Here is a 55,347-nt window from a genome sequence, read left to right as displayed (position 1 = left end):
GTGGGTGCGCCGGACGTAGTCCGCGATCTGCTCGTCGGTCTGCACGTCCTTGCCCGGGAACAGCTCCTCCCCGGCCCACTCGGGCAGCGCCGACTGCGCCACGATCTCGCGGGCCCTGCGGATCCCGGCGGTCATGATGCAGAGATCGTAGCCCTCAGGATCGGTGAAGTAGCGGGGATCGACCCTGGGCTTGTCGCGGAAGTCCCGCGAGCGCAGCCGCACCGTGCCGCGCGAGCGCGCGTGGGTCACGTGGGGCGTGCGGGCCGGGCGGGGGCGGGACGTCGTCGTGCCCCCGGGTCGGTGCGGCGGCGGAGGCCGCCGCACCGGTGGTGAGCAACATGGTGACACCGCCCTTCCGGTTGGTAAAGTCCTTGGTCATGAGCACCTCATCTCGCGACCGGATCCTGGACGGCGCTCTCGAGCTGCTCCGTGCCGGCGGCACGATCTCCCTCGAGTCCGCCGCGCGGCACGTGGGCCTGAGCAAGCCCGGGGTGATGTACCACTTCCGCTCCAAGGAGGCGCTCATGCTCGCCCTGGTGGACCGGGTGATGGACGGCTGGGAGGACCAGATGACCCACCGCCTGCCGGCCCCGGCGGAGCGGGTGCCCGCCCGGGAGCGTCTGCGCGCCTACCTCGACTGGTGCCTGTCCGGGGAGGTCGACGAGGCCGACCTCGTGATGCTCACCGACCCGCGGCTGCGCGGAACGCTCAAGGAGCGCTGGATCGCGCGGGTGACGCCGTGGGTCTCGCTGCCGGAGGACCTTCCGCCCGAGCAGCGGGGCCCGCTGCTGACGGTGCGGCTGATCGCCGACGGCGCGTGGTTCGCCGGCGCCTCGGGCATCCTCGCCCTGGACCCGGACGAGCGGGCGCGGGTCCGGGCGGTGGCCGACGCGCTGCTGGCGGGCTGAGTCGTGACCCGATGGCTGCTGCTGATCGCCGCAGTGCTCAGCGAGGTGGCGGCCACGCTGTCGCTGAAGGCGGCGCTGGACGAGCCCGCCTGGTACGTGCTCGTCGTCAGCGGCTACGGGGCCGCCTTCACGCTCCTGGCCGCCGTGCTGCGCCGCGGCACGCCCGTGGGGGTCGCCTACGGAGTGTGGGCCGCCCTGGGCGTGATGCTCACCGCCCTCGGCGCAGCCGTGGTCTTCGGCGAGCAGCTGAGCCCGGCCGTGCTGGCCGGGATCGCCCTGGTCGTGGCCGGCGTGCTCTGCGTGGAGATCGGCTCCCACCGTCCCACCCGGCCGCAGGAGGAGTCGCCATGACGGCCTGGCTCTTCCTCGCCGTCTCGATCCTCACCGAGGTCGCCGGGACCCTGTCCCTGCGGATGGCCGCCCGGGGCCGCCCCCGCTGGTACGCCGCCGTGGTCGCCGGCTACCTGGTGGCGTTCACCTGCTTGAGCCTCGCCCTGGCCGAGGGCATGGCGCTCGGGGTCGCCTACGGCATCTGGTCGGCCACCGGCGTGGCGCTGACGGCGCTGGCCGGCCGGCTGCTGTTCCGTGAGCCGTTCACCTGGGTGACGGCGGTCGGGGTGGCGCTCATCGTCGGGGGAGTGCTGCTGATCGAGCTGGGCGCCGTGCCCGCCTGAGCGGCTCCTGAGGGAGGGTCCGGTGCCGCCCGTGTGGCGTGCTGCCGGACGTCGTGTAGAGTGGTTCGCAGTTGTTGAGGTTCGTTTTTGTCTTTCAAGCAGTTCGGCCCACTCGGGTGCAGCAGTTTTTCTGAGAAGACGTTTTCCATGCATCACAACTGTCGTGTTTCTCGAACGTCGGGAAACGTTCATCTCATGAAGGATCAGGTCTCCCATGACTACCGGTATCGTCAAGTGGTTCAACGCTGACAAGGGCTTCGGCTTCATCACCCCCGAGGACGGCTCCAAGGACGTCTTCGCTCACTTCTCCGCGATCAACTCGAACGGCTTCCGCTCGCTGAACGAGAACGACCGCGTCGAGTTCGAGACCCAGGACGGCCCCAAGGGCCCCCAGGCCGCGAACATCAACGTCATCTCCTAAGGATCCCTGCGGGCCCCGGCCCGTCGATCCTCCAGAACCGTCGTCGGGCTCCGCCCGGCGGCGGTTCTGTCGTCGTACCCCCCCGGTCACGACGCACCGGGACAGGGCACCGGGCAAGAGCCGCGGGACAGCGTGCCGCGAGAAGCACCAGGAGGAAGTACCGTGATCGTTCCCGATCCGCTCCCCGCCACGGGGGAGCCGGAGGACCCCTTCGTGGTGAACCGGATCTCCGACGCCGAGCTGGACGTCTCCGTGCCCTTCGAGGTCGAGGCGTCCGAGTGGGAGTTCGACGGCTCGGCCGACGAGGCCGGCGGCTGGGGCTCCGCGGGGGACTACGGCCTCGAGTGAGCGCTCCGCGGGCCCGTCCGCGCGCCCGCACCGTCGGGTCCCCGCGCTCTCGTGCTCCTGACCTGTCGCACTCCTGCCGTGTCACGGTCCCGCACCGTTGCACGTACTCGCATCGATCCGCCACCGCGCGACGGAGGCCGCAACCCCGTGGGTTGCGGCCTCCGTCGCGTCCTGGTCCGCCGGCTACGCCGACAGCGGCAGGGACGAGGGGTGGAGCTTGAAGAACGGGTGCCGTCCGGTCGCCGCGAGGGCTCCGGGAACGAGGAGCTGGCGGTACTTGGCGCACCATTGCGCGGTTCCCTCCGTGTGCTCCGCCGCGGCGGCGAGGTCGTCGGCCTCGGGGCTCAGGTACTCCTGCACGTCCCCGTCGGTCGACGTGAGCCGGACGAGGTGCAGATCGGGGAGGGCGGTGACGGTCACGTCGATCCACTCCTCGCGCTGGTCGCTGGTGATGGTTGTTCTTTCTTCGGACATGGTCATGTTTTCTCCTGACGTTCTTGCAGGCATCCGATGCCGTAGCCCGCCGCTTCGTCATCCGATCCACCCGGGAACATCGGGTTGGCGCGCAGCGGGTCGGAGCCTCTCCGCGGACTCGTCGGGGATCGTCGATCTCCTGCCGAGCCCGAGGACGCCGCATCTCGAGAAGCAGATCCAGGCTACCCCGGGGCTCCGACACCACGACAGGCGAGTCATGGGTTGTGTCACCGAAACGTAATGCGTGGGACCAGCGCCGGCACCGTCCCGGGTGTTCGGAGCCCATTCCAGCGCATCGATGTGTCGTCGAGGTGTCGGAGCGGTGACGCCCCGGGGAAGACCGCGCACAGGAAGGCGGCACCGGTCCCGGCCGGGGTGCCGCGCGCGGCGGGGTCCTCGCCGATGTGGTCCTCGCCGATGTGGTTCAATGGGGGAAGCTTCAAGAGACCCGGTCGGCAAGCTCCGACTTGACCGGGCACCAACCCCATGTTCACGGGTGGTTCGGATGACGAAGCGGCTCGCATCGCCGCAGCAGCGGTACCCGGTGCGAGCAAGAGCGCACGAAGGATCCCGGTCATGACCGACCCCCGCCACCCTGCCGCCGCCCGAGCGGGCGCGTTCCCCGAGACCGTCCCGAGCGTCCCGGCGATCAGTGTCTCCGCCATGAGCATCGAGGACTACGCCCGTGTGGTGCAGGTCCGCACCGAGTTCGTGGACTTCCTGCTGGCTCCGGCCCGCGGGGAGCTCGCCGCCGCGGCCTGAGGCCGGTCGCCGTGGACCTCATCCTGGACCGTTCCGTGCTGCTGGGGGTGCGCACCCCGGAGCGCTGCCCCGAGCTGGCCGAGGTCCTGCGCCGGCACGGTCACCGGCGGCTGTTCCTCCCGGCCACGGTGCTCGGTGAGCTGCTCGCCGAGCGGCCCGACGAGACGCTCTGGACGGAGCAGCTCGGGCTGCGCTTCCCGGGCCGGGTGCTGGCGGTGGACGCTGCCGTGGCCCGGGCGTGGGGCGCGCTCGGGGCGGCGGGTGAGGCCGACCCGCTCGCCGGTCTCACGGCGGCCACGGCCCTGGTGCACGGGCTGACCGTGCTCACCACGGAACCCGGCCGGTACACGGGCACCGGGGCGTCCGTGCTGGACGCGTCCCCCGCCCGGCGGTAGCTCTCAGACGGCCCGGTGGTGGCGCCGGCCCCGCCCCTGCGCCGCGAGCGCCACGGCCCGCTCATAGTGCTCGAGCAGCTGTCCGACCAGCACGTCCCACGTCCGGCCCTGGACCGCCGCGTGCGCCGCGGCGCCGAACGCGGCCCGCTTGGCCTCGTCGCCCGTGAGATCCGCCACGTGCCCCCGCAGCGCTCCGAGGTCACCCGGGGGATAGAGCCAGCCGGTGCGGGACCGGTCCACGAGGTCGAGCGGCCCGCCCCGGCCGGTCGCGACCACCGGCACCCCGGAGGCCATGGCCTCCTGGATCGTCTGGCAGAACGTCTCGAACTCGCCGGGATGGACGAACACGTCGAGGGACGCCATGATGCGCGCGAGGTCTGCGCCGCTGCGGCGGCCGGTGAAGTGGGCCCGCGGGAGCCGGCGGCGCAGAGCGTCCTCCTCCGGCCCCGAGCCCACGACCACCAGGCGCGTACCCGGCAGGTCGGCGACCGCGGAGAGGTCCTCGACCTGCTTCTCCGGCGCGATCCGGCCCACGTAGCCGACGATCCGCCGGCCGCCGCCGACCTCCTCCCGCCACCGTTCGTCCCGGTGCCGCGGGGAGAAGCGGGTGGTGTCCACCCCGCGCCGCCACAGGTGCACGTCCTGGACGCCGTGCTCGGTGAGCTGCCGGACCGCCGAGGTGGACGGCGCGAGCGTGAGCGTCGCGAGGTTGTGCATGGAGCGCACGCGCCCCCACAGCAGCTGCTCGAGGAACGGGGCCCCGTACTTGGCCGCGTAGCCGGGCACGTCCGTCTGATAGACCGCCACGCAGGGCACTCCGAGCTGCTGGGCCGCCACGATCGCCCGGCGGCCCAGCACGAAGGGGGAGGCCACGTGGACCACGTCCGGCCGGAAGCGCTCCAGCTGCCGGCGCACCCGCGACACGGTCCCGCCCGCCACCCGCACGGCGGGGTAGCCGGTGAGCGGAACGGCTGGCAGCCGGTGCACCGGCACCCCGTCGAGGTCCTCGACGACCTCCTCCGCGAGGCGCCCGAGCGGCGCGGGCTCGTAGGACGGCGCCAGGACGACGACGTCGTGCCCCCCGGCGACCAGCTGCTCGACGACCCGCAGCACCGAGTGGGTGACTCCGTTCAGGTGGGGGAGGAACTGCTCGGCGACCACGGCGACTCTCATGGGCCCGAGCCTGCCCGGACCCGGCGACCGGCCGGCAAGCGGGGCGTGGCCCGCCGGTGAAGGCGCTGTGAAGCCTCTGCCGGGGCGCCGTCCCGGCGTGGGAGGATGGGCGGTGATGAACTCCCATGGCTCTTCTTCCCCCGCAGCACGCCCCGACCGCCAGGGTGTGCCGATGCCGCTGTGGCTGCAGGGCGTGCTGGAACTCGGCTCCGTGGCCGTGGTGTCCTTCCTGCTGGTCCTGCTGACCGTCCTCATGGTCTGGCTCGCCGACGGCTTCGACACCCTCGGTCTGACCGGCGGGTTCGTGCTCTCCGGTCACGTGTGGCTGCTCGCCCACCTCACCCCTCTCCAGGTGGCCCTGGACCCGGGGGCGGGGCTGCCGGCGACCACCGGGACGCTCAACCTGGTCCCGCTGGGGCTGACCCTCGTCCCGTTCGCGCTCGCCTGGCACGCCGGGAGACGGCTGGCGCGGGCGTGCTGGGAGGGCCAGTTCTGGCAGCCGTACCTCAGTGGCCTGGCCGCCTACTCCGCGTTCGGCGCCGGCGCCGCGCTGCTGTTCAGCCGTGGTGAGGTCTCGGCGAGCCCGGCCACGGCCGCCGTCTTCCCGCTCGTCCCCGTCGCCCTGGGCGGGTTCGTCGGCGCGTACCGGGCCTCGCGGTCGCTGCCGGGGCTGATCGGCGTCAACGCCGCCGCATGGGTCGAGCGCACGAGCCAGTACTCCCGCTGGGCGGGGTCCTACGTGTGGGCGGTGCTGCGGGCAGGCTTCGTCGCGGCCGTCGCCGGGGTGGGGGCCGGGGCGGCCCTGCTCGCCGCCGCCCTGTTCTGGAACTGGAACGACGTGGTGGGCGTCTACCAGCGGCTCGGCACCGGCGTGCCGGGGGACACCGCGCTGACGGGGCTCCAGCTCGGCTACCTGCCCAACCTCGCGGTCTACGCCCTGGCCTGGGCCACGGGCGCGGGCTTCGACGTCGGTGCCGGCACGCACGCCTCGCCGCTGGGCACCGACTCCGGGCCCGTGCCGCTGCTCCCGGCGCTCGCCGCGCTGCCGCCCGCCGAGCTCCCGGCGTGGGCGCTCGTGGTGGTCGTGCTGCCGGTCCTGGCCGGAGTCCTCGCCGGCTGGTGGTTCCTGCGCGAGGGGGAGAACCACCTGGACGACTGGATGGCGCTGCGGCTGCCCGCCCGCTGGATCACGTACCCGCTCTCGACGCTGCTGACCGGGCTCTTCGTGGGCGCGGTCGCGGGCGTGCTGGTCATGCTGCTGAGCTGGCTGGCGCACGGCTCGCTGGGGCTCGGCCGGCTCACGGAGGTGGGGCCGGACGGACCCGCCGTGCTGCTGCTGTTCGGCGCCGAGGTGGCTGTGGGGGCGGCGGTCGGCTGTGTGGTGGGACCGTGGCTGGAGCACGAGCCGCCGTTCGCGCCGCCCCGCGGCGCGGAGGCCGGGGAGGACGGGACGCCGGCCGACCGGCGGGCGGCGGGCCGGCGGCGCCGGGAGGAGTCCGCGGCCCGGCGTGCCATGCGCTCGGCCGGCCGGCGGAACCCGCGGGCGGCACGCGGGCACGGGCCCGGCCAGAGCGCAGCCGACCAGGACGGCCCCGACCGGAGTGCGGCGGACGATCGCCAGGACGCAGCCCCGTGGGCGGATCAGGGACGGGCCGTGGCGGGCTCCGGGTCCGGGGGTGCGTTCGACGTGGACGCGGTTGAGGCGCCCGCGGCGTCGTCCTCCGACGCCGCGGCTGCCGGGCCGCCGGAGAGATAATTCCAGATCCCGTCCTCGAGCTCCTGCTGGCACTGCGCCGCTCCGGAGAGCGTGAGGGTGCCGGCGACGCACTCCTGGTAGGCCTGGGCCACCGGCCACAGGGCCAGGCGGGCTCCGCCGGTGAGCAGGCTCAGGGCGCCCAGCACGATCGCGGCGACCGCGCTCACCACCAGGAGCCGGCGCCGTCCCGTACCGCGGGAGCGCACCAGCGCCGCGATGCCCAGCCCGATCCCGAGGGCCGCCAGCACGACCCCCGCCACGGTCGGCCACAGGGTGGAGCCGACGAGCACCAGGGCGACCGCCGCGCACACCAGTCCGCCTCCTGCCGTGCGGGTCGCGGCGGTGCGTCGTGTGTCCGCGGGGGCTGCCTCGGGGCTCGGGCGGGGAGGGGTCATGCCCTTCACTCTAGGGCACCCCGGGGGCCGGTCCCCGCCCGCCCCACTACACTCGGAGGCATGCGCATCGTGGTCATGGTCTCCGGCTCCGGCACCAATCTGCAGGCGGTCCTCGACGCCGTCCGGGCGGGCCGGATCGACGTCGAGATCGCCGCCGTGGGCGCGGACAGGCCCTGCACCGGGCTGGAGCGGGCCCGGCAGGCCGGCGTCGAGACGTTCCTCGTGCGGCCCGGCGACCACCCGGACCGGACGCGGTGGAACCGTGCCCTGCAGGAGGCGGTGGCCGCCCGGGAGCCCGACCGGATCGTCTTCGCGGGGTTCATGCGGATCGTGGACGCCGAGTTCGTCGAGGCGTTCGCTCGGCGGATCGTCAACACCCACCCCTCGCTGCTGCCGTCCTTCCCGGGGGCGCACGCGGTGCGGGACGCCCTCGCCCACGGGGTCAAGGTCACCGGCGTCACCGTCCACGAGGTCGTCGCCGACGTCGACGCCGGTCCGATCCTGGCGCAGGCGGCGGTGCCCGTGGAGGACGGGGACACCGAGGACGAGCTCCACGGGCGCATCAAGGCCGCCGAGCGAGAGCTCCTCGTGGACACCCTCGGCCTCCTCGCCCGCCCCGTCCCGGTCCGGTGAGCAGGCCGGGCGCGGGTCCGTAAAATGGTTCCCGGCGGATCCCGCCGGCAACCACGACCCCGAACGCTTGGAGAACCTGTGAGCCCCACCCAGCTTGACCGTGTGCCCATCAAGAGGGCGCTGGTGTCCGTCTACGACAAGACCGGGCTGGAGGACCTCGCCACGGGGCTGCACCGGGCCGGCGTCGCGCTCGTGTCCACCGGCTCGACCGCACGGCGCATCGCCGCCCTGGGCGTGCCGGTGACGGAGGTCTCGGACGTCACCGGGTTCCAGGAGTGCCTGGAGGGCCGGGTCAAGACCCTGCACCCGCGGGTGCACGCGGGCATCCTCGCCGACCGCCGGAAGCAGGACCACATGGACCAGCTCGCGGAGCTGGAGATCGAGCCGTTCGACCTCGTGGTCGTGAACCTCTACCCGTTCGTGGACACCGTACGCTCCGGGGCGGGCCAGGACGAGGTCGTCGAGCAGATCGACATCGGCGGCCCCTCCATGGTGCGGGCCGCCGCGAAGAACCACGCGGCCGTGTCCGTGGTCGTGGACCCGACCTCCTACGACGCGGTCGTCGAGGCGGCGGCCTCGGGCGGCTTCGACCTGCGGGCGCGCCGCCGGCTGGCCGCCGCGGCGTTCGCGCACACCGCCGCCTACGACACCGCGGTGGCGACCTGGACGGCCCAGCAGTTCGAGCAGGACGAGGACGCCAGCTTCTGGCCGCCCTACGCCGGCCTGGCCCTGCAGCGCTCCGCCGCCCTGCGCTACGGCGAGAACCCGCACCAGAAGGCGGCGCTGTACGTGGACGAGGCCGCGTCCCCGGGCATCGCCCAGGCCGACCAGCGGCACGGCAAGGAGATGTCCTACAACAACTACGTGGACGCCGACGCCGCGCTGCGCGCGGCCTACGACTTCGACGAGCCGGCCGTGGCCGTGGTCAAGCACAACAACCCGTGCGGGCTCGCCGTGGCCACCCCCGGGGCCGAGGACCCGATCGCCGACGCCCACCGCAAGGCCCACGCGTGCGACCCGCTCTCCGCCTACGGTGGGGTCATCGCCGCCAACCGGACCGTGACCCGGGCAATGGCCGAGACCGTGAAGGACATCTTCACCGAGGTCGTCGTGGCCCCCGGCTTCGAGCCCGCGGCCCTGGAGATCCTGCAGGCCAAGAAGAACGTGCGCCTGCTCGAGCTGCCCGAGGGCTTCGAGCGGGACGTCCTCGAGCACCGGCAGGTCTCCGGCGGCGCGTTGCTGCAGGTCTCGGACCGGCTCGACGCCCCGGGCGACGACCCCGCCGGCTGGACGCTGGCCGCGGGGGAGCCGGCGGACGAGAGGACGCTCGCCGACCTCGCCTTCGCGTGGAAGGCGCTGCGGGCCGTGAAGTCCAACGCGATCCTGCTCGCCGACCAGGGCGCGTCCGTGGGCATCGGGATGGGCCAGGTCAACCGGGTGGACTCCTGCAAGCTCTCGGTGGAGCGGGCCAACGCCCTGGGCGAGGACGGCGCCGCGCGCGCGCGCGGCGCCGTCGCGGCCTCGGACGCGTTCTTCCCGTTCGCGGACGGCCTCCAGGTGCTCCTCGACGCCGGCGTGCGGGCCGTGGTCCAGCCCGGCGGCTCGATCCGGGACGAGGAGGTCGTGGCGGCGGCCGAGGCCGCCGGCGTGACGATGTACGTCACCGGAGCGCGGCACTTCTTCCACTGATCCGCCCGCCTCTGCGACGCCGTGCCGCGGCGCCCGGAGGGGCGGCGCCGCACGGCCGCCCGGACACGGCAACGGCCGCACCCCCCGGAAGGGGTGCGGCCGTTGCCGTGCACGCTGCTCGCGCCGGTCCGCGCAGTGGGCTCGCGTGCTCAGCGCACGCGCTCAGCTCACGCGCTCAGCTCACGCGCTCAGCAGCGTGGAGAGCACCCGGTTGAAGGTCTCCGAGGGGCGCATCACCGAGAACGTCTTGGCGTCGTCCGGGCGGTAGTAGCCGCCGATGTCGGCGGGCCGGCCCTGCACGGAGAGCAGCTCCTCGTTGATCGCGTCCTCGTTGGCCGCCAGCTGCTCCGCCACGGAGGCGAAGGCCTGGGCCAGCGCGGTGTCCTCGTCCTGGCGCGCCAGTTCCTGGGCCCAGTACAGGGCCAGGTAGAAGTGGCTGCCGCGGTTGTCGATCTCGCCGGCCTTCCGGCTCGGGGACTTGTTCTCCTCGAGGAAGGTGCCCGTGGCCCGGTCGAGGGTCTCGCCGAGGATCCGGGCGCGGGCGTTGTCGGACGAGGTCGCGAGGTGATCGAGGCTCGCGGCCAGGGCGAGGAACTCGCCGAGGCTGTCCCAGCGCAGGTGGTTCTCCTCGACGAGCTGCTGGACGTGCTTCGGCGCGGAGCCGCCGGCGCCGGTCTCGAACAGTCCGCCGCCGTTGATGAGCGGGACCACCGAGAGCATCTTCGCGGAGGTGCCCAGCTCGAGGATCGGGAACAGGTCCGTCAGGTAGTCGCGCAGCACGTTGCCGGTGACCGAGATGGTGTCCTCGCCGCGGCGGATCCGCTGGATCGAGAACGCGGTGGCCTCCTCGGGGGACATGATCTCGATCTGCAGGCCCTCGGTGTCGTGCTCGGTCAGGTACTGCTCGACCTTGGTGATGAGGTTGGTGTCGTGGGCGCGGGTCCGGTCCAGCCAGAACACCGCCGGCGTCTCGGAGGCGCGGGCGCGGGTCACGGCGAGCTTGACCCAGTCCCGGATCGCGACGTCCTTCGTCTGGCACGCGCGCCAGATGTCGCCGGGGGAGACCTGGTGCTCGATGAGCACGGCGCCGGAGGAGTCGACGACCTGGACGGTGCCCTTCGCGGCGATCTCGAAGGTCTTGTCGTGGGAGCCGTACTCCTCCGCCTTCATCGCCATGAGGCCCACGTTCGGCACCGAGCCCATGGTGGTCGGGTCGTAGGCGCCGTTGGCACGGCAGTCGTCGATGACCACCTGGTAGACCCCGGCGTAGGAGCTGTCCGGCAGGACCGCGAGGGTGTCGGCCTCCTCGCCGTCGGGGCCCCACATGTGCCCGGAGGTGCGGATCATGGCCGGCATCGACGCGTCGACGATGACGTCGGAGGGCACGTGCAGGTTCGTGATGCCCTTGTCGGAGTTCACCATGGCGAGCTTCGGGCCCTCGGCGAGCCCCTTGTCGATCGCGGCCCGCACGTCGTCGCGCACCTCGGCCGGCAGGGGGTCGAGGCCGTTGACGATCGCGGCCAGCCCGTTGGCGGAGGAGAGGCCCGCCTTCTCCAGGTCCGCGCCGTGGGCGGCGAAGAGCTCCGGGAAGAAGGCCTCGATGACGTGGCCGAAGATGATCGGGTCGGAGACCTTCATCATGGTGGCCTTGAGGTGCACCGAGAGCAGGACGTCCTCCCGCTTGGCGCGCTCGACCTGCTCCGCCAGGAACGCGTCCAGGGCGGCGGCCCGCATCACGGTGCCGTCGACGACCTCGCCGGCCAGCACGGGGACGGACTCCTTGAGGACCGTGGTGCTGCCGTCCTCGCCGACCAGCCGGACCGTCAGGGCGTCGTCGTCCGTCATGACCACGGACTTCTCGTTGTCCCGGAAGTCGTCGGCGCCCATCGTGGCGACGTTCGTCCTCGACTCCGCCGTCCACTCGCCCATGCGGTGGGGGTTCTTGCGGACGTAGTTCTTCACGGAGGCCGGGGCGCGGCGGTCCGAGTTGCCCTCGCGCAGCACGGGGTTGACCGCGGAGCCCTTGATCTTGTCGTAGCGGGCCCGGGTCTCCTTCTCCTCCTCGGAGCGCGGCTCGTCCGGATAGTCCGGGAGGGCGACGCCCTGCTCCTGCAGCTCCTTGACCGCGGCCTTGAGCTGCGGGACGGAGGCGGAGATGTTGGGCAGCTTGATGATGTTGGCCTCGGGCGTCTTGGCCAGCTCGCCGAGCTCGGCGAGGGCGTCGTCCACCCGCTGGTCCTCGGGCAGCCGGTCGCTGAACGCGGCGATGATGCGGCCGGCCAGGGAGATGTCGCGGGTCTCCACCTCGACGCCGGCGGTCGAGGCGTAGGCCTCGATGATCGGCTTGAACGAGTAGGTGGCGAGCAGGGGAGCCTCGTCGGTGCGGGTGTAGATGATCTTGGCCATGTGCGGGTTGTCTCCCAGGATGTCGTCGGATCGGTGGTGTGGCTTCCTGGTGCCAAGATACCCGAGGCGGCGCCCCGCCCGCTGTCGGGCCGGAGGGTGCGGACGGCCCGGGCGCGGCGGCGGGTCCGTTCCCCGCGGGGAACGGGCCCGCCGCCGAGGCGTCCCGCTCCGGGCGGGGCCGGTGCCGGGGGTCCGGGCTCAGCCCTCGGTGGACTGCGTGGCCCCGGCGCCGTTGACGAGCTCGCCCTCGCCGATCACGCGGTCGCCGGACTCCTCCCGGCCCTCGCCCAGAGCCTGCTGCTCGCCCTGGCCGGAGACCACCTGGATCTTGCGCGGCTTGGCCTGCGCCGTGACGGGGATCGTCACCGTCAGCACGCCGTTGTCGTAGTTCGCGGCGATGTTCTGGATGTCGATGCCCTGGCCCAGGTTGAGCTGGCGGACGAACGAGGAGCTCTGCCGCTCCCGGGTGATCCACTGGACGTCCTGCACCTCGGGCAGCTCCCGCTCCGCCCGGATGGTCAGCAGCTGGCCGTCGACGTCGACGTCGACGCTCTCGGGGTCGATGCCGGGCAGGTCCGCCCGGAGGATGTACTGGTCGCCGTCCCGGTACAGGTCCATGGGCATCTCGCGCAGGCCCTGCCGGGCGAACAGCGAGGCGGCGAGTCGGTCGAAATCGTTGAACGGGGTGAACATCGTGGCCACGTCAATCATCTCCTCAACCATATGAGCAATGTCTTCGACATTTAGTTGAGTCGGATTAACTCAACTGTCACCCATGATAATCCTGCGTTCCATGGTCTTCAACGGGTACGGGCCCGCATCGCCCAGGGCGAACCGCCCCTCAGCGGGCGTCGTGGGGGTACCGCACGCCGATCCGCTCCCGCACCCGGTCGAAGAGCTCGACGAGCTCGAGGGAGTCGGCCCACGGCATCACGGGGGACTCGAGCAGGCCCTGCTGCACGCAGCGCGTGGCCTCGCGCATCTCGAAGACGTATCCGGCGCCCGCCACGTCCACGCGCTCCACGATGGGGGCGGTGCCGGTGCGGGCGCCCTCGGCGCTCTGCAGCACCAGGGTGGTCGGGCAGTTGATCCGTCCCTCCACGCGCAGCCAGCCGTCCGTGCCGCTGATCGTCACCTGGTGAGGGACGGTGGAGGACAGGGTGCCGCTGACGTGGGCCCGGCCGTGCCCGAAGTCCAGGGTCAGGGCGGTGTCCAGGTCCACGTCCGTGGCGCCGAGCTCGGCGCGGGCGCTCCAGCGCTCCGGCGCCCCCAGGACCGCGGACGTCCACGTCAGGGGATAGACCATCATGTCGAGCAGCACCCCGCCGCCGTCGGCCCTGCGGAACAGACGGTGGGCCGGATCCAGGGGCCGGTGCGTACCGATGGATCCGTCGACCGAGCGCACGCGGCCGAGCCTGCCCTCCCGGATCCAGCGCATCGCGGTGCGGAAGCCGGGGGTCATGCGGGTCCAGACGGCCTCCATGAGGAAGACGTCGTGCTCGCGGGCGAGGCGGAGCAGGTCCCGGACCTCCGCCGCGGTCATGGCGAGGGCCTTCTCGCACACCACGTGCTTGCCGGCCCGCAGCAGCGCCGACACGTCCCGGTGGTGGTAGCCGTGCGGGGTGGCCACGTAGACGATCTCCACGTCCGGGTCGGCCGCGAGACGGTCCAGGCCCGTGCTCGTGGCGGTGCTGCCGTAGGCCCGTTCCACCCCGTGCCGGCGGGCGAAGTCCTCGGCGCGGTCCTGGACCCGCGAGCTCACGGCCACGAGCCGGGCGTCGGGCAGCGCCGCGATGTCCGGCACCACCTTCTCCGCGACGTCGGCGGTGCTGACCACGCCCCACCCGAGCGTGCGGCCGGTGGCGGTGCCGGGGGCGTCCAGGTGGGCGGCGTCGAGGGAGGCGTCGACGAACGGGCTGAGGGTCTGGGCAGGCATGGGCGCATTCTGCCACGCCGTCCGTCGTCCGCGGTTCCGCCCGACCGCACTGATCGAACGACCGTTCGTGGCGTAGGCTGGGCGCGTGCCCCGGGTGAGCCAACAGTACAAGGACGAGCGCCGCCGCGAGATCGTGGCCGCCGCCAGCGCGTGCTTCCTCGAGCACGGCTACGAGGGGGCGTCGATGCACCGGATCATCGCCGCCACGGGGCTGTCCGCGGGAGCGCTGTACAACCACTTCCCGAGCAAGCAGGAGCTCGTGGCCGCGGCCGCCCGCGCGGCCCTGGACCGGGTGCTGGCGGCCGCGGAGAACGAGCCCGGCGCCGATCCCGCGGCGTGGGTCGTGGGACTGCTGGAGCGGCTGGCCGCGGACCCTGCCACCACCCGCCTGCTGCTCATCACCTGGGGCGGAGCGGTGAGCGACCCCGGTCTGGCCGCGCTGGCGGGCGAGCACCTGGGGCGCATGCGGGACCGGGTCGAGGAGCGCTACGGGCGGTGGGCGGTCGACGAGCTGGGGCTCGACGCCGAGGCGGCCCGCCAGTGGGCCGGGATGTTCGCCCAGGCCATCCTCTCGGTGCTGCAGGGCTGGGTGGTCCAGTCGTGCCTGCTGCCCGGCTTCGACCACGGCGCGTACCTGGACTACGCGCGCACCCTCGCGGCGCAGTGACGGCCGGGACTACGCGCGCACCCGCGCGGCGCAGTGACGGCCGCAGGAACGGGCCGCCGGGCCGGGGTCAGGCGTTGAGCAGGCGGTGCTCGGCGGAGAGCTGCACGTAGGTCCGGGCGTTGGCGCGGACCTTCTCCTGCTCCTCGTCCGTGAGCTCGCGCCGGACCTTCGCCGGCACCCCGGCCACCAGGGACCGGGGCGGCACCACCGTGCCCTCGAGGACGACGGCGCCCGCGGCCACGAGCGAGCCCGTGCCGATCACCGCGCCGTTGAGGACGGTCGCGTTCATCCCGACCAGGACCTCGTCCTCCACGCTGCACCCGTGCACCACGGCGCCGTGGCCGACGCTCACGTCCGCGCCGATCGTGCAGGGGTGGCCGGGGTCGGAGTGGACCACCACGTTGTCCTGCAGGTTGGACCGCGCGCCCAGCCGCACGGGGGAGCGGTCCCCGCGCACCGCGGCGCCGTAGAAGACCCCGGACTCCGGTCCCAGCTCGACGTCGCCCACGACCGCTGCGGTCGGGGCCACGAAGGCGGAGGAGTCGACCCGGGGCGCGTGCCCCGCGTGCGGGAGGACCAGGCCGTGCGTCGTGGAGTGTGCCATGCGCCCAGCCTAGCGACGGCCCCACGGCCCGCGGCTCAGACGCCCTGCCGCGTGACGGCCGGCCGCGGGGCGCGCTGGTGCCGGTGCTGGATGGCCACGCGGATCGTCTGGCCGCCCTTGAGCACGTACTCCGCGCCGTGCACGTGGATCGTGACGTCGTCCGCGCGGCGGGAGGCGCCCTCGAGCTCCAGGACGTGGTGGTCGATGCAGACCCGGATCACCTGCCCGCGGTACAGCACGGTGAACGTGACCGTCTCCAGCTGGGTCGGCAGGGCCGGGTCGAACTCGAGCCATCCGCCCCGCACGCGCAGCCCGGCGTAGGCGCGGGTCACGACGTCGACGGAACCGGCCATGGCGCCCAGGTGGATGCCCTCGCCCGTGGTCCCGCCCTGGGTGTCGTCGAGGTCCACGAGCAGGGAGTCCTGGAACGAGGACCACGAACGGTCCGGGTTCAGCCAGGCGAGCACCGAGGCGTTGACCACGCGGGACAGGGAGGAGCCGTGCGAGGACCGTGCGATGTAGAAGTCGACGGTGCGCTCGATGGCGGCGTGGTCCACCTCGTAGCCCATCCGGCCGAGCTCCTCGACCAGGCCGTCGGGGCCGAAGAGGTAGACCAGCATGATCGTGTCGGCCTGCTTGGCCAGCTTGTAGTTGTTGGTCATGTCGCCCTCGTTCTCCAGCAGGAGGTCGAGGCGGCCGATGTTGCGGTACTTGGTCCGGTAGTACTCCCAGTCCAGCTCGTCGAGGTCGTCGTAGCCGTGGAACTGGCTGATGGTGCCGTCCGTGTTGAACGGAACGAACATCCGCTCGGCCATCTGCTGCCAGGTCCCGACCTCCTCGGCGGAGAGGTCGAAGCGGGCGGAGAGCTCCTCGCGCTGGTGCTCCACCATGTCGTGGAAGATGTGGGCGCTGTGCCGGAACAGCCAGGCCGCGAGCACGTTCGTGTAGGCGTTGTCCTTCAGGCCGCCGCCGTGCTGGCCGCGCGGGCCGTCGTGGTACTCGTCCGGGCCCATGACGCCGGCGATGTGGTAGCGGCCGTCCGCGGGATCGTAGTCGGTGAGGGACGCGAACAGGCGGGTGATCCCGATGATCAGCTCCGAGCCCTGCCCCGCCAGCCAGTCGAGGTCACCGGTGGTCTCGTAGTAGATCCAGGCGTTGTAGGCGATCGCGAGGCCCACGTGGAACTGCCGCCACGAGTTGTCCGGCAGCCACCGGTTGGAGTGGTGGTTGAACAGCTCCGGCGGGGTCTCCTCCCGGCCGTCCGAGCCGGACTGCCAAGGGAACGCCGCGCCCTCGAGCCCGAACTCGGTGGCCCGGTGCTTCGCCATGGCCAGCCGCCGCCACCGGTAGGAGAGCAGCGCGCGCGTCACCTGCGGCTGGTGCAGGTTGACGACCGGGAGGATGTAGAGCTCGTCCCAGAAGATGTGCCCCCGGTAGCCCTCGCCGTGCAGGCCGCGGGCCGGGACGCCGGCGTCGCGCAGCGACATGTGCGGCGCCAGGGTCTGGGCCACGTGGAACAGGTGCACCCGCAGCGCCAGCTGGGTCAGGGACAGCTCCCCGGTGCGCTCCTCCGGGTTCGGGCACACGTCCACGTCGAAGCGGTCCCACAGCAGGGACCACTCGATCTCGTGCGAGGGCAGCAGGCCCCGGACGCCGCTGGGGTTGCGGTCCAGCTCCGCAAGGGCGCCCTCACGGGGCGAGCCGATCGCCGCGTCGCGGCTCGTGACCACCGCCGTGGTCGAGTCGATGATCACGGGGCGGCCGTCGGCGATGTTGACCTGGAGGCGGCGGAACTCGGTGCCGCCGGGGCGGATCTCGCGGCGCTCCCGGACGTTCTGGCCGCCCTCGATGGTGGTGCGCTGGGCCGTGGTGATCTCGATCTTGGACTGGGTGGTGCGCACGTGGGAGAGCAGGGTCTCGTGGTCGTCGGGCAGGGACGTCGACTCGAGGTCCACGAGGTGGTGGTCGTTGAGGTCCTGGTACTCCGCGACCCCGTTGTTGCGCACGCTGGGGTCGATGCCCGTGCGCAGGTGCAGCCGTCCGGAGAACCCCCGGGCCGTCACCGTGGTCTCCTGCGCCCCCAGGTGGCGGAAGCGCAGCGACACGAGCCGGCGCTGGACGATCTCCAGCCGGGCGCGGGCCCCGTCCTCGCCCCGGTCGCCGTTGAGGTCGGTGAGCGTGAGGGAGCGGATGAGCAGGCCGCGGCGCAGGTCGAGCTCGATCCGCTCGTCGGACGGGCGCAGCCCGCCCTCCGACCACCAGTCGCCACCGGAGACCCGCAGGTCCAGGTGAGTCCAGTTGGGGGCGTTGACCATGGACTCGTGCTCGACGTCGCGGCCGCTCAGGTGGCTCACCACCCGGTTGAAGATGCCGGCCAGGTAGTTGCCGGGGTAGTGCACCCCGTTGTCGGGGAACTCGCAGGCGGACCCGCGCACGCCCATGTAGCCGTTCGCGAGCGTCAGCAGGGTCTCCCGCCGGGCCTCGGTGGCCGGGTCGAAACCCTCGAAGACCAGCTTCCAGGGGTCGTCGCGGCGGGCGCCGAGGTCGAGCTCGCCGACGTCGTTGAGCACGAACGTGGCCCCCGCCCGGTACAGGTCCTTGCGCTCGCCGTGGCGGCGGATCCCCACCACCATGCCGAAGCCGCCGGCGGACGCGGCCTGCACCCCGGACACGGCGTCCTCCACCACCGCGGACCGGGCCGGCTTCACCCCGAGCATCTTCGCGCAGGTCAGGAAGGTGTCGGGCGCCGGCTTGCCGGGCAGCCCGTGCTCGGCGGCGAAGTGGCCGTCCACGATGATGTCGAAGGAGTCCTGCAGCCCGGCCGCCGCCAGCACGGGGACGCTGTTGCGGCTCGCGGTCACGAGGCCCACCGGCACCCCGGCTGCGCGCAGCCGCTCGATGAGGGCCACGGTCTTGTCGAAGACCCGCACGCCCTGGACCTGCAGGGCGTCCTGGAAGTAGGTGTTCTTCAGCACGGCCTGGCCCTGCACCGTCCACGCCCCCGGTGTCTCGTCCCCCTCCGGCAGGCGCGCGCCCCGGGCGGCGAGCAGGGAGCGGATCCCGTCCTCGCGCCGCCTCCCGTCCACGTAGTGGCGGTAGTCGGCGTCGGCGTCGAAGGGCCGCCGGTCCACCGTGGTGCCCGCCTCGGCCGGCTCCAGCCGGTCGTCGGCCAGGATCGCGTCGAAGAGGGTCTTCCAGGCCGCCGCGTGCACGGCGGCGGTGTCGGTGACCACCCCGTCCATGTCGAAGATCACGGCCTCGTGGGGGATGCGCAGCTGGTCGACCGCCTGCGGAGGTGCGTCCGCGCCCTGGATGCGGGGCAGGGACGCGGTGAACGGGGCGGTGGGCAGTGCGTTCACGAGAGTTCCTCCGGGAGGTGGGTGCGGCCTCCGCGACCCCTCGGAACCGCACGGAGAAACCCCCAAGCACGCGGCACGCGACGGACCCCGGACGCGGCGTTGCGGTTTGGCACTGGAGCGGGGACGGCCGTCCGTGCCGACGGTTCCTGACCAGCTCATTAAACGGCCCGGGGGCCGCAGGGGCAAGCCGCGTCCGCTCAGTGGTCCACCAGGGGAAGGCGGACGGCGAAGCGGGTGCAGCCCGGGACGCTGCTGACGTCGATCCGGCCGTGGTGCGCGTGCACGATGGCCTCCACGATCGAGAGCCCCAGGCCCGCGCCACGGGAGCTTCCGGCACGGGCGTGGTCCTCCCGGGCGAAGCGGGAGAAGATGTGCTCGAGGAAGTCGGCGCCGATGCCCGGGCCGTCGTCGGTCACGGCGAGCACGGTCACGCCGCCGGATTCCGGCCCGCCGCCGGCCTCCGTCCCGAGCGACGCCGTGACCGTCGTCCCGGTGGGCGTGTGCTGGTGGGCGTTGGCGAGCAGGTTGATGAGCACCTGGCGCAGCTGGGCCGGGTCGCCCCGCACGAGCACGGGCTCGTCGGGCAGCTCGAGGCGCCAGACGTGGCCGGGCGCCGCGACCCGGAGGTCGCTGACGGTCTCGACCACCAGCTCGAGCAGGTCCACGTCCTCGCTGACCACCGCGCGGCCCTCGTCCAGGCGGGCGAGCAGGAGCAGGTCCTCGACGAGCGCGGTCATCCGCGCCGCCTCGGACTCCACCCGGGACAGGGAGCTGCGGCCCTGCGTGCTCATCGGCTCCGTGAGCCGGATCAGCTCCGCGTAGCCGCGGATGCTGGCCAGGGGAGTGCGCAACTCGTGGCTGGCGTCGGCCACGAACCGGCGCACGCGCGTCTCGCTGCGCTGACGGGCGGTCAGGGCGTGCGCGACGTTGTCCAGCATCCGCCCGAAGGCGTGGCCGAGCCGGCCCACCTCCGTGTCCGGGTGCGCCGCCGGCGCCACGGCCCCCACCGGCAGGGCCACCTCCCCGTGGTCGAGGTCGAGCTCCGAGACGCGGGTCGCCACGTCGGAGAGCCGTTCCACGGGACGCAGGGTGCGCCGGACGACGACGAGCCCGACCAGCCCCGTGGCGGCGATGGCGCCGGTCGAGATCGCCGCGGTGCTCACCCCGAAGCTGCGCAGGGTGTCCTCCTTGTCCGCCAGCGGCAGACCGGTCAGCACGAGCCCCCAGTCCCACGGGTCGTCGACCACCAGCACGCGGTAGCCGCCCACGGACAGCTGCACGTCCACGGGGCCCCACTGCCGGCCGCCGACCTCGTCCGACTCCGCGCCGAGCGCCGTCACGAGCTCCTCGATCCGCTGCCGGTCCGCGTCCGTCAGCTGCTGCCGTGTCCCGTCGGGCGCGAAGAGCCCGGCGCGGACCACCTCGTCGGCGATGATCCGGGCGTTGAGGGTGCCGGCGCCCTGTGCGGGGACGTCCATCATGGCCTCGAGCTCCTCCGAGGGCCCGGCGGCGGCCCGGACCCCGTACTCGATCGTGCGGAAGGAGGCGTCCCGGACCTGACGGTCCAGCTGCTCGCCCAGGGACACGTTGAGGACCGCGACACCCAGGGCGCCCACGGCGGCGCACGCGACGGTCAGCAGCGCCAGGACCGTCAGCAGCAGTTTCGTGCGCAGCTGCAGCGCCCGGCCGGTGCCCCGCGGCCGGCGCCGCGGCCCGGTTCCCCCCGTGCTCATCGGACGCTGCTCATCGGACGGTGCTCATCGGACGCCGCTCATGGCACGACAGTTCCTCGGCGGGAGCTCACTCGGCCGGTTTGAGCACGTAGCCGGCGCCGCGCACGGTGTGGATCATGGGCGGGCGGCCGGCGTCGATCTTCTTGCGCAGGTAGGAGATGTAGAGTTCCACGACGTTGGTCTGGCCGCCGAAGTCGTAGCCCCAGACCTGCTCGAGGAGCTGCGGCTTGCTGAGCACCCGGCGCGCGTTCTCCATGAGGCAGCGCAGCAGGTCGAACTGGGTGGCCGTCAGTGCGATCTCGCCGCCGCCGCGGCGGACCTCCCGGGTGTCCGCGTTGAGCACGAGGTCGCCCACGACCAGCTCCGCCGAGTCCGGGTGGGCGATGCCCGCGCGCTGCACCAGGCGGTGCAGCCGCAGCAGCAGCTCCTCCATGTCGAACGGCTTGGTCACGTAGTCGTCCCCGCCCGCCGCGAGACCGGTGATGCGGTCCTCGGTGCTGTCCTTCGCGGTGAGGAACAGGGCCGGGACGGTGGGGGAGAAGGAGCGGACCCGCTCGAGCACCTCCACCCCCGAGCCCCCCGGGAGCATGACGTCCAGCACCAGGACGTCGGGCCGGAAGCCGCGGGCCTCGGCCACCGCGGCGTCCCCGTCGTGGGCGGAGCGCACCTGCCAGCCCAGCATCGACAGCCCCATGGAGACCATCTGGGCCAGCAGCGGCTCGTCGTCGACGACGAGGGCGCGCACCGGAGCGCCGTCGGGGTGCCGCAGGCGCGGGAGGTCCACTGCGGTGGGCCGCTGCACGGGCTCGGTCACGACTGGCTCCCTCCTGGTCCGCACCGGCGGCGCCGGCGTCCTCGGACCGTCCTCAGCGTAGCGCCCGCACCCGCCCCTGGATCGTGCACGGACCGTTTGCGGACGCACTTCACAGCCCCGGCACAGGAAGCCGATAAGGGTGCCACATCCCCGTCTGCTGGAGTGGATCCATGACCGGGCCCCTGGGCCCGGGCCGGTCGGGCAGGGGCCCGCCGGAGCGCCACGAGAGGGGAACCACCGTCATGCTGCACACCCACCACCCGCTCGGGGAGGCCCGGTCCGCGGAGGCCTCCGCCGCGCCGCGCGCCCGCCGGCGCCTGGTCGGGATCGACGCGGCCCGCGGCCTCGCCCTGCTCGGCATGGTCTCCGTGCACATCCTGCCGGCCTGGGACCCGGAGACCTTCGAGGCCACCGCCCAGTGGACGCTGTTCTCCGGACGGGCCGCCGCCCTGTTCGCCCTCCTCGCCGGCGTGGGGCTGGCCCTCGGCTCGGGCGGGACCCGCGTGCACGAGGGGCGCCGGATGACCGCCGACCGCACGGGGCTGCTCGTGCGGGCGGTGCTCATCACCGTGCTGGGGCTGCTGATCAACCAGCTCTCGCCGGGCGACCCGCCCGCCTACAACATCCTGGTCTACTACGGCGTGTTCTTCCTGCTCGCCCTGCCCTTCCTGCACCTGCCGGCGCGTGCGCTGATCGTCTGGGCCGCGGGCCTCGCCGTGCTCGGACCCGTGCTGGTGCACGTGCTCGGCCCCGTCCTGCCCGGGTTCGGCGTCTACAACCCCGGCGTCGCCGAGGTCGTCACCGACCCGGGCACCACCCTCGCCCAGCTCCTCGTGACCGGTTCGTACCCCGGGGTGACCTACCTCGTCTACCTCCTCGCGGGCCTGGCCCTGGGGCGGCTGGACCTCTCGGCCGCGCGCACGCAGGCCGGCCTGGTGATCGGCGGGGCCGCGCTCGCGGCGGCGTCCGCCGTCACCTCCTGGCTCCTGCTGCACCCCCTCGGCGGCATCGAGCGGCTGCTCGCCGCGAGCCCCTCCCTGGGCCGGGAGGACGTCCAGGACGTCCTCGTGTACGGGCCGGACCCCGTCCTGCCCTCCTCCACCTGGTGGTGGCTGGCCGTGACCGGGCCGCACACCAACACTCCGCTCGCCCTGCTGAGCGGGGTGGGCACCGGCGCCCTCGTGCTGGGCCTGTGCCTCCTCGTGGCCCGCCGGGCCGAGCCCGTGCTGCTGCCGCTGGTCGCAGCAGGCTCCATGACCCTCACCCTGTACTCGGCGCACCTGCTCGGCCTCTTCCCCGAGGTGCACTACGAGCAGCCGGTGCTGTGGTTCCTGGTGCACGTCCTGGTGGGCACCGCCTTCGCCGTCCTCTGGCACCGGGCCCGGGGCCAGGGACCCCTCGAACGGGTCGTCGGCCGGGCCGCGCACGCCGGGCGGGACCGGGTCCTGCACCATCGCCTAAACTCGTAGACGGTCCACCCAGGTCCCCGACTTCAGGAGCGGCATGTCCACGAGCACGTCCCCGTCCGTCACCAACCAGCCCCTCGCCGAGGTCGATCCGGAGATCGCGGCGGCCATCGCCGACGAGCTCGGCCGCCAGCGCGGCACCCTCGAGATGATCGCCTCGGAGAACTTCGCGCCCCGGGCGGTCCTCGAGGCGCAGGGCTCCGTGCTGACGAACAAGTACGCCGAGGGATATCCCGGGCGCCGCTACTACGGCGGCTGTGAGTTCGTCGACGTCGCCGAGAACCTCGCCCGGGACCGTGCCACGGCCCTGTTCGGCGCCGAGCACGCCAACGTCCAGCCGCACTCCGGCGCCCAGGCCAACACGGCGGTCATGCAGGCGCTCATGACCCCCGGCGACAAGCTGATGGGGCTCTCCCTGGCCCACGGCGGTCACCTCACGCACGGGATGAAGCTCAACGTCTCCGGCAAGCTCTACGAGATCGCCGCCTACGAGGTCGACCCCGACACCTACACCATCGACATGGACAAGGTGCGGGAGCAGGCTCTCGCCGAGCGACCGCAGGTCATCGTGGCCGGCTGGTCCGCGTACTCGCGGGAGCTGGACTTCGAGGCGTTCCGCTCGGTCGCCGACGAGGTCGGGGCGAAGCTGTGGGTGGACATGGCCCACTTCGCGGGCCTGGTCGCCGCCGGCCTGCACGCCAACCCCGTGCCCCACGCCCACGTGGTGACCTCCACCGTGCACAAGACGCTCGCGGGACCCCGCTCCGGGGTGATCCTGACCACGGGCGAGCTCAAGAAGAAGATCGACTCCGCCGTCTTCCCGGGCCAGCAGGGCGGACCGCTGATGCACGCCATCGCGGGCAAGGCCGTGGCCTTCAAGATCGCGGCCACCGAGGAGTTCCGCGCCCGCCAGGAGCGCACGGTCGAGGGTGCCCGCATCCTCGCCGAGCGGATCGGCGCCGCCGACGTCGCCCGGGCCGGGGTGTCCGTGCTGACCGGGGGCACCGACGTGCACCTGGTCCTGGTGGACCTGCGCGACTCCGAGCTGGACGGCAAGCAGGCCGAGGACCTCCTGCACCAGGCCGGGATCACCGTCAACCGCAACGCCGTGCCGTGGGACCCGCGGCCGCCGATGGTCACCTCCGGGCTGCGGATCGGCACCCCCGCCCTGGCCACCCGGGGCTTCGGCGCCCCCCAGTTCGAGGAGGTCGCGGAGATCATCGCCACCGCCCTCAAGCCCGGGGCGGCCATCCCCGCCCTGCGGGCCCGCGTGGACCAGCTGGCCGCGGACTTCCCGCTCTACGACGGCCTCGAGGGGTGGTGAGCATGGCCGCGCGGGTCCTCGACGGACGGGCGGCCTCCGCGACGATCAAGGCCGAGCTCGCCGAGCGCGTCGCCGTGCTGGCGGAGCGGGGGATCACTCCCGGTCTCGGCACGGTGCTGGTGGGCGGAGACCCCGCCTCGCACTCCTACGTGGGCGGCAAGCACCAGGACTGCGCCGAGGTCGGCATCTCCTCGATCCGCCGCGACCTGCCCGCGGACGTCTCCCAGGAGGAGCTCGAGCGCGTCCTCGACGAGCTCAACGCGGACCCCGCGTGCACCGGCTACATCGTCCAGCTCCCGCTGCCCGACCACATCGACACCAACGCGATCCTCGAGCGCGTCGATCCGGACAAGGACGCCGACGGGCTGCACCCGACGAACCTCGGCCGCCTGGTGCTCAACGTCTCCCAGCCCATGGCCTCCCCGCTGCCGTGCACGCCGAACGGGGTGATCGAGCTGCTGCGCCGGCACGACGTCGACCTCGCGGGCCGGCACGTGCTCGTCGTGGGCCGCGGCGTGACCGTCGGACGGCCGATCGGGCTGCTGCTGACCCGCAAGGAGATCAACGCCACGGTCACCCTCGCCCACACCGGCACGCAGAACCTCGACGACCTGCTGGCCCAGGCCGACGTCGTCGTGGCCGCCGCCGGGCGACCGCACATGATCACCGCCGACCGCCTCAAGGACGGGGTCGTGCTCCTCGACGTCGGGGTCTCCCGCGTGGAGGACCCCGGGACGGGGAAGAGGAAGCTCACCGGCGACATCGACCCGGCCGCCGCGCAGAAGGCCTCCTGGATGTCGCCGAACCCCGGCGGGGTCGGACCCATGACCCGGGCCATGCTGCTGCTCAACGTGGTGGAGACCGCCGAGCGGCACGCCGGCCTCCGCTGAGCACCGTCCACCGCGCCACGCCCCCGGGAGCCATCGCTCCCGGGGGCGTGGCCGTTCCCGGCACCCGAGCGGGAGGGCGCCCGCGCCGGTTCGTGGCCCGGGCCCGGATTTGAGACAATGGGGACCATGCGCTCCCTCGGATCCTCCACTCCGTCCACCTCGCCGGCCGCCGAGCCCGGCAGCCGGACCGCACTCTGGGGCACGGTCATCGGACTGGCCGTGCTCGTGGTCATCTTCGTGGTGGCGCTGCTGCAGGCCGCGAACGCCAACTCGTGGCTGGGCTGGGCGCTCGCCGGCATCGCCCTCGGCTGGCTGCTGCTCGCCACCTGGGTGGTGCTCATGGTCCGCAAGGCCGCCCGGTTCGGCCGCCGGCAGGTCGACGAGGCCCGGGAGCAGCTGCGCACCGGATCCGGCCGCGCCCCCGCCGCCACCCGCTCCGGCGCCGCGGACTCCATGCGGGACGAGAAGCTCTCGCACAGCTTCCAGATCGTCCTGGTGCAGTCCAAGGTGATCAAGCAGGAGCTCGCCGCGCTGCCCGTCGAGGGCCTCGAGCGCGAGGCGCTGGACCGCGCCCTCGACACCATCGACATCACGGCGGGCAACGGGATGAGCATGCTGCGCCAGGACCCCCTCAGCGGCACCGTGGTCGACTGACCCCCACCCCCCTCTCCCCGCAAGAACTGCCCCCCCGTTCGCCACCACCCGGAAGTCAGGTGCCCCCGCATGCCCCGCCCCGAGAACGTCCTGCGCGTCGCCACCGTCAACGTCAACGGCATCCGCGCCGCCTACAAGCGCGGCATGGCCGACTGGCTGACGGGCCGCGACGTCGACATCCTGTGCCTGCAGGAGGTCCGGGCCCCCGACAGGATCGTCCGGGACCTGCTCGACGAGCAGGTGTGGGACGTCCACCACGCCGAGGCGGCCGACAAGGGCCGGGCCGGCGTGGCCGTGGCCACGCGCCGCGACGTCCGGGGCGGGTCGCTGCTGCCCACGCAGCGGCGCGGCTCCATCGGCCACGAGCACTTCGAGACCTCGGGCCGGTGGGCCGAGACCGACCACGCCCTGGCCGACGGCACCACGCTGACCGTGGTCTCGGCCTACGTCCACTCCGGGGAGGTCGGCACCCCCCGCCAGGACGACAAGTACCGCTTCCTCGACGTCATGACCGAGCGGCTGCCCGAGCTCGCCCGCACCCGGGAGCACGTCCTCGTCGTCGGCGACCTCAACGTGGGGCACACCGAGCTCGACATCAAGAACTGGAAGGGCAACGTCAAGAACGCCGGCTTCCTGCCCGAGGAGCGCGCCTACTTCGACCGCTTCTTCGGCGAGCACGGCTACAAGGACGTGGCCCGGGAGCTGGCCGGACCGGTCCCGGGGCCGTACACGTGGTGGTCCTACCGAGGCAAGGCGTTCGACACCGACGCCGGGTGGCGCATCGACTACCACCTGGCCACTCCGGGGCTCGCGGCCCGGGCCGTGACCGCCGTCGTGGACCGTGCCCCCAGCTACGACACCCGCTTCTCCGACCACGCGCCCGTGGTGGTCGACTACCAGCTCTGACCCGTTCCCGCACCGCGCCCCACCCGCGCACGCCCGATCGAAGGACCCCGCACCGTGACCTCTGAGCCCGTACCGTTCGACGTCCCCACCGACCCCGGGAGGCCCCGTGTCGTCTCGGGGGTGCAGCCCTCGGCGGACTCCCTGCACCTGGGCAACTACGTGGGGGCCGTGCGCAACTGGGTCGACCTGCAGGACGACAACGAGTGCGTGTTCTTCGTCGCCGATCTGCACGCCATCACCGCCGAGCAGGACCCGGCCGCCCTGGCCCACCGGACCCGCGTCACGGCGGCCCAGTACATCGCCGCGGGCATCGACCCGGAGCGCTCCACCCTGCTGGTGCAGTCCCACGTGCCCGAGCACGCCCAGCTCGCCTGGGCGCTCAACTGCATCACGGGCTTCGGCGAGGCGTCCCGGATGACGCAGTTCAAGGACAAGTCCGCCAAGCAGGGCGCCGACAACGCCACGGTCGGCCTGTTCGCCTACCCGGTGCTCATGGCGGCGGACATCCTGATCTACCAGGCGCACCAGGTCCCCGTGGGGGAGGACCAGCGCCAGCACCTGGAGCTGACCCGCAACCTCGCCCAGCGGTTCAACGCCCGCTTCGGGGACACGTTCGTGGTGCCGGACGCGAAGATCCTCACCGAGTCCGCCAAGATCTACGACCTGCAGAACCCCACCGCCAAGATGTCCAAGTCCGCCGCGTCGGAGAACGGGCTGGTCCGGCTCCTCGACCCGGCCAAGAAGAACGCGAAGAAGATCAAGTCGGCGGTCACCGACGACGGCACCGAGATCCGCTTCGACCGCGAGGCCAAACCGGGCATCGCCAATCTCCTGACCGTGTACTCGGCGCTCACGGGCCGGTCCGTGGCCGACGTCGTGGGGGAGTACGAGGGGAAGCTCTACGGCCACCTCAAGGTGGGGCTGGCCGAGGTGGTCACCGAGACGCTGGACCCCATCCAGGCGCGCGCCCAGGAGCTGCTGGACGACCCCGCGGAACTGGACCGCCTCCTCGCCCGGGGCGCCGAGAAGGGCCGGGAGATCACCGTCCGGACCCTGGCGGGGGTCTACGACCGGATGGGCTTCCTGCCGCGCCTGGGCGGGCCGGGAGGGCTGGGCTAGGCTGGGTCCCGTCCTGTGAGGAGTTGAGTTGACCCGTACGCAGCAGTCCCCCACCATCCGCCCCGGCCAGGTGTACGCGGGCGTGGTGATCGAGTTGCCCGAGCCCGTGGGCCGGGAGCTGCAGGACTGGCGCGCGTCCTTCGGGGACCCCGCCTCCTACGCCGTGCCGGCGCACATCACGCTGATGATCGCCCCGCGGGCGGAGCCCTGGGCGGACGTCGTGCTGCGGGTGGGCTCCGTGGCCCGCGAGTGGGAGCCGTTCCGGGTGGAGATCAACGGCACCGGCACGTTCCGCCCCGTGAGCCCGGTGGTCTACCTGCGCATCCAGGAGGGCGAGGAGCAGTGCCGGGCGCTGCACGAGGCCCTGCACGAGGAGCAACTCGTCTCGGCGTCCCCCTTCGACTTCCACCCCCACGTCACCATCGCCCAGGCCGTGGAGGAGGAGGACCTCGACCGCGCCCAGGAGATGCTGCGGACCTACCGCGCCGGGTTCCTCGTGGACCGGCTCGGCCTCTACGAGCTCGACGGCCGAGGCGTCTGGCGGATCCGCGAGGAGTTCCCCTTCACGGGGCGCGACCGCGACCGGCGCTGACCCGGCCCGGCCATGAGCACCCGAGCCGGTCCCCGCACCGGTCCCGCCCCGGAGCTGCCGCCCCGCGCGGTCGACCGGCACGGCATGCGGCGCGAGGCGCTGCGCCAGCGGGCGCTGTTGCGCGAGAGGCGGGCCGGCGGGACCGGCGCGCTCGGCGTGGCCGGCTCGGCGCTCGGGGTCGCGCTCGCCGAGACGTACCGGCGGAAGCCGGTCCGGGTGGTCCTGCACTACCTCTTCCACGGCGGACCCCTCATGGCGGCGGGGCTGTCCTTCGTGCTGATCTTCGCCTCCACCGCCCTGCTGGTGACGGGCTTCTCCGTGATCGGCGTGTTCCTCGGCAACGACCCCGTCGTGCGCGACGCCGTGGTGGAGGCCGTGACCGCCCGCGTGCCGGGTCTGCTCGACACCGGCGGCGGGGGAGTGGTGCCCCTGGAGCTGCTCGAGGACACACGCCCCTTCACCCTCGCCACGGTGATCGGCGGCGCGGTGCTGTTCTTCTCCGGCTGGCGCTGGGTCTCCGGGGTGCGGCTCGCGTTCCGCCGGCTCTTCGAGGTGCCCCCGGCGAAGGGCCTGCCCATCGCGGCCGTGCCGCGCGACCTGCTGGGCCTGCTCGTGCTGGGCGTGCTGCTCGCCCTCTCGGTCGTGGCCAACGGCGCGGCCTCCGGCTTCCTCGGCTTCCTGCTGGACGCCGCCGGAGAGCTCGGCTGGGGCAGCGGCCCCGAGTGGTTGCGCACCGGGCTGACGTGGGCGCTGAGCACCCTGCTCGTCGTCGTGCTCGACGCGCTGTTCGCCCTCGAGCTCGTGCGGGGCGTGGCCGGGCTGCGCATCACCCGCCGCGCGCTGGCCGTCACGGTGCTCTCCGCGGCGACCGGCAACTTCGCGCTGCGCTACATCGGCGGCGCGGTGATCGCCGGGGCCACCACCAACCCGTACCTGCTCTCGGTGGCCCTGGTGGTCGGCGTCCTCCTGTGGTTCTACCTGTTCAACCAGATCCTGCTGTTCTCGGCGGCCATCGGGGCGATCGTGCACGCGGACCAGCGCGGCGGGCGGGTGCACCCCGACGGCGAGAGCGTGGCGATCACCGTGGTGCCCATGGCCTCCCTGGACGGGAGCCGCTGAGCTGCTGCCCCCCGGGACGACGGCGGCCCGTCCCCTGACGTGCAGGGGACGGGCCGCGACGGCCTCGGGGCACGCTCACATGGAGCGGCTCAGGATGGCGTTCTTGACCTCCGCGATGGCCTTCGTGACCTGGATGCCGCGCGGGCACGCCTCGGTGCAGTTGAAGGTCGTGCGGCACCGCCACACGCCCTCCTTGTCGTTGAGGATCTCCAGGCGCAGGTCCCCGGCGTCGTCGCGGGAGTCGAAGATGAACCGGTGCGCGTTGACGATCGCCGCGGGACCGAAGTACTGGCCGTCGGTCCAGAAGACGGGGCAGGACGACGTGCACGCGGCGCACAGGATGCACTTGGTGGTGTCGTCGAAGCGCGCCCGGTCCTCCTGGGACTGGTATCGCTCCATGGTCGGCTCGTTGCCGCCGGCCACCAGGAACGGCATGATCTCGCGGTAGGACTGGAAGAACGGCTCCATGTCCACGATGAGGTCCTTCTCGCAGGGCAGGCCCTTGATGGGCTCCACCGTCACGGGCTTGGACAGGTCGAGGTCCTTGAGCAGGACCTTGCAGGCGAGGCGGTTCTGGCCGTTGATGCGCATGGCGTCCGAGCCGCACACGCCGTGGGCGCAGGAGCGGCGGAAGACCAGCGTGCCGTCGATCTCCCACTTCACCTTGTGCAGGGCGTCCAGCACGCGGTCGGTGCCGTACATGGTGAGCTTGAACTCGTCCCAGCGGACCTCGTCGGAGACCTCCGGATTGTAGCGGCGGATCTGCAGGGTGAGGTCGAAGGTCGGGATCTCCTGGTTGCCCTGCTGCTCCTCGGGCAGCTTCACCTGTGAGGCGGGCTCCCCGCCCTCGGCGTTCTCGGCGGCAGGATCGACGGCCGGGGCCTCGGCCTCGTCGCGCTCGTCGGCCGACCCGGCGTCCGCGTCGGTCTTGTAGCCGGCGCGCTCGTCCTGGTCGTGTCCCGGGGCGTGGCCGTGCTCGGGGGCGCGGTCCTGCGGGTCGCCGTTGCGGCCGTCCTCGGGCCGGTCGGGAGTGTGTGAGGTAGACATCAGTACTTACGCTCCATGGGCTCGTAGCGGGTGAAGATGACGGGCTTCGTCTCCTGCCGGATCCCCGCGGTGGGGGAGGAGGGGTCGAGGTAGACCATCGAGTGCTTCATGAAGTTGGCGTCGTCGCGCTCCGGGAAGTCCTCCCGGAAGTGCCCGCCGCGGGACTCGGTGCGGTGCAGGGCGGCCACGGTCATGACCTTGGCGAGCTGCAGGAGGAAGCCGAGCTCCACGGCCTCGAGCAGGTCCAGGTTGAAGCGCTTGCCCTTGTCCTGGATGGAGATGTTCGCGTACCGGGCCTCGAGGGCTGCGATGTCGTCCAGTGCCGCCTGGAGGGTCTCGGCGGTGCGGAACACCTGGACGTTGAGGTCCATGGTGTCCTGCAGGTCCTTGCGGATCGCGGCGACCTTCTCGGTGCCCGTGCCGTTGCGGGCGTTGTCGAGCAGCGCCACGGTGCTGTCCAGGGCGGTGTCCGGGACGGGCACGAACTCCGCCTGCTGCGCGTACTCGGCGGCGTAGATGCCGGCGCGCTTGCCGAACACGTTGATGTCCAGCAGCGAGTTGGTGCCCAGGCGGTTGGAGCCGTGCACGGACACGCAGGCGACCTCGCCCGCGGCGTACAGGCCGGGGACCACCGTCTCGTTGTCCTGGAGCACCTCGGCCTTGATGTTGGTCGGGATGCCGCCCATCGCGTAGTGGCAGGTCGGGAACACCGGGACGGGCTCGGTGTAGGGCTCCACGCCCAGGTACGTGCGGGCGAACTCCGTGATGTCGGGCAGCTTCGCGTCGATGTGCGCCGGTTCGAGGTGGGTGAGGTCGAGCAGGACGTAGTCCTTGTTCGGCCCGGCGCCTCGGCCCTCGCGCACCTCGTTGGCCATGGAGCGGGCCACGATGTCGCGGGGGGCGAGGTCCTTGATGGTCGGGGCGTAGCGCTCCATGAACCGCTCGCCGTCGGCGTTGCGCAGGATCCCGCCCTCGCCGCGGGCCGCCTCGGAGACGAGGATGCCCAGTCCGGCCAGGCCGGTCGGGTGGAACTGGATGAACTCCATGTCCTCGAGGGGCAGGCCGTTGCGGAACGCGATCGCCATGCCGTCGCCGGTGAGCGTGTGGGCGTTGGAGGTCGTCTTGTAGACCTTGCCCGCTCCGCCGGAGGCGAAGACCACGGACTTGGCCTGGAAGACGTGCAGCTCCCCGGAGGCGAGGTCGTAGGAGACGGCGCCGGCGACGCGTCGCTGACCGTCGACCTCGGTCATGATCAGGTCCAGGACGTAGTACTCGTTGAAGAACTCCACGTTGTGCTTGATGCAGTTCTGGTACAGCGTCTGGAGGATCATGTGGCCGGTGCGGTCCGCGGCGTAGCACGCGCGGCGCACGGGGGCCTTGCCGTGGTCCCGGGTGTGGCCGCCGAAGCGGCGCTGGTCGATCTTGCCCTCGGGGGTGCGGTTGAACGGCAGGCCCATCTTCTCGAGGTCGAGCACGGCGTCGATGGCCTCCTTGGCCATCACCTCGGCGGCGTCCTGGTCGACGAGGTAGTCACCGCCCTTGATGGTGTCGAACGTGTGCCACTCCCAGTTGTCCTCCTCGACGTTGGCGAGGGCCGCGCACATGCCGCCCTGCGCCGCGCCGGTGTGGGAACGCGTGGGGTACAGCTTGGTCAGTACGGCAGTGCGGGAGCGCTGACCGGCCTCGATGGCGGCGCGCATACCGGCACCACCGGCGCCGATGATGACCACGTCGTACTTGTGAACCTGCATACCGGTTGTTCTTTCTGTTGGGAGTTCGGGAGATGTGCGGGGCCCGGTCGCCTGTGACCGGACCGCGGAGGCGGCCCGCCGCGGGGCGGGCCGCCTCCGCCGGGGCTCAGCCCGCGGTGCAGAAGCCGGCGAGCAGCGCGGGGTCCGCGCCGGCGGGGCAGGGCTCGAAGGTGAAGATGACGAGGGTACCGAGCAGGATCACGAAGGCGGACGTGGTGAAGAGGAAGACCTTGAGCCAGAACCGGGTCCGGTCCCGCTCCGCGTAGTCGTCGATGATCACGCGCAGGCCGTTGGTCCCGTGCAGCATCGCGAGCCACAGCAGGAGCATGTCGAAGACCTGCCAGAACGGGCTGGCCCACTTGCCGGCCACGAACGCGAAGTCGACCGCGTTCACGCCGCCCTCCGGGCCCACGAGGTTGACCCAGAGGTGGACGAAGACGAGCACCAGCAGGATCACGCCGGACAGGCGCATGAACAGCCACGCGAACATCTCGAAGTTGTTGCGGCGGGACGAGGAGCGGTTGTACTTGATGCCGTTGACCTCGAGGTCCTTGCTCCGGGGGACCGAGATGCTTGCCTTGAGCGGAGTGCTCATTGTGATTAACCCCCGAAGACGTGGGACAGGTGACGGATGAGGAACGGGATCATGACGGCGACCCAGAGGATCAGGACGCCCCAGAGCATCTGCTTCTGGTACTTGGTGCCGCTGGACCAGAAGTCGACCATGATGATGCGCAGGCCGTTGAACGCGTGGTAGACGATGGCCGCCACGAGGCCGGCCTCGCCGAGGCCCATGACCGGGTTCTTGTAGGTCGCCATGACCGCGTTGTAGGCCTCGGGCGAGACCCGCACGAGCGCCGTGTCCAGGACGTGGACCAGAAGAAAGAAGAAGATGGCCACGCCGGTGATGCGGTGGGCCACCCAGGACCACTGGCCATGAGCCTGGCCGCGGTACAGGGTGCCCTTGGATGTCTTCGCCACTGAAAAACCTCCCTGAGTCGCTCGCCGTCGTGCGCTCTTGAAATACCGGGAATTCGCACTGCGCACGACGTGAGCGGAGCCCTCCGGCTCTGTGTCGGATGATGCGCGAGTTCCCTCCCACGATACCAGCACGGCCGGTGTTTACTGACAGGCTGTCCCGCACCGGCGCACGCTTTCCGCCGCGGGCGGACGTCGTTTCCCGGGCGTTCCCGGACGAGGTCGTATGGTGTTGTCCGTGATCTCCCCACTCGCGCACTTTCACCCCTTCATCCCTGCCGGAGGGGTCGGCTCCCGGCTGTGGCCCCTCTCCCGGGCCGACGCCCCCAAGTTCCTGCTCGACCTGACCGGTTCCGGCTCGTCGCTGCTGCGCGCCACGTACGAACGGCTCGCGGGTCTGAGCGAGGGCCCGGTCATGGTCGTGACCGGGCGCACGCACGCCGCCGCGGTCTGCCGGCAGCTCCCGGAGCTCTCCGCCGCGGACCTGGTGCTCGAGCCGTCCCCGAAGGACTCGGCGGCGGCCATCGGCCTGGCCTGCATGCTCGTCCAGCGCCGCGACCCCGAGGCGATCGTCGGGTCCTTCGCGGCCGACCACGTGATCGAGCCCGCCGAGGCCTTCCAGGACGTCGTGCGGGAGGCCGTGGCCGCGGCGGCGTCGGGGCGGATCGTGACGATCGGCATCCCGCCGAGCTCCCCGGCCACCGGCTTCGGCTACATCCGGGCCGGCGCCCAGCTCGGGCTGGAGGACGCCCCCCACGCCCTGCAGGTCGAGGAGTTCGTCGAGAAGCCCGACGAGGACACCGCCCGCCACTACGTGGCCGGGGGCAACTACACGTGGAACGCCGGGATGTTCGTGGCCCCCGCGTCCCTGATGCTGCGCCACCTCGCCGCGAGCCAGCCGCAGCTGCACGCGGGGCTCACCGAGATCGCCGACGCCTGGGGCACCCCCGCCCAGGACGAGGTGGTGGACCGGGTCTGGCCCGGCCTGCCCAAGATCGCGATCGACTACGCCGTGGCCGAGCCCGCGGCGGCCGCCGGGGACGTGGCCATGGTCCCGGCGAGCTTCACCTGGGACGACGTCGGGGACTTCGCCGCGATCCGGCGGCTCAACCACGTCGATCCCCAGACCGACCCCGACGTCACGGTCCTCGGCGACAACAGCCGGGTGCTCTCCGACAGCTCCAGCGGCATCGTCGTCTCGGACACCGGCCGGCTGATCGCGCTGATCGGCGTCGAGGACATCGTCGTCGTCGACACCCCCGACGCGCTGCTGGTGACCACCCGGGAGCACGCCCAGCGCGTCAAGGACGCGGTGGCCTCGCTCAAGCAGAGCGGCAACACGGACGTCCTGTGAGCGTCCGGGGCCGGGCGCGCCCGGGAGTAGGCTGGACAGATGCCTGACGCGCCATCCACTGCCGCGGCCCTGGAGGCCGGCCTCCCGCCGGCCATCGGCCCCCTGCTCAAGCGCTACCTCCCCGACCTGGTCGCCTTCCGGCGGGACCTGCACCGCCACCCGGAGCTGTCCTACCAGGAGTTCCGCACCACGGACCGGATCGTGGGCGCCCTGGAGAACATGGGCCTCGCCCCGGTGCGGCTCTCGGACACCGGGTGCTACGTGGACATCGGGCACGGTCCGATCGCCGTGGGCCTGCGGGCGGACATCGACGCGCTGCCGATCCAGGAGGCCACGGGCCTGGAGTTCTCCTCCGTCAACGACGGCGTGGCGCACTCCTGCGGGCACGACATCCACGCCACGGTGATGGTGGGCGTGGCCAAGGTGCTCGCCGACCTGCACCGCACCGCCCACATCGCCGGGACCGTGCGGATCGTCTTCCAGCCGGCCGAAGAGCAGCTGCCCGGCGGCGCCCTGACCGTGCTGCGCCAGGGCGTCCTCGAGGGCGTGCCCCGGATGTTCGCCCTGCACTGCGAGCCCAAGGTCGACGTCGGCCAGGTGGGCACGCGGATCGGCGCGATCACGTCCGCCTCCGACACCGTGCGCATCGAGTTCACCGGCCGGGGCGGGCACACCTCCCGTCCGCACCTCACGCAGGACCTCGTCTACGCGATGGCGCAGATCGCCGTCAACGTCCCGGCCGTGCTCTCGCGGCGGATCGACGTCCGCTCCGGCGTGGCCGTGGTGTGGGGGCAGCTGCACGCCGGCGTGGCGCCCAACGCCATCCCCGCCACCGGGTTCATGTCCGGGACCATGCGCTGCCTCGACGCCGACGCCTGGCACCGGGCGGGCAAGCTGCTCGACGAGGTCGTGCACCAGGTGGCGGCGCCCTACGGGGTGGACGTGGCGCTGGAGCACATCCGCGGCGTCCCTCCCGTGGTCAACGGGGAGGTCGAGACCACCCTGATCGAGAACGCCGCCCGCGCCGAGCTCGGCGAGGACGCGGTGGTGCTGGTGCACCAGTCGATGGGCGGGGAGGACTTCGCGTGGTTCCTCCAGGAGGTCCCGGGAGCGATGATGCGGCTGGGCACGCGCACGCGGGGCGGGCACAGCTACGACCTGCACCAGTCGGACTACGTGGCGGACGAGGCGGCGATCGGCTGCGGCATCCAGGTCATGGGCAACACGGCCCTGCGCGCCATCCGGCTGCACTCCCGGCAGACACGGCCGGACGTCACCACGAATTAACGCCGCCCTCCGTCCCGCCACGACTACCCGTGGGTAGAGTGGCACCACGTCGCGCTCCCGCGTGACCGGGCCGACGGCCCGGCCGCGCCCGTCTCCTGGAGGAACCATGACCTTCTCGCCCCGCACGTCCCGAGGAACCCGCACGCTCTCCGCCGCCGCGCTGCTCGGCGCCTCCGCCCTCGTCCTCGCCGGCTGCGGCGCGGCCCCCGAGGAGGGCGGCGAGGCGCAGGAGCAGGCCACCGACTTCACCGGCTGCATCGTCTCCGACTCCGGTGGGTTCCAGGACCGCTCGTTCAACCAGAACTCCTACGAGGGCCTGCAGGCCGTCCAGGAGAGCATGGGCATCGAGGTCAACCAGGCGGAGTCCCAGGCCGAGACCGACTTCGAGCCCAACCTGACGTCCATGGTGCAGTCCGGGTGCGACCTGACGCTGTCCGTGGGCTTCCTCCTCGCCGACGCCACCCGGTCCGTGGCCGAGGCCAACCCCGATGCGAACTTCGCGATCGTCGACGACGCCTCGATCGAGCTCGACAACGTCAAGCCGCTCGTCTACAACACGGCCGAGGCCGCGTTCCTCGCCGGCTACGTCGCGGCGGGCAGCACCCAGAGCGGGACCGTGGCGACCTACGGCGGCATGGACATCCCGACCGTGACGGTGTTCATGGACGGCTTCGCCGACGGCATCGACCACTACAACCAGACCAAGGGCGAGGACGTCCAGCTGCTGGGCTGGGACAAGGCTTCCCAGGACGGCACCTTCGTCAACAGCTTCACGGACACCTCCGCCGCGAAGACCACCACGCAGAACTTCATCAACGAGGGCGCGGACATCATCCTGCCCGTGGCCGGGCAGGCGGCCCTCGGCACCCTCGACGCCGTGGTGGAGGCCAACGGCGGCGGCGACGACGAGGTCCGCTTCGTGTGGGTCGACGCCGACGGCTACGAGACCCTCGACCAGGGCCAGGAGTACCAGCTCACCTCCGTGCTCAAGCAGATGAGCACCTCCGTGCGGGACGTCGTCCAGGCGGCCGCCGAGGGCGAGTTCAGCAACGAGCCCTACGTCGGCACCCTCGAGAACGACGGCGTGGGCATCGCCCCGTTCCACGACCAGGAGGAGGCCGTGGGCGAGGAGCTCGCGGGTGAGGTCGCGCAGCTGCGCCAGGACATCATCGACGGCACGGTCACCGTCGAGTCCGAGAACTCGCCGCAGGCCTGACCCCGGAGACACCGACACCGCACCCGCCGCCGCCAGCGGAGGCCCCGGCCGCAGCCGGCGGTGGTGGCGTGCCCGCCCGGGGCCGGCGGACGGCCCAGGAGGAGGACCACCCCACCATGAAGCTGGAACTGCAGGCCATCACCAAGCGGTTCGGCTCCTTCGCGGCCAACGAGGACGTCGACCTCGTCGTGGAGCCCGGGCAGATCCACTGCCTCCTCGGCGAGAACGGGGCCGGCAAGTCCACCCTGATGAACGTCCTCTACGGCCTGTACCGGCCGACGGAGGGGCGCATCCTCGTGGACGGCGCCGAGGTCTCCTTCCGGGGCCCCGGGGACGCCATGGCCGCGGGGATCGGCATGGTGCACCAGCACTTCATGCTCGTGCCGGTCTTCACCGTCGCGGAGAACGTCGCCCTCGGCGCGGAGAGCACCCGCGGCGGTGTCCTCGACCTCGAGACCACCCGCCGCCGGATCCGGGAGATCTCGCAGCGCTACGGATTCCACGTGGACCCGGACGCCGTGGTCGAAGACCTGCCCGTGGGCGTCCAGCAGCGCGTCGAGATCATCAAGGCCCTGGTGCGGGAGGCGCAGGTGCTCATCCTCGACGAGCCCACCGCGGTGCTCACACCGCGGGAGACCGACGAGCTGCTCGAGATCATGCGCCAGCTGCGCGGCTCCGGGAAGTCCATCCTGTTCATCTCCCACAAGCTGCGCGAGGTCAAGGCGATCTCCGACGTCATCACGGTGATCCGCCGCGGCCGGGTGGTGGGGCAGACGTCCCCGGAGGCCTCGACCTCCGAGCTCGCGGCACTCATGGTGGGCCGGGAGGTGTCCCTGACCGTCGCCAAGGACGAGGCCGAGGCGGGGGAGCGGGCCCTGCAGGTCTCCGGGCTCACCGTGGTCTCGGACAACGGCGTGAAGCTGCTCGACGACGTCGGCTTCGACGTGGCCCGCGGGGAGATCCTCGCGGTGGCCGGTGTGCAGGGCAACGGCCAGACGGAGCTGGCCGAGGCGATCCTGGGCCTGCGGGAGCGGGCCATCGGCTCGATCCGGCTGGGCGGCACGGAGCTGCTCGGGAAGTCCGTGCGCCAGGTCCTCGAGGCCGGTGTGGGCTTCGTCCCGGAGGACCGCTCCACGGACGGGCTCGTGGGCCCGTTCACCGTCGCCGAGAACCTCGTGCTGGACCTCTACGGCGACGACCGCTTCTCCCGCGGGCCGTCCCTGCGGCTGGGCGAGGTCCAGGCCAACGCCCGCCGCGCCGTCGAGGAGTTCGACGTCCGCACCCCGTCCGTGGACGCCCCCGTGCAGACCCTCTCCGGCGGCAACCAGCAGAAGGTCGTCATCGCCCGGGAGCTCTCCCGGCCCCTCGCGCTGTTCCTCGCCTCCCAGCCCACCCGCGGCGTGGACGTCGGCTCGGTCGAGTTCATCCACGAGCAGATCGTCGCCGAGCGGGACAAGGGCGTGCCCGTCCTCATCGTCTCGACCGAGCTCGACGAGGTGTACGCGCTGGCCGACCGGATCGCCGTGTTCTTCCACGGCCGGATTATGGGGATCGTGGGCCCCGACACCCCGCGCGACGTCCTGGGGCAGATGATGGCCGGGGCCACCGCGGAGGAGCTCCGCGCGGCCGGCGTCCGGCCGGCCGGCGACCAGCGGACCGGCCCCGAGCACGCCGGCCCCGAGCACGCCGTCCCCCCGCAGTCCGACGCCCCGCAGGCCACGGCGCAGCACCCGAAGGAGCAGGCATGAGTGCCACCGGACCGGCCCCCGCGGTCGCCGACCAGCAGAAGGCGCCGCCGCCCACGGCCGTCGCGCCCGGGGCCCCCCGGCGCGACTGGACGGGCTCGGCGGTGCAGTCCGTGCTCGCGATCGTCGCCGCCCTGGTCCTGGGCGGGCTGCTCATCGCCCTGACCGACGACCGGGTGGCCGACGCCGCGAGCTACTTCCTCGCCCGCCCCGGGGACACGCTCGCGGCCATGTGGGCCGCCGCGTCCTCCGCCTACGAGGCGATGTTCTACGGCGCCGTCTACAACCCGAACGGCACCACGCTCGCGCAGCGGGTCTACCCGCTCGCGGAGACCCTGACCGTGGCCACGCCGCTGGTGCTGGCGGGTCTCGGCGTGGCGGTGGCCTTCCAGGCCGGTCTGTTCAACATCGGGGCCCAGGGGCAGCTGCTGATCGGCGCGGCGCTCGCCGCCTGGGTCGGCTTCGCCTGGCAGCTGCCGGTGGGCGTGCACCTGCTCGCCGTGGTCCTCGCCGGCGCCGCCGGCGGCGCGCTGTGGGGCGCGATCGTCGGCGTGCTCAAGGCCCGCACCGGCGCCCACGAGGTGATCCTGACGATCATGCTCAACTACATCGCGCTCAACCTCGTCGCCTGGCTGCTCACCCGCCCGGCGTTCCTGCGCCCGGGCTCCTCCAACCCCGTCAGCCCGCAGGTCGCGGAGACCGCGATGTTCCCCAAGCTGCTGGGCGAGCAGTTCCGGCTGCACTGGGGCTTCGTGCTCGCGATCCTCGCCACGGTGTTCGTCGCGTGGCTGCTCAAGCGCTCCACGATCGGCTTCGAGCTGCGGGCCGTGGGCGCCAACCCGCGCGCGGCCCGGACGGCCGGCATCTCCGTCACGCGCGGCTTCGTCGTCGTCATGGTCCTCGCGGGCGCGCTCGCGGGTCTTGCGGGCGTGGCCCAGATCTCCGGCACCGAGCGCGCGCTGACCACGGGCGTCGCCGCGTCCTTCGGCTTCGACGCGATCACGGTGGCCCTCCTCGGCCGGTCGAAGCCGTGGGGCACGTTCTTCGCGGGCCTGCTCTACGGCGGCTTCCGCGCGGGAGGCGTCACCATGCAGTCGATGACCGGCACGAACATCGACATCGTCCTGGTCGTGCAGTCCCTCATCGTCCTGTTCATCGCCCTGCCGCCGCTGGTGCGGACCGGGCAGGACCGGGTCCGCTCCCGCCGCGGCCGGGGCGCCACCACCGCCACCGAGGGAGGCCGGGCATGAGCTCGCAGCAACCGGAACCGCGTCCCGAGCAGGCGCCCTGGGCGTCCGGCGGCTCGACCGGCAGCACGGCCGCCGGCAACGCCGGCGGGACCGCCTCGGCCACCCTGCCTCCGCCGGCCGGGGCCGAGCTGTCCACGACCGCCGCCAACGAGGTCGTGGGCGTCACGAGCTGGCGCACCCCGGTGGTCCTGGCACTCCTGAGCCTCGTGGCGCTCCTGCTGTTCGGGCTGAACGCCCCGGACAACACGGTGAGCTTCCGCGTCGCGGAGGCCGGGGACCTCTTCCGCGTGCCGGACCTCGTGGTGCACGGCGTCCTGTGGGGCTGGCTCACCGTCGCCGTGCTCGCGGGGCTGACGGTCCTCGCGTTCCTGCGCGCCCGGGCCGGGGCGCACCTGCCCCGGTGGGCGGTGCTCGTGTTCGGCTTCTTCTTCGTCAGCGGATTCCTCGTGTGGGTCGTGGGCAGCGCCCGCAGCCCGGACGTGTCCCTGTCCGGGCTGCTGGCCGGGTCCGTGGCGCTGGCCATCCCGCTGATCTTCGGCTCCCTGGGCGGCCTCCTGTGCGAGCGCTCGGGCGTCATCAACATCGCGATCGAGGGCCAGCTGCTGTTCGGCGCGTTCTCCGCCGCGGTGGCCGGCTCGCTCTCCGGCAGCGCCTGGGTGGGCCTGCTCGCCGCCGTCCTGGGGGCCGGGCTCGTCTCGCTCGTCCTGGCGGTCTTCTCGATCACCTACCGGGTCAACCAGGTGATCGTGGGGGTGGTGCTCAACGTGCTCGTGTCCGGGCTGACCGGCTTCCTCTTCGCCACGGTGCTGGAGGCGAGCCCGGGCGTGTTCAACTCCCCGCCGCGGCTGCCGCGCTTCGCCGTGCCGGTGCTCTCGGAGATCCCCCTGGTCGGGCCGATCGTGTTCGACCAGTCCGTGATCGGCTACCTGATGTACGCCGCGGTGGCGCTCGTGTGGTTCGCGCTCTACCGGACCCGCTGGGGGCTGCGCACCCGGTCCGCGGGGGAGCACCCCAAGGCCGCCGACACCCTCGGCGTGAAGGTCAACGCCCTGCGCTTCCGCAACGTGCTGCTGGGCGGGATGGTCGCCGGTCTCGGCGGCGCCTTCTACACGCTGGTCTCGGTCTCCGCGTTCACCCGGGACATGACCTCCGGAGCCGGCTACATCGCGCTGGCCGCCCTGATCTTCGGCCGGTGGAACCCGATCGGGGCGCTGCTCGCGTCCCTGCTGTTCGGCTTCGCGTCCAACCTGCAGTCGATCCTGTCCTTCCTGGGCACGCCTGTGCCCAGCCAGTTCCTGGCCATGCTGCCGTACGTGGTCACGATCCTGGCAGTGGCCGGGCTCGTGGGCGTCTCCCGCGGCCCCGCGGCCATCGGCAAGCCCTACACCAAGGAGTGAGCGCCCTGTGAGCGAGACCCAGCACCCCGGCGGCGGGACGGCCGGCGACGACCGGACCCGGGTCGACTGGGACCGGCTGCGGGAGGCCGCCGTGGCCGCCCGAGAGCACGCCTACGTCCCGTACTCGCACTATCCCGTGGGTGCGGCCGCCCTCACCGAGGACGGGCGGGTGGTCTCCGGGTGCAACGTGGAGAACGCCTCCTACGGGCTGACCCTGTGCGCCGAGTGCACCCTCGTCTCCGCGCTGCACATGTGCGGCGGCGGGCGGCTCGTCGCGTTCGTGTGCGTCGACGGGCACGGCGACGTGCTCATGCCCTGCGGGCGGTGCCGGCAGCTGCTGCACGAGCACCGCGCGCCCGGCCTGCGGCTGCTCACCGTCTCCGGGGTGCGCACCATGGCCGAGGTGCTGCCCGACGCCTTCGGCCCCGAGAACCTCTAGCCCCCGAAAGGACCCCTCATGACCGAGCAGTTCGACGCCGTCGACGTCATCCGGACCAAGCGCGACGGCGGTGCGCTGTCGCCCGCGCAGATCGCATGGGTCCTCGACGCCTACACCCGCGGGGTCGTGGCCGAGGAGCAGATGAGCGCCCTGGCCATGGCGATCTTCCTTCGGGGCATGGACCGGGAGGAGATCGCGTCCTGGACGCGGTCGATGATCGCCTCGGGCGAGCGGATGGACTTCTCCGCGCTCGTGCGCACCGGGGCGCGCTCGGCCACCGCGGACAAGCACTCGACCGGCGGGGTGGGGGACAAGATCACCCTGCCGCTCGCCCCGCTCGTGGCCGTCTACGGCGTGGCCGTCCCGCAGCTGTCGGGGCGCGGCCTCGGCCACACCGGCGGCACCCTGGACAAGCTCGAGTCGATCCCGGGCTGGCGGGCCGCCCTGTCCAACGAGGAGATGCTGGCCCAGCTGCGGGACGTGGGCGCGGTGATCTGCGCGGCGGGCTCCGGGCTGGCACCGGCCGACAAGCTCCTCTACGCCCTGCGGGACGTCACCGGGACGGTCGAGTCGATCCCGCTCATCGCGTCCTCGATCATGTCCAAGAAGATCGCGGAGGGCACCCAGTCCCTCGTGCTCGACGTCAAGGTCGGCTCCGGCGCGTTCATGAAGGACCTCGCGTCCGCCCGTGAGCTGGCCCGCACCATGGTGGACCTCGGCACGGACGCCGGCGTGACGACCACCGCGCTGCTCACCGACATGTCCACGCCCCTGGGGCTGGCGGTCGGCAACGCCGTGGAGGTCCAGGAGTCCGTCGACGTGCTCGCCGGCGGCGGCCCGGCCGACGTCGTGGAGCTCACCGTCGCGCTCGCCGCGGAGATGCTCGCCGCGTCCGGGATGCCCGACGCCGACCCGGCGGAGGCGCTGGGGGACGGCCGGGCGATGGACGTCTGGCGGGCCATGATCTCCGGCCAGGGCGGCGACCCCGACGCCCCGCTGCCGAGGGCCCGGGAGTCCGAGACCGTGGTGGCCGAGGCCGACGGCGTGCTCGCCGAGCTCGACGCCTACAAGGTCGGGGTGGCCTCGTGGCGCCTCGGGGCGGGCCGCGCCCGGCGCGAGGACCCGGTCCAGGCCGGCGCCGGCGTGCTGCTCCACGCCAAGCCCGGGGACACCGTCCGGGCCGGGCAGCCCCTGTTGACCCTGCTCACGGACACCCCCGAGCGCTTCGCGCGGGCCCGGGAGGCCCTCGAGGGCGCCGCCGTGGTCGCCCCGGAGGCGCCGGCGTCCCGCCCGGACCGGGCCGTGGTCCTGGAGACCGTGCGGTGAGCGCCGGCGGCTGAGCGCCGGGCACCGGGAGCGGGTCCGGGGCCCGCCTATACTGCGGAGAGAACCAGCGCGAAACGAGAACCGAGGGCGTGCGCGCACGCTCGGAAGGGTGGGTCCAGTTGGGTCTGCGAGGCATTTTCCGGAAGAACACCGAGGACAGCACACCGCGCCGCGAGACCGGAGGGCCGGAGCAGCCGACCGGTCCGACGGCCGGCGCCGACGGGCGCGACACCGGTGCCAGGGACACGGGCGGCCGGGACTCCGGCAACCAGGACCCCCGGAACCAGGACTCCGGTGGCCAGGACTCGGGCAACCAGGACCCCCGGAACCAGGACTCGGGCAACCAGGACTCCGGTGGCCAGGAATCCGGTCCCCGGGGCCTCGACGGACGCGGGACCGACGAGCCCGGCACGGGGGATATCCGGCCGCTGCCCGACCGCGGCCCGCTGCCCTACCTCGTGGACCGGCTGACGTCCCGGGGGGCCGAGCGCGCCGTGATCACGCTCGTCCAGCGCGGCAACACCATGACCCACCAGACCCAGCAGTCCGTGGGCGACGCCGAACCGTCCGTCGAGTCCGGCACCGTGGACCAGGACTCGCCGCTCTTCGACCCGGTGGCCGACCTCTACAGCGAGGCCATGTCCTCGCCGCGCGGCGCGTGGCAGAACGCCCGCATCGAGGTGGGACCGGGGCAGGACGGGGTCCGGTCCGTGGTGACGACCTTCGGGTTCGCCGACGGCACCGAGGACGTCCGCACCTGGCGGTCCGGCCGGCCCACGCCGGGCGCCGCCCCGACCGGCGGCGGGCAGCCCTCCGCCGGTACGCAGTCCGCGCAGCCGCACTCCGCTGCTGAGGCGCAGCCCGGCGGCCCGCGCGCCACCGACGAGCGGTCCCCGGCCGGGGCCGGCGCCGCGTCCGGGCCGGCGTCGCCGGCCGCGGAGCGTCCGACCGGTGACGGCCTCGTGGCCGCTGCCGGCGGAACCGGGTCCTCCGCGGCCGGCGCCGCCGTCCCCGTCTCCGAGCCGACCGGCGACTCGACGTCCGAGCCGGCCTCCGAGCCCGTCGTGGTGCCGGCGGCCGAGCGGACCGCCGAACCGACCTCCGGAGCGGGGCCCGCCCCCGCCACGGAGGTCCCCGCGGCCGGCCGGGAGGACGACGAGCAGCGCGTTCCCCACCACGACGTCCCCGACCACGTCGACCACGAGGAGTGGCACGAGGACGTCGAACCGGCCGCGCCCACCGGGGCGGCGGCCGCGACGGCCGCCGCGGCCGCCGCCGGCACCGCCGCGGTGGACGACCACGGCTCCTCCGCCCCGGAGACCGCGGTCTCCACCGACGTCTCCCCGTCCTACCGGGCGCCGGCGGGGATCCCGGCCCGGCCTTCCCAGGACCAGCTGGCCGAGGGCAATCTCGTGCTCAAGGAGGTCGACGTCCTGCGCCGGCTCGCGGACGCGCAGCGGCGCCTCTTCGGCGAGGACGGCACGGCGATGGACGTCTCCACCGTCCTCGTGCGGGTGCGAGCCCTGGGCACCTACTACGACGCCCTCACCCACGTGCGCAAGAACGGCTTCTGGGACCAGCGCCGCACCTTCGACCTCGTCCCCGAGGAGCTGCTGCACGTGCAGGAGCTCAAGGACGAGTCCTACGTGGAGGGCAACGGCGCCCCGCTGGCCATGATGTTCCGCTTCCGCCCGGGCATCCCCCCGGAGGTGTCCTTCGACTACGCGGACGAGGAGGCCTTCGTGCGCTACGAGGACCGGCTGCCCGCGCAGAACTACCTCGAGGAGCTGCGCATGTACCCCCGCACCGGGGCGCACATCCCGCAGCACATGAACGAGGCCCTGCAGGACTGGAACTACTGAGACCGACCGAGACAGGGGCCGTCCCGACCGTGATGCTGATCTCCGCCGAACGGCACCCGGGCCGCGTGCCGGACCGGGTCCTGCGCGACCTGCCCAAGGTGTGCCTGCACGACCACCTCGACGGCGCCCTGCGCCCGGCCACGGTGGTGGAGCTGGCCGCCGCAGCCGGGCACCGGCTCCCGGCCGAGGACCCCGAGGCGCTGGGCCGGTGGGTGCGGGAGAGCGCCGACTCCGGCTCGCTGCTGCGCTACCTCGCGACCTTCGAGCACACGGTCGCGGTGATGCAGACCCCGGAGGCGCTCGTGCGCTGCGCCCGGGAGTACGTCGAGGACCTCGTAGCGGACGGGGTGGTCCACGCCGAGGTGCGCTGGGCCCCGGAGCAGCACACCGCAGGCGGCCTGTCGATGGCGGAGGCCGTCGAGGCCGTCCGGCTGGGGATCTCGGAGGGGGTGCTCGCCGCGGAGGATGCCGGCCACATCGTGTCCGTCACCCAGATCCTCTGCGCCATGCGCCACGCCGACCGCTCCCTCGAGGTCGCCCGCCTCGTGGTGGACAACCGGGACCGCGGCGTGGTGGCCTTCGACCTCGCGGGCCCCGAGGACGGCTTCCCGCCCGCCCGCCACCGGGCCGCCCTCGAGCTCCTCGCCGACGAGCTCGTTCCCGTCACCCTGCACGCGGGGGAGGCCGCGGGCATCGAATCGATCCGGGACGCGCTGGCCACGGGCCGCGCCCTGCGCCTGGGCCACGGGGTGCGCATCGCGGACGACATCGACATCGACCACTTGGAGGACGTCGCCGTCGTTGACCTCGGGCGCACGGCCGAGTGGGTCCGGGACCGGGGCATCGCGCTGGAGGTGTGCCCCACGTCCAACCTCCAGACCGGGGCCGTCGCCGCGTTCGGCGCCGGACCCGAGCGGCACCCGGTGGACATGCTCTACCGGACCGGTTTCACGGTGACCATCTCCCCGGACAACCGGCTGATGAGCGGGACCACGGTCACGGACGAGCTGTCCCTCCTCGTGACGCACTTCGGCTACGGGCTCGAGGACCTGGAGCGGCTGCAGCGCAACGCCGCGGCCGCCGCCTTCCTCCCGCTCGAGGACCGCAGCGCCCTGAACGGGATGATCACCGACGGCTTCGAGGGGATGCACGCATGAGCCAGGGGCACGGCACCGACGACGTCGCGGCGGGACTCGGCGTCCCCGAGCGGACCGGGCAGCGCTTCGCCGAGCTCGTGGCGGTCATGGACCGGCTGCGCTCGCCGGGCGGGTGCGCCTGGGACGGGCAGCAGACCCACGAGTCCCTCGTGCGCTACCTCGTCGAGGAGGCCTATGAGGTGGTCGAGGCGGTCGAGGCCGAGGGCGGTCCGGCGGCGCACGCCGGGCTGCTCGTCGAGGAGCTCGGGGACGTACTGCTGCAGGTGGTCTTCCACGCCCGGGTCGCCCAGGAGCGCCCGCGCGCCGAGGGCGGCTTCGACGTGGCGGACGTGCTCGAGGCGATCACCGCCAAGCTGGTCCGCCGCCACCCGCACGTCTTCGGCGCCGGGGCCACCGGGGACGTCGCGGGGGAGCAGACCCTCGAGCAGCTGCACTCCCGCTGGGAGGACCTCAAGCGGGCCGAGAAGCCCGAGCGGACCGGGCCCTTCGACGGCATTCCGCCGCACCTGCCGGCCCTGGCCCTCACGGAGAAGACCCTGGCGCGGGCCCGCAAGCACGACCTCGAGCCCGCGGGCCCCGCCGCGGAGGAGCAGGGCGGCCCGCGCACCGAGGTGGAGCTGGGCGAGGCGCTGTTCGCTCTCGTGCGCTCCGCCTCCGCCCGCGGACTCGACGCCGAGCGGGCCCTGCGCGGGGCCGCCCGCGCGTACGCCACAGCGCGGAACGGGGGCTGATCCCGTCCCGGGGCGCCGCCCACGGTCGGCCTCGGGCGCCGAGTCGCTAGGCTGGAACCGCCGGGGGCGCCCGGCCCCGCGGGGGCGGATCCTCGGCCGGTGTCCGGCACCGGAGCACCGACCGCCCCAGCACGCACGTTCGACCCACGTCAGCGACAAGCTCAGCACCAACGTCAGGAGCAACCCATGGCCATGATCACCGCAGTGCACGCCCGCCAGATCCTCGACTCCCGCGGCAACCCGACCGTGGAGGTCGAGGTGCTGCTGGAGGACGGCAGCTACGGCCGGGCGGCGGTGCCCTCCGGCGCCTCCACCGGCGCCTTCGAGGCCGTCGAGCGCCGCGACGGCGACAAGAAGGTGTACCTCGGCAAGGGCGTCCTCGACGCCGTGAAGGCCGTCGACGAGGAGATCGCCGAGGCCGTGATCGGCCTCGACGCGACCGACCAGCGGCTGGTCGACCGCACCATGCTCGACCTCGACGGCACGGACAACAAGGGCAGCCTCGGCGCCAACGCCATCCTGGGCGTCTCCCTCGCCGTGGCCCGCGCCGCCGCGAACGCCTCCGACCTCGAGCTCTACAAGTACCTGGGCGGCCCCAACGCCCACGTGCTCCCGGTGCCCATGATGAACATCCTCAACGGCGGCTCCCACGCCGACTCCAACGTGGACATCCAGGAGTTCATGGTCGCCCCGATCGGCGCCGCGACCTTCTCCGAGGCCCTGCGCACCGGCGTGGAGGTCTACCACTCCCTCAAGGGCGTGCTCCAGGAGCGCGGACTGGCCACCGGGCTGGGCGACGAGGGCGGCTTCGCCCCGAACCTCGAGTCCAACCGCGCCGCCCTCGACCTCATCTCCGAGGCGATCGAGAAGGCCGGGTACACCGTGGGCACCGACGTGGCGCTCGCCCTGGACGTCGCCTCCTCCGAGTTCTTCGAGAACGGCAAGTACAGCTTCGAGGGCCAGCAGCTCAGCGCCACCGAGATGACCGCCTACTACGAGGAGCTCGTGCGCGACTACCCGATCGTGTCCATCGAGGACCCGCTGGACGAGGACGACTGGGCGGGCTGGCAGGCCCTCACCGCGTCCGTGGGCACCCAGGTCCAGATCGTGGGCGACGACCTGTTCGTCACCAACCCGGAGCGGCTGGCCCGCGGCATCGACGAGGGCGCCGGCAACGCCCTGCTCGTGAAGGTGAACCAGATCGGCTCCCTCACGGAGACCTTCGACGCCATCTCGCTGGCCCAGCGGCACATGTTCCACTGCATGATCTCCCACCGCTCGGGCGAGACCGAGGACACCACGATCGCGGACATCGCGGTGGCCACCAACGCCGGGCAGATCAAGACCGGGGCGCCGGCCCGATCCGAGCGCGTGGCCAAGTACAACCAGCTGCTGCGCATCGAGGAGGAGCTCGGGGACGCCGCGCGCTACGCGGGTGCCTCCGCGTTCCCGCGCTACACCGCCAAGTGACGACCCGCGGCGGCTGACCGGCGCCGCCGGTCCGTCGTCGTCGTGCGGGGGGAGCGGCCGTTCCCGGCAACGGCCGCTCCCCCCGTGAGCGCTACACTGGTCCCCGTCCCCGCCCTTCCCCCGTGAGGTCAGCATGCCCGCTCTCCGCCCGCGCACCACCCGCCTGCTCGGCGGGCGCGACGCCGCGCAGGGCCCCCGCGGGCGCGACGGCGGAGCGGGCGGCGGATCCAGCGCCGTGACATCGCCGGTGCCCGCACGGACCTTCAGCGGACGGTTCCTGGTCCTCACGCTCGTGGCCGTGCTCATCGTGTTCCTGGCGGCGCCGACCACCAAGATCTTCCTCGAGCAGCGGGCGGAGATCGCCCAGCTCGAGCGCGCCATCGCCGACATGGAGGCCCAGCAGGCGTCCCTGGAGGACCAGGTGGACCAGTGGTCGGACGAGACCTACGTCAAGCAGCGGGCCAGGGACCGGCTCCTCTACGTGATGCCGGGAGAGCGGTCCTACCTCGTGGTGGGCGCCGAGGAGATGGACGGCGCCGTGGTGGACTCCTCGGCGGCGCAGGTCGAGGCCGAGAAGCCCGCGTGGGTGGACGCCCTCTGGCAGTCCGTCGTGGCCTCCGCCTACGAGGACGCCGGCACCGCCGGGGAGCCGGACGGCACCGAGGACACTGCCGAGGACACCACCGAGGACGCCGGCACCGCCGGGGAGCCGGACGGCACCGAGGGCCCCGCCGGCCCCGGGGCGTCCGGCACCACGGAGGAGCCCGGAGCGAGCCAGGACCCCGGCACCGCCGAGCAGACGGAACGGACAGAGCAGAGCACCCCGGCCGCCCCGGCGGACGGGACCGGCGCGCCGCAGGACGCGGCGACGGACAGCCGCGGCGGCCCCGCGGAGTGAGGAACGGCGTGAACCCCCAGCACGGACACGAGCCCGGCGACCGACCCGACCCCCGGGGACTCGGGGTGACGGCCGCGACGGTCGAGCCCACGCCCCTGGACCTCCAGGTGCTCTCCCGGCAGCTCGGGCGTCCCGTGCGCGACGTCGTCGAGATCCCGGCCCGCTGCACGTGCGGGAACCCCCTCGTGGCGGCCACCGCGCCCCGGCTGGCCAATGGCACCCCGTTCCCCACCGTGTTCTACCTGGCCCACCCCGTCGTCACCGCCGCGGTCTCCCGGCTGGAGGCGGCCGGTCTGATGTACGCGATGACGGACCGCATCGCCGAGGACGAGGCGCTGGCCGCCGCCCACCGGGCCGCGCACGAGGACTATCTCGCCGAGCGCGCCCGGATCGGCGCCCGGGCCGGCACCGGGCCCGTCCCCGAGATCGAGGGCATCTCCGCTGGCGGCATGCCGGTGCGGGTCAAGTGCCTGCACGTGCTCGCCGGCCACGCGCTCGCGACCGGGCCCGGCGTGAACCCGCTCGGCGACGAGACCCTCGACGCCATCGCCGAGTGGTGGACCCCCGACGCCTGCCACTGCGACCCCGCCTGGCGCGGGGCCTGAGACCCACCCGCCCCCGACACCCCGAGGACTTCCCATGCGCATAGGCGCCATCGACTGCGGTACGAACTCCATCCGACTGCTCATCGCCGACACCCGGGAGGAGCAGGGCCGTGCGGTGCTCGACGACGTGGTGCGCGAGATGCGCGTGGTCCGGCTCGGCCAGGGCGTGGACGCCACCGGGTGGCTCGCCGAGGCGGCGCTCGAGCGCACGTTCGCGGCCACGGACGAGTACGCCTCGTTGCTGGCGGCGCACGAGGTGGAGCAGCTGCGCTTCGTGGCCACGAGCGCCACCCGCGACGCCGGCAACCGGGACGTCTTCCTCGCGGGGATCCGCGAGCGCCTCGGCGTGACCCCAGAGGTCATCAGCGGCGACGAGGAGGCGGAGCTGTCCTTCCGCGGCGCCTCGGCCGCGGTGGGCGGCACGGATCCCGAGGACCGGGTCCTGGTGATCGACCTCGGCGGCGGCTCGACCGAGTTCGTGCTGGGCAACTCCCAGGGGGTGCGTGCCGAGCGCAGCATGGACATCGGCTGCGTCCGCCTGACCGAGCGCCACCTCGGCTCCAACCCGCCCACCGCCGCCCAGCAGGAGGCCGTGCTGCGCGACGTCGACCACGCCGTGGACGTGGTCCTGCAGACCGTGCCCCTCGCGGAGACGACCCACCTCGTGGGTGTCGCCGGCACCATCACGACCGTCACCGCGCACGCTCTCGGGCTGCCCGCCTACGACCCCGCGGCGATCGACGGGGCGGAGCTGCCCGCCGAGCGGATCGCGAGGGCGTGCCGGGAGATCACGGGCATGACCCGCGCGGAGCGCGCCGCGCTGCCCTACATGCACGAGGGCCGCGTCGACGTGATCGGCGGCGGCGCCCTCGTGTGGCGGCGGATCGTCGAGCGGGTGGGTGCCGCCACCGGTGGACGCGTGGACTCGGCCATCGCGAGCGAGCACGATATTTTGGACGGGATCGCCCTGTCCCAGGTCGACTGACCCGTCCGGACCCCCCCCGACCCGGAAGGACACATGTCTTCCAGCGCACCCTTCCGCCGTTCCCCGCGCCACCGCGCCCTCACCCGGTGGGGCGCGGTGGGCGCGGCCTCGGCCGTGGTCGGTGCGGGTGCGCTGGCCCTGCCCGGGACGGGGCCCGCGCAGGCCCGCCCCCCGCTGCCCGGACCCGCCCCCAGCATCCCGCTCGAGGACCCCGTCACGGTGGCGCCCGCGCCCAGCGAGGGTGCCACCCGCGCCCCGGACACCTCCCGCATCGCCGAGGACGGGATCCGTCCCCTGCAGTACTGGCTGGACGAGTACGGGGTGCGCGAGGCCTGGGAGGAGTCCACGGGGGAGGGCGTGCGGATCGCCGTCATCGACACCGGGGTGGACGGCTCGCACCAGGACCTGGAAGGCGCCGTGGCGGACGGCACCGACGTCTCGGGCGGCGGCGCCGCCGACGGCCAGGAGGGTCTCGGCACCGAGCCGGAGCACGGGACGCTGGTGGCCTCCGTGGCCGCGGGCCGCGGGCACGTGCCCCCGGGCGGGCGGGACGACGACGACCCCGGCCGGCCCGCCGGCATCGTGGGCGTGGCCCCGGACGCCGAGGTGCTCGCCGTGTCGACGTGGCTGGGCGACGAGAGCCCGGAGGTCCGCAGCGTCGACGAGCAGCTCCCGGACGCCGTCCGGTGGGCCGTCGACAACGGCGCGGACGTCATCAACATGTCGGTGGGCTCGAACGCCACCTCGTGGCCCGAGAGCTGGGACGAGGCCTTCCTCTACGCCGAGGAGAAGGACGTGCTCGTGGTCGCCTCCGCGGGCAACCGGGGCTCGGGGCTCGTCCAGGTCGGCGCCCCCGCCACCATCCCCGGCGTGCTGACCGTGGGCGGTGTGGGCCGCACCGGGGAGGCGAGCTGGGAGTCCTCCTCGCAGGGGATCTCCATCGCCGTGGCGGGCCCGTCCGAGGACATGGTGGGCGCCATCCCCGGCGACCGCTACGCCTCTTGGGCCGGGACCTCCGCGTCCGCCCCCGTCGTGGCCGGCACCGCGGCGCTGATCAAGGCGAAGTGGCCGGACATGAGCTCCGCCCAGATCGCGAACCGCATCGTCTCCACCGCCCGGGACACCGGGGCACCGGGCAAGGACCCGCTCTACGGCTACGGGGTGCTGGACGTCGGGGCCGCGCTCACGGAGGACGTCCCCGAGGTCGACCGCAACCCCCTCGGCAGCATGGAGCAGTGGGTCCGGGTGCACCGCAGGACGGCCGCGGCGACCCCCACGGCGGGACCCGCGGAGAGCTCGGCGCCCGTCACGGAGGAGGTCGAGGCGGAGGTCGCCCCGCCCGAGCCGGTCGCCCCGATCGACGAGACCGGGCTGCTGCCCGTGGTGGTGCTCGCCGGGTTCGGGCTGCTCGTGCTGGGCCTCACGGCGGGTGCCGTGGTGCACCTCCGCCGCATCGTGGCCGCCGACTCGGACGGGAACCGGGACGGCGGCGCCTGAGGCGTGCGCCGGAACACGGTGGGGGAGCCCCGCACGGGGACCGACATCGACAGCATTCTGAGTAGACTCGGGGCATGTCTTTCACTCAACTGGCCAAGGACCGTCCGCGCCTTCTGATCGTCGGCGGCGGCTACGTCGGCTTCACCGTGGCGCAGGGACTGCAGAAGCGCATCAAGGACTCCGGCGGAGTCGTCACCGTGGTGGATCCCAATCCGTACATGATGTACCTCCCCTTCCTCCCCGAGGTGGCCGGCGGCAACATCTCCGCCCGCAGCGCGGTGGTGCCCCACCGCCAGCACCTCAAGGACAGCGAGATCGTCACCGGGCACGTGCTCGGGGTCGACCACGCGAACCGCACCGCGACCGTCAAGGGCATCGACGAGGGCGAGACCTTCGAGCTGACCTACGACGAGATCGTCATCGCCGGCGGCTCCGTCACCCGCGCCTTCCCGATCGAGGGCCTCGCCGAGAACGGCATCGGCCTCAAGACCATCGAGGAGGCCCTGGCGGTGCGCAACTGGGTGCTCGAGCGCATCGAGGTCGCCTCCCTCACCACCGACGAGGACGCCAGGCGCCGGGCGCTGACCTTCGTGGTGGTCGGCGGCGGCTACGCCGGCACCGAGACCATCGCCGAGATCGAGGACATGGCCCGCAGCGCGGTTCAGCGCAATGAGCGGCTCCAGGTCTCGGACCTGCGCTTCGTGCTCATCGAGGCCATGGGCCGGATCATGCCCGAGGTCTCCGAGGACCGTGCGGAGAAGGTCGTGGCGCACCTGCGCAGCCGCGGCATCGAGGTGCTCCTCAACACGTCGCTGGACTCCGCGGTGGACAAGCACTTGAAGCTCGTCAACATGCAGGACAAGTCCTCGGCCGGCGAGTTCGACACCGACACGCTCATCTGGACCGCCGGCGTGCAGGCCAACCCGCTCGTGCGCAACACCGACTTCCCGCTGGACGACCGCGGCCGCGTCCGGGCCGGTACCGACCTGCGGATCACCGGCGACGACGGCCCCCTCGAGGGCGCCTGGGCCGCCGGCGACGTCGCCGCGGTGCCGGACCTCACCGGTGGGGGAGTCGGCGGGTTCTGCGTGCCCAACGCCCAGCACGCGGTGCGTCAGGCGCACACGATGGCCAAGAACATCATGGCCGTCCGCGCGGGCAAGCCGCTCGAGGACTACTACCACGAGAACCTCGGCGCGGTCGCCGGGCTGGGCCTCTACAAGGGCGTGGCCAGCATCAGGGGCCTCCCCGGGCTGCCGGAGAAGGGCATCGAGTTCTCCGGCGTCGCCGCGTGGGCGATGCACCGGCTCTACCACGGCTACGCGATCCCCACCGTGGACCGCAAGGCCCGCGTCTTCACCGAGTGGGCCCTGAACTTCGTGTTCGGCCGGGACATCACCACGCTGCGCCACGAGCGGGATCCGCGCACGCGCTTCCAGGTCGCGGCCGGCCAGGCGCCCGCCCCGCGCAAGGCCAACCTCTGATCCGACCCGTCCACCGCCCGACCCCGCCCCGGCCACGTGCCGCGGCGGGGTCGAGCCGTTCGACGGGCCGCGACGTCCGGGGACCGGTGAGCACGCCGGGTCCCGGGCGCGCCGGAACGGTCAGAAGCCGCCGGGGGAGAGGTGTCGGCGCAGTTCGCCGTCGTGGGCGTGGACCATCCGCCGGTATTCGTCCCCGGTCTCGAGCAGCCACACCACGCCCAGCGCCGGACCGACCTCCTCCACGGCGCCCCGGCAGCGCAGCATGCCCCGCTGCCACACCTCGACCCGGTCCCCGGGGTGCACCTGGGCCAGGTCGTGGATCACGGCGCCGGTCGTGCCGCCGGTGCTCCACGGCGCCGACGGCTCCGGCACGGGAGCCGATCCACGGCCGGGACCCTTCCCGGTACGGGGAGCCGGCGGGGCGAGGAAGACCTGGCGGGTGTCGAGCTCGGCCACCGGCTCCTGGCAGCGGTCCTGCGTCACCGGGTGGGGCCCGTCCGGAGCGGCGAGGTACTCCTGCTCGAGCTGGCGGCAGACGCGGCTGTGCAGCACCTGGAGCTCGGTCAGTCCCAGCTCCGCGAGAACCGCGGGGAACGGGTCCGCGGGAGCCAGGAACGTACCGGGCGCCGACACCGGCGGCAGAGAGAGGGAGGGGGCGAGCGGGGACGTCATGAGGGCAACCCTACGGCCGGACAAGGTGCGGCCGGCTGCTCGGCCGGTTTCCGGGCTAGATCGCCGCACGCCCTCTGACCAGTGCTTTGCATGATGTGCGCTTCGGCGGCCGGGCCCCGCCGTCCGTCACGGGGCGTGCTGGAGGTCGACGATCTCGCGGGCGTCGAGCTCCACGGTCAGCTCCTGGTGGCGCTCGAGGGTGACCGGGTGGGCGCCGGACGCGCCCCCAAGGTACTCCCGCTCGAGCTGGCGGCCGACCCTGCTGTGGAGGACGTGCAGCTCGGCCAGGGACAGTACGGTCAGATCGGCCGGGAACGGGGCATCGGGCGCCAGGTAGGTCCTGCCGATGGGTGGCGCGCCGACCTCGCTCATGCTGACGCCGTTCGGCGGGCCGCCGGGGCGCATCGGCGCGGGGCGAATGCCGGGAGAGGTGCGCCGCCCGGCGGGAATCCGGGGGACGGGGGAACGGGGTGGGCCACGGGGACAGCCTCCTGCGCGTGCGACGATGTCACGGCCTGCTGCTCGACCACCGTGCCAGACTACTGGATGCCCGGCCCGGTCGACAGGACGGGCTCCCGCCCGCGGCGCGGACCCGTTCCGGTGGGGACCGGGACGAGGCTATAGGGTGGACGGCGACCCGGTGACCTGGCCGGGACCGGCCCCCATAGCCCAATCGGCAGAGGCAGCGGACTTAAAATCCGCTCAGTGTCAGTTCGAGTCTGACTGGGGGCACCCAAGATCCGCACTGTATCGCGGGACTTGTTGGTCGATCCGGACACCGATTACGGACCAGCCCACGAATATCCAATGAGTAGAACCAGCGGCTGCACGACGCCCTGGTGGCCGGCGACCGTGCTCGAGCATCAGGGGCTGCACCCGGACCCGGAGCTGCAGACCACCCACGTCCGCCGCTCCGTGCTCGCGCACGTCTTCCCGCACGGCCGGAACCCGCTCGAGGAGCTCTGGTGCAAACCGGCCG

The 55,347-nt window shown here is 72.9% G+C and carries 53 protein-coding genes, 1 tRNA gene, 1 pseudogene and 1 riboswitch (2 of these 56 running past the window's edge); of the genes and pseudogenes, 38 read left to right on the top strand and 17 right to left on the bottom strand.

The window, feature by feature from the left end:
* A pseudogene (locus ACFYE1_RS04735) lies at positions 1–258 on the bottom strand (GMC oxidoreductase) (its annotated part extends 210 nt beyond the left edge of the window); the annotation flags it as partial.
* Between the two features lie 119 nt (positions 259–377).
* Between ACFYE1_RS04735 and ACFYE1_RS04730 the strand changes: the two are divergent.
* The 5 genes from ACFYE1_RS04730 to ACFYE1_RS04710 all read left to right on the top strand — a co-directional run bounded on the left by ACFYE1_RS04730 (position 378) and on the right by ACFYE1_RS04710 (position 2,351).
* Positions 378–908, top strand: a complete 531-nt coding sequence (locus ACFYE1_RS04730) for a TetR/AcrR family transcriptional regulator (protein ID WP_387740503.1) — start codon at positions 378–380, stop codon at positions 906–908.
* Between the two features lie 3 nt (positions 909–911).
* Positions 912–1,259: a DMT family transporter gene (locus ACFYE1_RS04725; RefSeq protein WP_387740501.1), complete on the top strand. Its 348-nt coding sequence runs from the start codon at positions 912–914 to the stop codon at positions 1,257–1,259.
* The gene (locus ACFYE1_RS04720) at positions 1,256–1,582 is read left to right on the top strand and encodes a DMT family transporter (RefSeq protein WP_387740498.1); all 327 of its coding nucleotides are present in this window, start codon (positions 1,256–1,258) and stop codon (positions 1,580–1,582) included. Before ACFYE1_RS04725 ends, ACFYE1_RS04720 begins: the two co-directional genes overlap by 4 nt.
* A gap of 214 nt (positions 1,583–1,796) precedes the next feature.
* A complete protein-coding gene (gene cspE, locus ACFYE1_RS04715) occupies positions 1,797–2,003 on the top strand; it encodes a transcription antiterminator/RNA stability regulator CspE (RefSeq protein WP_017832155.1) in 207 nt (68 codons plus the stop codon).
* 162 nt (positions 2,004–2,165) lie between these two features.
* On the top strand, positions 2,166–2,351 hold the full coding sequence (locus ACFYE1_RS04710) for a hypothetical protein (protein WP_387740495.1): 186 nt from the start codon (positions 2,166–2,168) through the stop codon (positions 2,349–2,351).
* A 183-nt stretch (positions 2,352–2,534) separates the two neighbouring features.
* Here ACFYE1_RS04710 and ACFYE1_RS04705 read toward each other — a convergent pair whose 3' ends face one another.
* Positions 2,535–2,831: a hypothetical protein gene (locus tag ACFYE1_RS04705; protein WP_387740493.1), complete on the bottom strand. Its 297-nt coding sequence runs from the start codon at positions 2,829–2,831 to the stop codon at positions 2,535–2,537.
* Positions 2,832–3,262: 431 nt separating this feature from the next.
* Positions 3,263–3,388, top strand: a riboswitch (SAM riboswitch).
* Positions 3,389–3,401: 13 nt separating this feature from the next.
* Here ACFYE1_RS04705 and ACFYE1_RS04700 point away from each other — a divergent pair.
* Positions 3,402–3,587, top strand: coding sequence for a hypothetical protein (locus tag ACFYE1_RS04700; RefSeq protein ID WP_387740490.1), 186 nt, complete (start codon positions 3,402–3,404; stop codon positions 3,585–3,587).
* A gap of 11 nt (positions 3,588–3,598) precedes the next feature.
* Positions 3,599–3,982, top strand: a complete 384-nt coding sequence (locus ACFYE1_RS04695; RefSeq protein ID WP_387740487.1) for a hypothetical protein — start codon at positions 3,599–3,601, stop codon at positions 3,980–3,982.
* Between the two features lie 3 nt (positions 3,983–3,985).
* Here ACFYE1_RS04695 and ACFYE1_RS04690 read toward each other — a convergent pair whose 3' ends face one another.
* Positions 3,986–5,155, bottom strand: a complete 1,170-nt coding sequence (locus ACFYE1_RS04690) for a glycosyltransferase family 4 protein (RefSeq protein ID WP_387740484.1) — start codon at positions 5,153–5,155, stop codon at positions 3,986–3,988.
* 115 nt (positions 5,156–5,270) lie between these two features.
* Between ACFYE1_RS04690 and ACFYE1_RS04685 the strand changes: the two genes are divergently transcribed.
* Entirely contained in the window at positions 5,271–6,911 is a 1,641-nt protein-coding gene (locus tag ACFYE1_RS04685; RefSeq protein WP_387740655.1) for a cell division protein PerM, read from the top strand.
* Here ACFYE1_RS04685 and ACFYE1_RS04680 read toward each other — a convergent pair.
* Positions 6,797–7,306 (bottom strand): hypothetical protein, encoded by a 510-nt coding sequence (locus ACFYE1_RS04680; protein ID WP_387740482.1) that lies wholly within the window; start codon positions 7,304–7,306, stop codon positions 6,797–6,799. The two genes, ACFYE1_RS04685 and ACFYE1_RS04680, sit on opposite strands and share 115 nt — an antisense overlap.
* Positions 7,307–7,366: 60 nt before the next feature.
* Between ACFYE1_RS04680 and purN the strand changes: the two genes are divergently transcribed.
* Both purN and purH read left to right on the top strand, forming a co-directional pair.
* Complete coding sequence (gene purN / locus ACFYE1_RS04675; RefSeq protein ID WP_387740479.1) at positions 7,367–7,939, top strand: phosphoribosylglycinamide formyltransferase; 573 nt, start codon at positions 7,367–7,369, stop codon at positions 7,937–7,939.
* Positions 7,940–8,017: 78 nt separating this feature from the next.
* Entirely contained in the window at positions 8,018–9,628 is a 1,611-nt protein-coding gene (gene purH / locus ACFYE1_RS04670; protein WP_387740476.1) for a bifunctional phosphoribosylaminoimidazolecarboxamide formyltransferase/IMP cyclohydrolase, read from the top strand.
* Between the two features lie 180 nt (positions 9,629–9,808).
* Here the strand turns inward: purH and ACFYE1_RS04665 are convergent, their stop codons facing one another.
* The 3 genes from ACFYE1_RS04665 to ACFYE1_RS04655 all read right to left on the bottom strand — a co-directional run bounded on the left by ACFYE1_RS04665 (position 9,809) and on the right by ACFYE1_RS04655 (position 13,970).
* Positions 9,809–12,034, bottom strand: a complete 2,226-nt coding sequence (locus ACFYE1_RS04665) for an NADP-dependent isocitrate dehydrogenase (RefSeq protein WP_387740473.1) — start codon at positions 12,032–12,034, stop codon at positions 9,809–9,811.
* 198 nt (positions 12,035–12,232) lie between these two features.
* The gene (locus ACFYE1_RS04660; RefSeq protein ID WP_387740470.1) at positions 12,233–12,745 is read right to left on the bottom strand and encodes an Hsp20/alpha crystallin family protein; all 513 of its coding nucleotides are present in this window, start codon (positions 12,743–12,745) and stop codon (positions 12,233–12,235) included.
* 130 nt (positions 12,746–12,875) lie between these two features.
* The gene (locus ACFYE1_RS04655) at positions 12,876–13,970 is read right to left on the bottom strand and encodes a Gfo/Idh/MocA family protein (protein WP_387740468.1); all 1,095 of its coding nucleotides are present in this window, start codon (positions 13,968–13,970) and stop codon (positions 12,876–12,878) included.
* An 85-nt stretch (positions 13,971–14,055) separates the two neighbouring features.
* Between ACFYE1_RS04655 and ACFYE1_RS04650 the strand changes: the two genes are divergently transcribed.
* A complete protein-coding gene (locus ACFYE1_RS04650) occupies positions 14,056–14,637 on the top strand; it encodes a TetR/AcrR family transcriptional regulator (protein WP_387740465.1) in 582 nt (193 codons plus the stop codon).
* Positions 14,638–14,704: 67 nt separating this feature from the next.
* Here the strand turns inward: ACFYE1_RS04650 and ACFYE1_RS04645 are convergent, their stop codons facing one another.
* The 4 genes from ACFYE1_RS04645 to ACFYE1_RS04630 form a co-directional block, all read right to left on the bottom strand.
* Entirely contained in the window at positions 14,705–15,241 is a 537-nt protein-coding gene (locus ACFYE1_RS04645) for a gamma carbonic anhydrase family protein (protein ID WP_387740463.1), read from the bottom strand.
* Between the two features lie 35 nt (positions 15,242–15,276).
* Positions 15,277–18,600: a beta-phosphoglucomutase family hydrolase gene (locus ACFYE1_RS04640; RefSeq protein ID WP_387740460.1), complete on the bottom strand. Its 3,324-nt coding sequence runs from the start codon at positions 18,598–18,600 to the stop codon at positions 15,277–15,279.
* Between the two features lie 197 nt (positions 18,601–18,797).
* A complete protein-coding gene (locus ACFYE1_RS04635; RefSeq protein WP_387740459.1) occupies positions 18,798–20,333 on the bottom strand; it encodes a sensor histidine kinase in 1,536 nt (511 codons plus the stop codon).
* Between the two features lie 67 nt (positions 20,334–20,400).
* Positions 20,401–21,147 (bottom strand): response regulator transcription factor, encoded by a 747-nt coding sequence (locus ACFYE1_RS04630; RefSeq protein WP_387740456.1) that lies wholly within the window; start codon positions 21,145–21,147, stop codon positions 20,401–20,403.
* A 242-nt stretch (positions 21,148–21,389) separates the two neighbouring features.
* On the opposite strand from ACFYE1_RS04630, the gene ACFYE1_RS04625 reads away from it, so the two are divergent.
* From ACFYE1_RS04625 to ACFYE1_RS04590, 8 genes are all read left to right on the top strand, one after another.
* Positions 21,390–22,616 (top strand): heparan-alpha-glucosaminide N-acetyltransferase domain-containing protein, encoded by a 1,227-nt coding sequence (locus ACFYE1_RS04625; protein WP_387740453.1) that lies wholly within the window; start codon positions 21,390–21,392, stop codon positions 22,614–22,616.
* A gap of 34 nt (positions 22,617–22,650) precedes the next feature.
* Positions 22,651–23,937, top strand: a complete 1,287-nt coding sequence (gene glyA / locus ACFYE1_RS04620; protein ID WP_387740450.1) for a serine hydroxymethyltransferase — start codon at positions 22,651–22,653, stop codon at positions 23,935–23,937.
* A gap of 2 nt (positions 23,938–23,939) precedes the next feature.
* Positions 23,940–24,827, top strand: a complete 888-nt coding sequence (locus ACFYE1_RS04615) for a bifunctional methylenetetrahydrofolate dehydrogenase/methenyltetrahydrofolate cyclohydrolase (RefSeq protein WP_387740447.1) — start codon at positions 23,940–23,942, stop codon at positions 24,825–24,827.
* A 126-nt stretch (positions 24,828–24,953) separates the two neighbouring features.
* Positions 24,954–25,481: a hypothetical protein gene (locus ACFYE1_RS04610; protein ID WP_387740445.1), complete on the top strand. Its 528-nt coding sequence runs from the start codon at positions 24,954–24,956 to the stop codon at positions 25,479–25,481.
* Positions 25,482–25,550: 69 nt separating this feature from the next.
* Positions 25,551–26,387: an exodeoxyribonuclease III gene (locus ACFYE1_RS04605; RefSeq protein ID WP_387740442.1), complete on the top strand. Its 837-nt coding sequence runs from the start codon at positions 25,551–25,553 to the stop codon at positions 26,385–26,387.
* A gap of 54 nt (positions 26,388–26,441) precedes the next feature.
* Positions 26,442–27,506, top strand: a complete 1,065-nt coding sequence (trpS, locus tag ACFYE1_RS04600; RefSeq protein ID WP_387740439.1) for a tryptophan--tRNA ligase — start codon at positions 26,442–26,444, stop codon at positions 27,504–27,506.
* Positions 27,507–27,534: 28 nt separating this feature from the next.
* Complete coding sequence (locus ACFYE1_RS04595) at positions 27,535–28,098, top strand: 2'-5' RNA ligase family protein (protein ID WP_387740436.1); 564 nt, start codon at positions 27,535–27,537, stop codon at positions 28,096–28,098.
* 12 nt (positions 28,099–28,110) lie between these two features.
* A complete protein-coding gene (locus ACFYE1_RS04590) occupies positions 28,111–29,217 on the top strand; it encodes a YihY/virulence factor BrkB family protein (RefSeq protein ID WP_387740434.1) in 1,107 nt (368 codons plus the stop codon).
* Between the two features lie 75 nt (positions 29,218–29,292).
* Here the strand turns inward: ACFYE1_RS04590 and sdhB are convergent, their stop codons facing one another.
* From sdhB to sdhC, 4 genes are all read right to left on the bottom strand, one after another.
* A complete protein-coding gene (gene sdhB / locus ACFYE1_RS04585; protein WP_387740432.1) occupies positions 29,293–30,264 on the bottom strand; it encodes a succinate dehydrogenase iron-sulfur subunit in 972 nt (323 codons plus the stop codon).
* On the bottom strand, positions 30,264–32,015 hold the full coding sequence (sdhA, locus tag ACFYE1_RS04580; protein ID WP_387740430.1) for a succinate dehydrogenase flavoprotein subunit: 1,752 nt from the start codon (positions 32,013–32,015) through the stop codon (positions 30,264–30,266). The genes sdhB and sdhA overlap by 1 nt, the downstream gene beginning before the upstream one ends.
* Before the next feature lie 106 nt (positions 32,016–32,121).
* Entirely contained in the window at positions 32,122–32,610 is a 489-nt protein-coding gene (locus tag ACFYE1_RS04575; protein ID WP_387740428.1) for a succinate dehydrogenase hydrophobic membrane anchor subunit, read from the bottom strand.
* Between the two features lie 5 nt (positions 32,611–32,615).
* On the bottom strand, positions 32,616–32,996 hold the full coding sequence (gene sdhC / locus ACFYE1_RS04570; RefSeq protein WP_387740425.1) for a succinate dehydrogenase, cytochrome b556 subunit: 381 nt from the start codon (positions 32,994–32,996) through the stop codon (positions 32,616–32,618).
* A 223-nt stretch (positions 32,997–33,219) separates the two neighbouring features.
* Here sdhC and ACFYE1_RS04565 point away from each other — a divergent pair, with 223 nt between their 5' ends.
* The 17 genes from ACFYE1_RS04565 to ACFYE1_RS04485 all read left to right on the top strand — a co-directional run bounded on the left by ACFYE1_RS04565 (position 33,220) and on the right by ACFYE1_RS04485 (position 53,696).
* Entirely contained in the window at positions 33,220–34,347 is a 1,128-nt protein-coding gene (locus ACFYE1_RS04565; RefSeq protein ID WP_387740423.1) for a mannose-1-phosphate guanylyltransferase, read from the top strand.
* A gap of 39 nt (positions 34,348–34,386) precedes the next feature.
* Positions 34,387–35,634 carry an amidohydrolase gene (locus ACFYE1_RS04560; RefSeq protein ID WP_387740420.1) on the top strand — a complete coding sequence of 416 codons (1,248 nt, stop codon included), beginning with the start codon at positions 34,387–34,389 and terminating at the stop codon, positions 35,632–35,634.
* A gap of 106 nt (positions 35,635–35,740) precedes the next feature.
* The gene (locus ACFYE1_RS04555; RefSeq protein ID WP_387740418.1) at positions 35,741–36,850 is read left to right on the top strand and encodes a BMP family lipoprotein; all 1,110 of its coding nucleotides are present in this window, start codon (positions 35,741–35,743) and stop codon (positions 36,848–36,850) included.
* A gap of 116 nt (positions 36,851–36,966) precedes the next feature.
* Positions 36,967–38,598, top strand: coding sequence for an ABC transporter ATP-binding protein (locus ACFYE1_RS04550; protein WP_387740417.1), 1,632 nt, complete (start codon positions 36,967–36,969; stop codon positions 38,596–38,598).
* Positions 38,595–39,845: an ABC transporter permease gene (locus ACFYE1_RS04545; RefSeq protein WP_387740415.1), complete on the top strand. Its 1,251-nt coding sequence runs from the start codon at positions 38,595–38,597 to the stop codon at positions 39,843–39,845. The genes ACFYE1_RS04550 and ACFYE1_RS04545 overlap by 4 nt, the downstream gene beginning before the upstream one ends.
* Positions 39,842–41,242, top strand: coding sequence for an ABC transporter permease (locus ACFYE1_RS04540; RefSeq protein ID WP_387740412.1), 1,401 nt, complete (start codon positions 39,842–39,844; stop codon positions 41,240–41,242). Before ACFYE1_RS04545 ends, ACFYE1_RS04540 begins: the two co-directional genes overlap by 4 nt.
* Positions 41,243–41,249: 7 nt before the next feature.
* Positions 41,250–41,681, top strand: coding sequence for a cytidine deaminase (locus ACFYE1_RS04535; protein WP_387740409.1), 432 nt, complete (start codon positions 41,250–41,252; stop codon positions 41,679–41,681).
* Positions 41,682–41,699: 18 nt separating this feature from the next.
* A complete protein-coding gene (locus ACFYE1_RS04530; RefSeq protein ID WP_387740407.1) occupies positions 41,700–43,007 on the top strand; it encodes a thymidine phosphorylase in 1,308 nt (435 codons plus the stop codon).
* 89 nt (positions 43,008–43,096) lie between these two features.
* A complete protein-coding gene (locus ACFYE1_RS04525; RefSeq protein ID WP_387740405.1) occupies positions 43,097–44,869 on the top strand; it encodes a hypothetical protein in 1,773 nt (590 codons plus the stop codon).
* Between the two features lie 32 nt (positions 44,870–44,901).
* A complete protein-coding gene (locus ACFYE1_RS04520; RefSeq protein WP_387740653.1) occupies positions 44,902–46,026 on the top strand; it encodes an adenosine deaminase in 1,125 nt (374 codons plus the stop codon).
* Positions 46,023–46,757, top strand: coding sequence for a MazG nucleotide pyrophosphohydrolase domain-containing protein (locus ACFYE1_RS04515; RefSeq protein WP_387740403.1), 735 nt, complete (start codon positions 46,023–46,025; stop codon positions 46,755–46,757). The genes ACFYE1_RS04520 and ACFYE1_RS04515 overlap by 4 nt, the downstream gene beginning before the upstream one ends.
* 186 nt (positions 46,758–46,943) lie before the next feature.
* Positions 46,944–48,227, top strand: a complete 1,284-nt coding sequence (gene eno, locus ACFYE1_RS04510; protein ID WP_387740400.1) for a phosphopyruvate hydratase — start codon at positions 46,944–46,946, stop codon at positions 48,225–48,227.
* A 133-nt stretch (positions 48,228–48,360) separates the two neighbouring features.
* A complete protein-coding gene (locus tag ACFYE1_RS04505; RefSeq protein WP_387740397.1) occupies positions 48,361–49,125 on the top strand; it encodes an FtsB family cell division protein in 765 nt (254 codons plus the stop codon).
* 8 nt (positions 49,126–49,133) lie between these two features.
* On the top strand, positions 49,134–49,730 hold the full coding sequence (locus ACFYE1_RS04500; protein ID WP_387740394.1) for a DUF501 domain-containing protein: 597 nt from the start codon (positions 49,134–49,136) through the stop codon (positions 49,728–49,730).
* Positions 49,731–49,764: 34 nt separating this feature from the next.
* Entirely contained in the window at positions 49,765–50,715 is a 951-nt protein-coding gene (locus tag ACFYE1_RS04495; protein WP_387740391.1) for a Ppx/GppA phosphatase family protein, read from the top strand.
* Positions 50,716–50,748: 33 nt separating this feature from the next.
* Positions 50,749–52,212, top strand: a complete 1,464-nt coding sequence (locus ACFYE1_RS04490) for a S8 family serine peptidase (RefSeq protein ID WP_387740389.1) — start codon at positions 50,749–50,751, stop codon at positions 52,210–52,212.
* A gap of 74 nt (positions 52,213–52,286) precedes the next feature.
* The gene (locus tag ACFYE1_RS04485; RefSeq protein ID WP_387740386.1) at positions 52,287–53,696 is read left to right on the top strand and encodes an NAD(P)/FAD-dependent oxidoreductase; all 1,410 of its coding nucleotides are present in this window, start codon (positions 52,287–52,289) and stop codon (positions 53,694–53,696) included.
* A gap of 120 nt (positions 53,697–53,816) precedes the next feature.
* Here ACFYE1_RS04485 and ACFYE1_RS04480 read toward each other — a convergent pair whose 3' ends face one another.
* Positions 53,817–54,368 carry a hypothetical protein gene (locus ACFYE1_RS04480; protein WP_387740384.1) on the bottom strand — a complete coding sequence of 184 codons (552 nt, stop codon included), beginning with the start codon at positions 54,366–54,368 and terminating at the stop codon, positions 53,817–53,819.
* 126 nt (positions 54,369–54,494) lie between these two features.
* Complete coding sequence (locus ACFYE1_RS04475) at positions 54,495–54,740, bottom strand: hypothetical protein (protein WP_387740381.1); 246 nt, start codon at positions 54,738–54,740, stop codon at positions 54,495–54,497.
* A gap of 286 nt (positions 54,741–55,026) precedes the next feature.
* Here ACFYE1_RS04475 and ACFYE1_RS04470 point away from each other — a divergent pair.
* Together ACFYE1_RS04470 and ACFYE1_RS04465 are read left to right on the top strand one after the other, a co-directional pair.
* Positions 55,027–55,100: transfer RNA gene (locus ACFYE1_RS04470), tRNA-Leu, on the top strand.
* A gap of 75 nt (positions 55,101–55,175) precedes the next feature.
* On the top strand, positions 55,176–55,347 hold the 5' portion of the coding sequence (locus ACFYE1_RS04465) for a hypothetical protein (protein ID WP_387740379.1). 116 nt of this gene lie beyond the right edge of the window; 172 of the gene's 288 nt are visible here — the first part of the coding sequence; it begins with the start codon at positions 55,176–55,178; the stop codon falls past the right edge of the window.

This window comes from Kocuria nitroreducens (assembly GCF_042879195.1).
Lineage (GTDB): Bacteria > Actinomycetota > Actinomycetes > Actinomycetales > Micrococcaceae > Kocuria > Kocuria nitroreducens.
The sequence above is the reverse complement of the archived record's forward strand: the minus strand, read 5'-3'. Positions and strand labels throughout refer to the sequence as shown.

Bases quoted from the DNA above. Each gene is read 5' to 3' on its own strand.
- ACFYE1_RS04540 (WP_387740412.1), top strand. From the start codon at position 39,842: ATGAGCTCGCAGCAACCGGAACCGCGTCCCGAGCAGGCGCCCTGGGCG.
- ACFYE1_RS04730 (WP_387740503.1), top strand. From the start codon at position 378: ATGAGCACCTCATCTCGCGACCGGATCCTGGACGGCGCTCTCGAGCTG.
- ACFYE1_RS04655 (WP_387740468.1), bottom strand. From the start codon at position 13,970: ATGCCTGCCCAGACCCTCAGCCCGTTCGTCGACGCCTCCCTCGACGCC.
- ACFYE1_RS04610 (WP_387740445.1), top strand. From the start codon at position 24,954: ATGCGCTCCCTCGGATCCTCCACTCCGTCCACCTCGCCGGCCGCCGAG.
- sdhB (WP_387740432.1), bottom strand. From the start codon at position 30,264: ATGTCTACCTCACACACTCCCGACCGGCCCGAGGACGGCCGCAACGGC.
- ACFYE1_RS04605 (WP_387740442.1), top strand. From the start codon at position 25,551: ATGCCCCGCCCCGAGAACGTCCTGCGCGTCGCCACCGTCAACGTCAAC.
- ACFYE1_RS04635 (WP_387740459.1), bottom strand. From the start codon at position 20,333: ATGAGCACGGGGGGAACCGGGCCGCGGCGCCGGCCGCGGGGCACCGGC.
- ACFYE1_RS04685 (WP_387740655.1), top strand. From the start codon at position 5,271: ATGAACTCCCATGGCTCTTCTTCCCCCGCAGCACGCCCCGACCGCCAG.
- ACFYE1_RS04590 (WP_387740434.1), top strand. From the start codon at position 28,111: ATGAGCACCCGAGCCGGTCCCCGCACCGGTCCCGCCCCGGAGCTGCCG.
- ACFYE1_RS04615 (WP_387740447.1), top strand. From the start codon at position 23,940: ATGGCCGCGCGGGTCCTCGACGGACGGGCGGCCTCCGCGACGATCAAG.
- glyA (WP_387740450.1), top strand. From the start codon at position 22,651: ATGTCCACGAGCACGTCCCCGTCCGTCACCAACCAGCCCCTCGCCGAG.
- ACFYE1_RS04480 (WP_387740384.1), bottom strand. From the start codon at position 54,368: ATGACGTCCCCGCTCGCCCCCTCCCTCTCTCTGCCGCCGGTGTCGGCG.
- ACFYE1_RS04665 (WP_387740473.1), bottom strand. From the start codon at position 12,034: ATGGCCAAGATCATCTACACCCGCACCGACGAGGCTCCCCTGCTCGCC.
- ACFYE1_RS04530 (WP_387740407.1), top strand. From the start codon at position 41,700: ATGACCGAGCAGTTCGACGCCGTCGACGTCATCCGGACCAAGCGCGAC.
- ACFYE1_RS04475 (WP_387740381.1), bottom strand. From the start codon at position 54,740: ATGAGCGAGGTCGGCGCGCCACCCATCGGCAGGACCTACCTGGCGCCC.
- ACFYE1_RS04690 (WP_387740484.1), bottom strand. From the start codon at position 5,155: ATGAGAGTCGCCGTGGTCGCCGAGCAGTTCCTCCCCCACCTGAACGGA.
- purN (WP_387740479.1), top strand. From the start codon at position 7,367: ATGCGCATCGTGGTCATGGTCTCCGGCTCCGGCACCAATCTGCAGGCG.
- ACFYE1_RS04575 (WP_387740428.1), bottom strand. From the start codon at position 32,610: ATGAGCACTCCGCTCAAGGCAAGCATCTCGGTCCCCCGGAGCAAGGAC.
- ACFYE1_RS04560 (WP_387740420.1), top strand. From the start codon at position 34,387: ATGCCTGACGCGCCATCCACTGCCGCGGCCCTGGAGGCCGGCCTCCCG.
- ACFYE1_RS04550 (WP_387740417.1), top strand. From the start codon at position 36,967: ATGAAGCTGGAACTGCAGGCCATCACCAAGCGGTTCGGCTCCTTCGCG.
- ACFYE1_RS04680 (WP_387740482.1), bottom strand. From the start codon at position 7,306: ATGACCCCTCCCCGCCCGAGCCCCGAGGCAGCCCCCGCGGACACACGA.
- ACFYE1_RS04520 (WP_387740653.1), top strand. From the start codon at position 44,902: ATGCTGATCTCCGCCGAACGGCACCCGGGCCGCGTGCCGGACCGGGTC.
- ACFYE1_RS04700 (WP_387740490.1), top strand. From the start codon at position 3,402: ATGACCGACCCCCGCCACCCTGCCGCCGCCCGAGCGGGCGCGTTCCCC.
- ACFYE1_RS04565 (WP_387740423.1), top strand. From the start codon at position 33,220: ATGGTGTTGTCCGTGATCTCCCCACTCGCGCACTTTCACCCCTTCATC.
- ACFYE1_RS04705 (WP_387740493.1), bottom strand. From the start codon at position 2,831: ATGACCATGTCCGAAGAAAGAACAACCATCACCAGCGACCAGCGCGAG.
- ACFYE1_RS04645 (WP_387740463.1), bottom strand. From the start codon at position 15,241: ATGGCACACTCCACGACGCACGGCCTGGTCCTCCCGCACGCGGGGCAC.
- cspE (WP_017832155.1), top strand. From the start codon at position 1,797: ATGACTACCGGTATCGTCAAGTGGTTCAACGCTGACAAGGGCTTCGGC.
- ACFYE1_RS04485 (WP_387740386.1), top strand. From the start codon at position 52,287: ATGTCTTTCACTCAACTGGCCAAGGACCGTCCGCGCCTTCTGATCGTC.
- ACFYE1_RS04515 (WP_387740403.1), top strand. From the start codon at position 46,023: ATGAGCCAGGGGCACGGCACCGACGACGTCGCGGCGGGACTCGGCGTC.
- ACFYE1_RS04545 (WP_387740415.1), top strand. From the start codon at position 38,595: ATGAGTGCCACCGGACCGGCCCCCGCGGTCGCCGACCAGCAGAAGGCG.
- ACFYE1_RS04505 (WP_387740397.1), top strand. From the start codon at position 48,361: ATGCCCGCTCTCCGCCCGCGCACCACCCGCCTGCTCGGCGGGCGCGAC.
- ACFYE1_RS04625 (WP_387740453.1), top strand. From the start codon at position 21,390: ATGCTGCACACCCACCACCCGCTCGGGGAGGCCCGGTCCGCGGAGGCC.
- ACFYE1_RS04720 (WP_387740498.1), top strand. From the start codon at position 1,256: ATGACGGCCTGGCTCTTCCTCGCCGTCTCGATCCTCACCGAGGTCGCC.
- ACFYE1_RS04495 (WP_387740391.1), top strand. From the start codon at position 49,765: ATGCGCATAGGCGCCATCGACTGCGGTACGAACTCCATCCGACTGCTC.
- sdhA (WP_387740430.1), bottom strand. From the start codon at position 32,015: ATGCAGGTTCACAAGTACGACGTGGTCATCATCGGCGCCGGTGGTGCC.
- ACFYE1_RS04660 (WP_387740470.1), bottom strand. From the start codon at position 12,745: ATGATTGACGTGGCCACGATGTTCACCCCGTTCAACGATTTCGACCGA.
- ACFYE1_RS04490 (WP_387740389.1), top strand. From the start codon at position 50,749: ATGTCTTCCAGCGCACCCTTCCGCCGTTCCCCGCGCCACCGCGCCCTC.
- ACFYE1_RS04555 (WP_387740418.1), top strand. From the start codon at position 35,741: ATGACCTTCTCGCCCCGCACGTCCCGAGGAACCCGCACGCTCTCCGCC.
- eno (WP_387740400.1), top strand. From the start codon at position 46,944: ATGGCCATGATCACCGCAGTGCACGCCCGCCAGATCCTCGACTCCCGC.